This is a genomic window from Planococcus sp. SE5232 (assembly GCF_050686535.1).
Taxonomy (GTDB): Bacteria; Bacillota; Bacilli; order Bacillales_A; family Planococcaceae; genus Planococcus.
In genome coordinates this window covers 980,418-1,038,088 of the sequence record NZ_JBOGCP010000001.1, presented here as the reverse complement: position 1 = coordinate 1,038,088, position 57,671 = coordinate 980,418, and the positions used below count along the sequence as shown (strand labels likewise).

Sequence of the window (57,671 nt, the reverse complement as noted above, 5' to 3'; positions counted from 1 at the left end):
GCTGTTATAGGCATCGACATTCGCCAACACCGCTTCAGTCAGTTCAACGGGTGACACCTGTTTGTCGCGCAACTTCGGCGCCAGTTCCCCGATCGATTGTGCCGCTAATTCTTCATTCATGGCCGCTCACCTCCCGGCACATGCGTCAGCGCCATATCAAAGTCCTTCAGCTGCGAATTGTCCACTGTATCGCGCAATTGCTGCACCGCCTGCATCTGCTGCGCCAGCATATCCTGATGCGCCTCCGGTACTTGAATCCCCCGTGCCTCTAAAATCCTGTGAATTCCCTCTGCCATCGCAATTCCTCCCATTCGAATAGTTTGGTAAGGTGTGAGAATCTGAGTTGTCTACCGCCAGTTTATCACAATTAACAGATAGTTCAGATATTTATGGAAAGATTTTTCAGCAGAATAAAACCCTGGTCGGCAAGAAGGTGTCTTGTCGAGCAGGGTTCATCGGGACAATATGGCATTTTTCAGCTGGATTTCTTCCAGTTAATTGGATATACAGTCCAAGATAGGCACCCTACAGTCCAATCAGGAACAAATACTGTCCGCCCAACTAGAATACTGTCCAAACGGAGCACAATACCGGCGGTTCTTAAAAACCCCTTAGATGCCCAACCCCAGGAAAGCGCAGACCTGCGCTTTCCGCTAGGTACTTTCGGTCCCAAGCGGATTTCGCTTGGGTCCCCGCCCTTATCCATCTATTGTTTTCCTTTTCGGACTTCATTGCATACAAAATCGAAATAATACCTTTAATACACCCATTCTATTTTCGGTTTTTTTGTAACACAGTCGATATGAACATTTGTTTTAATGGCACCGCCAAATGTATGGTTTGATCCGAACGCCACGTGAATTGTGTTATAGGCTTTTTCGTCTTCTAAGATGTTTCCGGTGACACGCGCTGCATAATTCGTGCCGATGCCGAGTTCACACAAAAATCGCCCGTCATTTTCACCCAGCATTTCCAATAACCTTAAACCCTCAGATCCTGAAGCTTCAACCACACGCCCTTGACTTATAGCAAGCATCACTGGATTTTCCAGTAATCCGATGCCTGCGATTGAGCCATTAATTTCAATTTGTCCTTCAGACTCTCCCTCTACCGGAGCTATATAAGCTTCTCCGGATGGCAAGTTTCCAGAAGCACCTTTAGTGCGGAAAATCCCTGTACTCGGCACACCGTTTCTGCCATCTATTTCAATCTTCAACTCCAGCCCTTTTCCAGTCCGAATAACAACGCTTTTGGCTCGGGTTAGTTTTTCAGTCATTTCAATCGTCTCTTTTTCTACCTGATCGTAGTCTGCAGTCATTGCTCCATTTAAAAACATGTCTTCTGTAATGCCAGGCATGGTAATCACACTGATTCCTTTGGCATTTGCATCTTTTCTGGCAACGGTATGGGTCAATGAATATTTTGTGAGACAAAAAACAATTTCATAATTCTCCATTAGTTCGGCAGCCTCTTTAGAAGGCTCTTCTCCGGATTTCGCCCGATCTTCCATAACATGCATATCAACTTTCCACTCATCTGCAGCCAATGCATTAGTAAACTTACTTCCTAAGGATTTTGTACTGATATCCGTTAAAACTAATACAGTGCTGGATTTATCCAATGAGAAATTCTTTTTCATTAAAGCAGATACAACCTGATTGAAATCGCTCACATTTTCTTCCTCCTTTTAGATAGGTACAGCCCGCCCAACACAAAAAATAAAGCGATTAATGTGCCGGATCCCAGTGGTTCATTCAACAAAAATACACCTAAAAATAGTGTAGTAAAAGGCATTAAGTAGGTAATCAATAAAGCAAAAACCGCTCCGCCTTTTTTCACTAAATAATAAAACAAGACATTCCCTAATCCTGAATTGAATACACCGAGGACTATGAATACCCATAAATTTTCCAGAACAAACAAACCTTTATAACTCATCGGCTCGATTGACATCATGAAAAAACTTGAGAAGATGGTTCCTACTACCATCGTCGCAAAGGAAATCGTAAATATTGAGCTGCCCTTTAAATATTTGCCTGCCAGAACAGCAGATAAAGCATACATATTGACTGAGAATAACAGCAACATCGCACTGGATACTTGGAAGTCGTTTGCCTCTTTTGATCCCAAGGCAAAAGCAATGGCGATTCCGGTAAACCCGATTATGACACTGATTACCTCTTGTCTGGTCACTGTAATCTTAAATACAATACTGCTCAGTAGAATTCCAAAAATAGGACCTGTTGCATTCAGGACTGAACTGACAGTGGTATCAAGCCCACCCATACTGATGCTCATCAACGTCCAGGGAATGCCGGCACTTATCAATGCTATCGATATGAGTAAAGGCAAATTCGCAAAATCCGCCTTTTTCTTCTTCCATAGAAAGAAAGGCAATAAAGCGATGCCGCCTAATAAACAGCGAAAAAAAACGATGGATACCGGATGAAAATCTGGCAATAGCATTTTGGTTAAATAGAATGTAGATCCCCACAATAAACTAAGGCTCAGTAAAACTAATATTTGCATAGCACTGCTCCCTACTGAAAAAAAAGATCCGCATTTCCGGATCTTTACTTATAGATACTCTGCTACGATTCTTGCCACTAGAGTCCTCGGAAGGAGGACAGGCAATCCGGTTGCTTGAACTGCCTCTTTTTTATGGATTTCGTTATACCCCATGCAATCCATGACAATCATTGAAGCCCCACGCTCTTTCAAACTTTTTGCGGCTCCGGCGATATCGCTGGATTCGTAGGGAGAAGCCACTTCCACCAGCAATTCAAGGTTGGACTGATCCCATTTTTTTGTTAAACTGTAGCGCTGCTCTTCCAGCGGAATAATAATACCCAGACTTCCCTTGTCCATCAAAGCTTGGACTATATGGTTTAACACCTTATCGGGATACAGTATAGGTTTTTGATATCTAAGAGTCGGGAAATCTCCTGTACACAGCATAATGATGACAGAAGTCTGTTTTTCAAGTTCAGTAAGTTCCGCCTGCAATAAAGGCAGCAATTTGGACTTTCCGATCTTGACTGATAATCCATTCCGTAATTTGGAGATATAAGTCGTATCCGAGGCACTTGGACGAATCGAGCTCATATCCATGTCGCTGATGCCATCTAACCCGCCTGCTTCGATGATTGTCACCTCATCTCCAAGAATCTGTTGGATGGATGGCGTGACATCAGACCTTGGCGATTGTCCGATCGTTAAGACCCCAACTTTTGGAGTCTCCATTATTCCGCACCGTATGTTTGAAGATGACGCATCGAGCCATATAAGTTTTCTAAATGCATGTACTCCTCTTTATCATAAAAATCGAATTGGCCTTGCGTAAATTCTTTTGCTGCCTCTATGCTGAAGCGAACTGCTTGGGCAATATCCACTTCATGCGTTGCCCCTGTCCCGGATCCCGGCACTGCTGATTTCGCAGTTATGGCCAATCCCACGACTGGTGCTTGGGTTGCTACAGATGGCTGCAGGATACTGTTGATATGGTAAACTGAATTTCCATAAGGTGTAATATCCTGTGTCGTAACGGTAAATGTCACCGGTAATTCCCCAGTCGTCATTTCCATGATCCGCAGCAAATCATTATTGAATTTTAAGATATAGCCAGATTTAACTGTTGGCGACAATGCAATGCCTCGGTGATTGATGACTTTATTTCCTTTTGTAGTGTCGATTGATATAATTGCCTCCATTTCGGGAAGCACTTCATGTTGGTTCATGCTTAAGATGTCTACCGGAGAGCCCATGAAATCCACCGGTTCATGCGCTTGCGTCGGCGCGTGCGGGCAAATATGCGTTGTGATATAGACATCACCTGGCAGCCTGTCGCCACGAATGGACATATTAGCCAGCTTCAGCGCAGCAGTTACTGCAGCAACTGCTCCATCACCATCGGATACAAAACCGATTCTTGAAGGGCGTGCCCCCAAACCGCCTAAGCGCCCGACAATTCCAAAAGTCGGTGCCTGTCCGCCAACAGATTTACCATTGGCTCCTTTGATGAGAATTTTGACGAAATCGGTCTCTCCTTTATCTCCTGAAACTGTTTTATAGCTTGCCGTTACATGGTCGAATCCTTCGAAAAGATCAGTTACAACTTTTCCACTGGCATTCGCATCGTCCATCAATTCCAAAACTTCCATTGTGTATTTTAAAGACATATAGGTTTCCGCTCCCTTAGATAATATTTTTTCCGATAATCGGCTCGATTGTTTTCAATAATTTTTCGTTGGACATTGTAGAACTGAGCTTCAGGTTTTCTTTCGGGACAGAAATAACGGCAATATTGTGGCCTACTTCAATTTCTGCGCTGACAACCGGCATTCCAGTATCGGCATTGAAAGTCATAATGAGGTCCGGAAAAGTGCCTTTTCGGTCACCATTCATTTCGGCTGTCATGTATTCATTCCAGAAAGTCAATTCCAGATCATCAATTTGAACGATTCCTACATCGAATCCTTCTATTGCTTTTAGCTTAAAGTCACTGACTTTTCCTGAATGGATGATACGGCCCTTCAAAAAGGAAGCGGCTGTTTCAATTCGTTCCGAACTTTCGGAGGCTTCCATAAATGCAGCTCCTAAACTGATTGCCTGTGCAATACCACCAATGGCTGCATGTTTTCTGGCGTAGGCAACATCAACCGGATTTCTGCAGACACTGACCATTCCTCCTGCCTGAACCGAGAGTGAACGAATGGCGCTGGACGATAGATCCAGCGAAGCCCGCACCACTCCATCAACTTTCCTTCCTTGATTTCCGCCCGAAAAAGTTTGAATCGATTCATATCCTTCAACTTCAGATAAATTTAAAGACCCCATTGAGCCCGTGGGATGGGCCCTCCCATTACATGGAGCATCCAAAATAGGCAGACCCACTGCTGCTGCCTGCAGCCAGCCATTCACCGTAGTGGCAGCCCCGTTTTCATTTGTCATAAGCGCTCTTAACGGTTGGCTGAATTCATGTTGCATTCTCACGACTGTACTGATCATTTGTTCAGCATCCACATATTGCTCTTTAGCGGAAGGTGCACCGACCAATGAAACACAAGCTACAAATTCGTGGTCAGCCAGTTCATCAATTGTTATGAGTTCGGGGGAAGCTATTTCAAAAACGCGTTCTGCTTTTTCAAGCCCGTCCTGAATCCAACCTCCACCTCCGCCACCTAGAATACAGCCCCCGTAAACGGCATTTACCGCATCTTCTATCGTCAATATCCTATTTGCCATTGGTGTTCCTCCTTATCGTGCTTTCCAGATTGATGTAAAGAAGCTATAGATCGCATCACCAGCGATAAACCCGGCAGCAGTTGTATACATCACATTTTCTGCTTCCGGCCCTTTGACTTTCAAAATCGTAATACGAATCAAGATCCCAGCAATAACAGCCCAACCGGCAATCGGATTAAGGATCAATAACCCTGTCGAGAGCAGAATTCCCATCTGTCTTTGAGGACCGCCAATCAACTGGATGATTGCTCCAGGAATAGCCCATAACAATAGCAGCATTCCTACATTTCCAGTCAATCCCACTTCAATTGTCGTAGCATAGACACGGTCAACCGGAGGCACTAAATCCTGCTCAAAGAAAGACTGGGCAAAAATACTGACCATGACTACTGCAACACCAAACCCGATGAGGGAACTTTTAAGTTGCTGACGGCGCCCATATAATTCCATGGCACTTTCCGCGCCTTTCCGTATAATCACTCCCGATTTGAAATCGTATCCCAAATCAGCGAATGCCGGACCAGTGGCTGCCGTAAACCCTGTCAATAATGCCAAAGCGACCGGTGGGAATCCAAGCATCATCCCGATCAGCAAAGCGATCAAGGTAACGGCAAAAGCTGGAAACCAACCTGAGTGCATTGCAGCAATCCCGACAATGATTTCACTGGCAATTGCTGCAAACGCAGCAAATAATACAAATAGAACTGTTTGCCAAAGTGGCATATCTGCTACGATTCCGCCCATTACTGCAACAAGAGAAGCACCGATCAAATAAAGAACAAAACCGATTCCGAATCCCTTTTTCGCTTCTTTTTCAGATCGGGTATAAACGTGATTGCCATCCAGACGTTTTTTTTGCTTTTCTTTATTTGCTCTTACTAAGGTCATGACAAATTGCAGCAATGCTACAATCCCTGCTCCAATCATCATGCCGTGTGGAATATACAGTTCATTCAAATCTATTCCGAATAAGGGAACTGAATAACCTCTTAACAATAATCCGGTTCCAAACATCGTCAACGCCCAAATGTTACCGATAAAAGCAACACCAAACGCTGACATGGCGATTCCGAAATGAGAACCAACCAAACCACCCAAAATCCCAAGACCTAAATATTTTGCTTTCGAACCGCCCTCATCCCCTGCTTTTAGTGCTTCAGCTGTAGCGATCCCTGGTGGCCAAGGTTCATTGGATCCGAAGATTTTAGAATCGAACACTTTGTATAAGATAAAGACATCAATAAACAAAGCGATACCAGCCCCAATCAACATCGGGACCATCAATTCCGGCATCCCCAAGACGTAAGGCAAACCGATCGGAATCAGCAAACTGTTGGCAGCGCCGAATGTGGCAGCTGAAATCGTCGTTTGAACTAAGTTTTGATTTTCCAGAGATCGATATTTATAGAACATCTGCATCGGAATTCGAGCTACCATCATGGCGATTAAAGCACCGATAATTGAAGTATTGGGCGTAATCCCTAATGAAGTGATAAGCTGCATCCCAATAATTGCTCCAAAAGCGGCAATTATTATAGAAAATACAATAAAGGAAAAATCAAAATTCTTATTCATAAGCTCCACTTCCTTTCAATCGGTTGGTATGCAGTTGCCTGTGCTTCCACCAAATCGATGATGGGTACTTCGATATGATCTACTAAATAGGTTTTTAAACGAATAGTAGAGAAACCCGTGCAAGCGAACAAAATAACATCCGCTCCCTTTTCAATCGCTTTCTCCGCCTCATAAAGCAAAAGCTCTTTGGCAGCAGCTTCAAATAAGTCAGTGGTTTTTCTTAGTCCTGGAGAGAAAGAATAGGAAAAATAATGACCTCCCAATTTTTCAATAATCGCTTCTGGCGGATTTTCGGTAATGCCGATGACGGCAACTTTATTTCCTGATGAAACTGCTGCTTCAGCACCACTCGCTCCTGCGCCAAGTATTGGGAGCCTTAAATGCTTCCTCGTTTCCTTTAATCCCGGATCTGCAGCACAACTGATCGTAATCGCGTTCAACGAATATTGTTCATTCATTTCTTCAGCCAGCTTCACAATCTTTGGTATAGCTAATTTTTCTGATTCGTCATTGAAAATTCCATTCGGCTGATTTTCGATGCATCGAGTTATGGTTTGGATACCAAACTGCTCTTCCATCTTGTTTCCATGTTCCTGTAAGATCTCTTGATTCTCTGTCGTTAACACGCGAATAATTCCTAACATCCCTTCACCCCTTTCGAAAAATTATAAATAGTAAATCTACTTATGAATATGCAAGATAGGGGAAATATAATCATCGAAATGTTGCTCACTTTTTCCAAAACAAAAAAAGGTGGTTCCCCACCTTTTATTTCAGTTCCTTTATTTTGATGCAGAATTGAAGAATAAAACGATGCTCTGCATTATCCAAATCCATCATAAGAAGTTCTTGAATCCTTTGAATTCGATAAGTCATAGTTCTGCGATGGACAAACAGCTTTTCCGCTGTCTTCGAGACATTCCCATTTTCATCAAGGTACATCTTTAAGGATTCATACAATTCGTTTTCCTTCTGCATTATCTCTCCAAGGACCATTTCTGCATAATTTATGACTTTTGAATCTTCCGTCAATCCAAATAAGATATCGTAGATGCCCAGTTTGTCATGCGAATAAACCGATTCATCCGGTCGAATTTTCAAGCCTATTTCCATTATCTTGACAGCAGAACGTGTCCTTTCATCCAGTTCAGCCGGATTATCGAAAGACTGGCTAAAAGCGATTCGAAATTGATCTTTCGGATATTTTTGACCATAAACTTCTATGCCCTCTCGCCAAAGCCCGATCACCTGCTGATAATGATCATCCTTATAAAAAACCAAGGCATAATAATGCTGATATTTCTCGAAAATTATCGATTCAACCGCATTCATTTTCTTTGAAAATTCTCTGAGCTTTCTATGATAAATACAGGAGTAGTCGAGTAAAGACACTCTTGGATAATGCCGAAGATCTGAAGTATTGGCTTTTAAATAAATGACGATTGCTTTTTCACCTTCTTGCAGTTGTCTGTCAGCACTGGAAAATTCACTTAAGAGTTCGATATCCCTCATTTTTTCTTTTTGGAGCAAAAGTTGCTCTTTTAATACCAATTCAGCCATTTCTGTCCCGATACTGCTTATGTGGCTATCTGTTATGAAAGTGAATATTTCTTGATCTTTGTGCAGTAGATGAATAATTCCAAAAACCTTGCTTTTTGAGACAAGTGGAATGATATAGCGGCTTCTTTGTCCATCTATTTTAAATTCCGCGAAATTGTTGGTTTGGAAGTCAATACGCCACCGTTCCAACATTTGACTGAACGACTCGTATTCAGGTTCTGAAAATAAGTGTCGAGAGGTACGCCATTTATCCGATTGGAATTCGCTGGAAACATACAGTAGTTTTCCTTCAATGTCCTCAATATAAACAGCCGAATCCGTTAAGTCAGATAAATAATTCAACGCATTCTCTACTGTCGAAAAATCACTATTTTCAAAATCGCTGAAGGGATTTGCTGTTTGATCCATTATCGATTTCTTTTCTTCGTATAGACGTTCGTAAAGAGGCGTCAATACATTGATATAGGATACGTCCTTTGGAATGACGATGATGGGAAAAGAGTGTTCATTTGCTATTTCAATCATTTTCTTAGGTAAACCTTCAACAAATCTTCCCAGTTTCACCACAATTCCTGCAGCCTCTTTTTCGATTAATGTAGTCACCACCTCTATTTGTTTTTCCGGATTTTCCCGAATAGAATAAAAAGTGGTCATCATCAAGATTCCCTTTGATATCCATGAACCCACTTCAGGCACTTCCATTACTTCAATCGATAGAATTTCATTAGATAACCCCTCCTGCCCTGCTGCAACACTACCTTTAGAAAGATCCCCAATACGCAGCGCATCTTCAATCTTCATTGAGATTCCCCCTCTAAATATTTAAATAAGTTTAGCAGAATCATGATGCTTGGTGCTACATGTTTTTTAATTCCAAATAAATAAAAAAACACCATCTCCCCTAAGGAAGACAGTGTGCCAATCAACTATTCTTCTAGTTAATGAATATATAATCCGGAATAGACAATATACAGTCCAAACCGCTGTAAATACTGTCCGGAGCCCGCCCCCCCCTTGAATGCCCAACCCCAGGAAAGCGCAGGCCTGCGCTTTCCGCTAGGTACTTTCGGTCCCAAGCGGATTTCGCTTGGGTCCCCGCCCTTAGCCATCTATTGTTTTCCGAACCTTCGACAGCAATGGACGCCCGTTGCTCCAAACGACGTTTACCGGCATGTTGAAGAAATCAGTGAGCCGCTCGCTCGTGATGAGCTCTGCCGTGTCACCGGAAGCGAAGACGCGGCCTGCTTTCAAGAGCAGGGTTTTATTGAACGCCGGCAAGATTTCTTCGATATGATGAGTGACGTAGATGATGGTCGGGCCGTTCAGCTTTTGAGCGATGCGGCGATTGATTCGAGCAGTTCTTCGCGGGCGATGAAATCAAGTCCGGCTGTCGGCTCATCCAGAATCAGCAGCTCCGGGTCGGCCATCAAGGCACGGCCGATCAGCACGCGCTGCTTTTCGCCTTGCGACAGGGTATGGTAATTCCGGTTGGCGTACTCGAGGCAGCCCAGTTCCCGAAGGATCTCGACGCCTTTTTGGTCGATCGCTTCGGTCGTTTCCTGATACAGGCCGAGTGAAGCGAACGCTCCGCTCAGGACCACTTCATAGGCATTGTCATAAGTCGGCAACTTCTGCTGGACTGACGCCGACACAAAGCCGATCTGGCTCCGCAACTTTTCTGCCAGGTAGGTCTTGCCGAACTCCAGGCCGAGCACGGTGACTTTTCCTTCCGTCGGGAAAAAATACGCATTGATCAAATCCAGGAGCGAAGTTTTGCCGGCACCGTTCAAGCCGTACAGCACCCAATGCTCCCCTTTTCGGACCTGCCAATTGACGTCCTCCAATAATACTTTGTCGTCTCTTCGCCGCGTGACGCCTTCCAGTTCCAGAATCGTTTTCATAGCCGGATGTCCTCTTTTTGCTGAACACGCGCGACTTGCCCTGCTGCGAGCGGATCGGCTTCTCGAAGGTTTCCGAAATCAAGCCCGGTCAATTTTTCGATCTGTACAATCGGCACCTGATACGTCCCGAATTGCCCGTAGACGAATTCCAGATTCCCGCCAACCAAATCCTCCTGCGTCTGCAGATAGGCGGTAGCTGACAGGGATGTTCCGTCTTTCACCATCACTGCCACTTTCCAGAACTGATCCGGAATCTGCGCGTCGCGGTAATTCGTGTCGTCGTCCCGGAACACCGGACCTGTGAATACTGAAATCTTCATGCCGGATTCGCGTGCATTGTCCAATACGTAATCCTCCAGATCCAGCCACGCCTTCTGGTTGAAATTCTTATGCTGCGGCGAGCAATTGGTGAAATGGAAAGTATGCTCATTCGCCTTCACCGCATCGATTCCCCAATTCGGATCGCGGCGGCGCACCAAATGGCCGCGGTCGATATCATTTGATTGATAAAATTCCGGTCCGATCTGGTAGGCTTCGTCAATCCGCGGATCAAAATACCAGCGGTCGTTGCCGCGTTTGACATCGACCAGCTGATTGCCGTCGATATTGACCGCCGTGTAGAACGCAAGCCGGCGCGACTTGCTCATGGCAATCGAGAAGTGGGTATAATCCAGGACGGTTTTGCCGTCGCTCGTCTGGGCAGCGTCGTCCATTAAAGCCGTTCCGAGAACCGGCAATGGCACTTCGAACCCGGCGCCCAGAAATGCAGGGTCGTAGCCGGAAGCGTCCGCGTACCAATCCGCTTCCAGGATTCCCACTTCCATCGGCTCCGCTATTGAACCCGGCATGACGACGGCCAGCAATTGATCCAGCAGTTGACGTGAACGGTCGTCTTCCAAACCGCTGCGCGCTTCACTGAGGTGATGGATGATCGAACTGATCCGGATGCCTTCATTGGCAATCCAGCGGGCAGGGTCTTTCGGATCCGGAACACCCGCATGATGCAGCGCGACGACCACCCACTGGTCATTGAAGACTGGCGAGCCCGATGAACCCGGTTCCGTATCGCTGACGTAATGGACAAAATCGGATGAGATGAACTTGACTTCATTTTCACGGATGGTGATGGCTTTCGGACCGCCATTCGGATGTTGGATGATGGTCACGTATTCGCCTTCGAGGATTTTCCCGGGCTTTGGCAACAGCGGCAAATAGCCGAAGTCGGTCAACGGAATATCGTGCTGATTGTTTTCTTCCACCGCCACAAGCGTAAAGTCCAGCGCCACGTCGGTGATGAAAAGCGCTTCCGGATCCAGGCGGAAGCTGATGATATCGAGCGGCATAAACTGGACATCATCCTCGTAATTGAACTCCGCCACCGCGTACATCGCCGCTTCCGGCGTTTCCAGCACATGATTATTCGTCAGCAGCAGGTTCGGCGCCACCAGAAATCCGGTGCCGTAGCTCTGCAGCTGGCCTGAACGGCTGCGGATTGCGATGCGGCAAACGGCTTTGCTAACATCGAGGCCCGCCTGCAGATGCGCAATCGGAAACAGATCACTTTGATTGATGATCCGCTCCATCGCCAAGTTGTCATGGTGATTGATGATGCTCGACCGCGTCATCAATCGTTCCTTCGAAGTCGCCGTCTGTTTTGCCACTCTGCGCTCCTCCTCGAATGCCAAATACCGCGCTAATGCTTCCTGCTGAATCCGCTCCAATTGATTGACCATGCCCGGCCATCCCCTTCCACTAAATAAACTATATTTTTCAATTAAAAATTTAATATTCTATTAATTTCCTTTAGAAAAAGTTTATCACAATTGCGCGCAGAAAACCCATTCCAAGTGATGGAATGGGCTGGGAGTTGTGCCGCTTAACGTGACCATTTTTTATTGTCATTCTTCACAAATGTCTCTTCGCCGGTTTTTGGATCGCGGATGATTTTGTCATCGGTCGGGACATCCCCTGCACCTTCGTCGGGTGCGTTCTGGAAGTCGTCACCTGCAGTTTCACGTACGTCGCCTTTGCCGGCAGATTCCCAGCCTTCATCGCTGCCGCTCAACATCTCGCTTGTCTTCTTGACGACTTTATCGAGCGTCGACTCATCGTGGTCCCCGCTATGTTCTGGATTTCGTTTGTGTTCATCGCCTCTACTCATGATGGATCCCTCCTGAACTGTTGTTGCTATACTTTACCCGCTGCCGGTGGAAATAATCATCCCTGAAGAGCGCTGGATGGCGAAGCCATGGGAAAGCGCAAGCCTGCGCTTTCCGCTCTTGAGGCGTCCGTATTGGTTTGTGGCTTGTATTTTGGGAGTTTGGACAGTATTATACTTCGGTTGGACTGTATTTGATGCCAGTTGGACTGTATATTGTGCATGTTAGCTTGTATCTCCATGAGATAGTTGTTGGTTGCGATGATTTATTCCAATTAAATGGTTATACTTTCTGATTTGACTCGGATACTTTCTAATTAGGCATAAATACTTTCTGTTTTTGGCAGAATACTTTCCAATCGTCCATAAATACTTTCCAATCCACAAAAAAGCCATCGCCAAGCATATAAGAGCTTGGCGATGGTTTTAATTACTTCTATTATAAGTTGCGCTTTGGATGCGGCTGAGTGATGTCGACCGCGAATACGTTGACGCGGTTGACCATCAAGTCGCGGATGCCGTAGATCGGGCGTTCGTTTTCCTGGATGGCTTCGATGTAAGCATTCACCTGGTCCTGAATGTAGACGCCAAACGGCTTGTCTTTATAGCTGTCATCGAGGCTATCGCTGCCGGCCTCGAAGGATTTTTCGAAATACAGGTTCGACACTTCGATGCCTGTCAGCTTGTCCTCTTCCATATGGGTGCCGACCACTTTGTAATAGTTGCCGTACTCGTCGCGCACCAAATCCGCTTCGACAATTTTCTGCATACTCATGGCTTTCATCTCCTCTCTCAAACCTATTTCGACGGCCTTCCACAGATTCCTTCAACTAAATGCTTAGAGTTGCGAAATACTGGGTAAACATTTACTCTAAACAGAACAACACAAAAGGAGAAATGCATAATGGATTTTATTACACTGAACAACGGAATTAAAATGCCGCAGCTGGGCTTTGGTGTCTGGCAGGTTGAAGACGATCAGGCGACGGCTGCTGTGGCGAAAGCGCTCGAGACGGGCTATAAATCGATTGATACCGCGATGATCTACCAAAATGAAAAAGGCGTCGGCAAAGCGTTGAAGGAAACTTCCGTGCCGCGTGAAGAGCTGTTCATCACGACCAAAGTGTGGAACAGCGACCAAGGCTATGGCAATACCTTGCGCGCTTTTGAGGAAAGCCTCGAGCGCCTCGGCCTCGATTACGTCGATCTATACCTCATCCACTGGCCGACTCCGGAATTCGATAATTATATCGATACCTATAAAGCGTTGGAGCAATTGTATAAAGACGGCCGCGTCAAAGCGATCGGCGTCTGCAATTTCGAAGTCGAGCATTTGGAGCGTTTGCTTGCGGAATGCGACATTCCCCCAGTCCTGAACCAGGTCGAATGCCATCCCTACCTTGCACAAAATGAATTGAAGGAATTCTGCGCCAAGCATGACATTTTCGTAGAAGCCTGGAGTCCCCTTGACCAAGGCGGCGATGTGCTGAAGGATGAGAACATCCAGAAAATCGCTGATGCCAAAGGCAAATCGCCGGCTCAGGTTGTGCTGCGCTGGCATCTGCAGAACGGTACGATTGTAATTCCGAAATCAGTGACGCCGTCACGCATCGAGGAGAACTTCAATGTTTTCGATTTCGAATTGACGGAATCCGAGATGAATGAAATCGACGAGCTCAACAAAGACCGCCGCAAAGGCGCCCATCCGAATGAAATGAATGTACGGTAATAACATCAGAAGCCGCCTCTTCCAATCGAAGAGGCGGCTTTCCCTGTTATTTTCACATTTTGGCATACTCCCCGTGAAAACGGGTAAATTCTTGATAACTAGAATTTATTGGAGGAGGGAAAGCCGTTGAGACATCTTCTTGCACTTGCGATCAAATTTGTGATGGTGGCCATTGTCCTTTTAATTGTCCTCACATGGATTTTCGATGTGCCGTTCGTTGATACGTTGCTGATCAGCCTGGCGCTGACGGCGTTGTCCTATGCGATGGGCGACATCATTATTTTCCTGAACGCCGGCAGTCCGGAAAATCAGTCGACGCGTAATACCGTAGCGACTTTTGTCGATTTCGTCACGGCGTTCCTGGTCATTTGGCTGATCGGCTGGCTGCTGACGGGACAAAATTTCGAAATGGTGACGCCGGCTCTTGTTGCTGCGTTGGTCATTTCAGCCGGTGAATGGTTCTTCCATCTGTATGTGGACCGCTCCGTGGTGCCAGAGTATAATAATTACAAGTCGGCTAGAGGGTGAATGGAATCATTCTATAGGAAAGAGGCTGTCCTCAGACAGCCTCTTTCACTTTGCCTGTAAATCGTTCTCCATAGACGTTGACAATCCCTACTACCTATAATGCTTTTCCACAAACGCCTGCTCCTGCTCGGCGCTCATCAAGCCAGTGGCTCTTCCGACCGTACCTCCATGCCAATTCCAAATGGTGTTGTGGACATCGACAGCATTGGAGAAATCGCCTTGTTTCCAAGCGGTTAAAGTCATTTCGTAAAAATCACTGTGCTCGTAATGGTCCTTGTTGGCCTCGACGATCGTCAACAAGTCCTCGATATTGGCAGTCGTCATCTCGATGGCGCCTTTCTTTTTGTCGGCGATGATTTTCTGGTGCGTCATCTGGTGCAGATTGATTTGCAGCCTGACTTCTTTCATATCTGGCTCGTCTTCTTCAGTTTTCGCCTTTTCGGCTTCCACTTCTTTTCCTTCAAGTTCCTCGATTTTGTCGGCCACTTCCGAGATTTCCCCTGCACCTGAGGAATTCTGCGCGATGAAATAATAAGCACCTGCTGCCAACAACACCACAATGCCAAGAATGATGCCTAACGTCTTTATCCTTTTTTTCATTTCCCTGCACTCCTCGATTTCATTGGTTCATGACTATTTTCCTATCTAATTATGAAGAAGTCGGGACTATGATTCAAGCTATTTCTTCATTACCAAGAAATCATCAGATGGAGCAAGTGCCGGTGGATATCGCTATTTCTTAAATCCAAACAAACACCGTCTGCTGAAATCACTGGATTTCAGCAGACGGTGTTTACACAAAATACGATAAGCATTTATTTCAACAAAGGTTGTTAAACTCCAACAGCCAGTACTTCTTCCAATACTTCTTCAAACAGCTCTTCTTCCAATGCGACTTCGATAAACTGTTCACCGCCGTCTTTATTGAACAATTGGCTCAGAAGTTCTTTGGCCTGATCGGACTTTCCGGAGAGCATGGCAGCGCGGGCAAGTTCATAGCCTACCGGAAGATAGTTAGGAGCATCGTCTTGCAGCGCCAACAGCCGTGTTGTGGCTGTAATGCTGTCACCCATAGTGATGCAGGTCATGGCAAGTGATAAGCGGATCCATTCGTTCACTTGAAGCTCGTCAGGCAGCCGGCTCCCAAAATGTTTGGCTTGCTCCGGGTGGTGTTCGGCAAGCAGGTGCATGAGGCGCACATAGCTTTCACTGCGATAGGGATTCAAGGCAATCGCCTGTTCGAAATAAGCGGCGGCTTTGTCGATTTCCTCGCATATAGCGGCCATATCGCCTTGCCATAACACAATATCGACATCAGTCGGCTGTTGCTTATGGAGGTCTTCCGCCTGCTTGATGGCTTTCTTAAGCAACTTTTCGGACTGCTTGTCATTCGCCTCTTGCAAACTTGCCTGAAGCAGAAATTTAGCGGCGCCGAAATGGCCAGTACGCTTGACGAACGGCGTGAGCTCCTCAACAGCATCCTCCGCCATCGCGCGGCCCATATAAAATTCTGAAAGGTGGAGAATCGGCACTTCATTGTCCTTGAAGTTCTTCATGGCATCCAGGTAAAGCGAGATGACATTGGTGATCATCAGAAAGCGACGTGATTTATCGCGCAGCCTACGGATAAAATGCTTCGGCGCTTCTTCCTCTTCATCCACCCATTCAGCCAATTGATCCGCACTGTAGGTTTGCGCCATCGCCAGCTCTTCACCTTTCAGCTGTTTCTTCAACCGCTTATGAAGTTCCCCTGTTTTACGCATATCCACCAACAAGCGGATATATTCCGCATACAAGCCTTCCTCATCCGGATGTTCGGCAATCAGCTTTTCCAACAAGCCCACCGCACGCTTTAACTCCCCTTGCCGTATACAAAATTCGATATGCTGGTAATGTGAAGGATACGCACCGTTGACCGCTTTCGCTTGGCGGAATAAAGACTCGGCTTCCGCCACGTCTCCCTTTTTCTCCTGCACATGCGCCTGTGCAGCAAGCAGCCATTCCTCAGGCACTTGCAGCGACACCTTCTCCAGCGCTTGTTCAACAGCCTTCAGCTGTACTTCGTTATCAACGAGTTCGAACAGCTCGCCTAAATCCAGCAGCAGCGGTTCGTTTTCCAGTACATGCAATGCCGCCGTAAAGGCACGAGGTTTATCCTCCAATGCCAAGTGGGTCCGCATCAGCCCTTCATGAGCCGCCGTAAAGTCGGTTTCCGCTTCTGCGCATTTCGTATACTGGGCCAGCGCTTCATCCCATTCTCCGAGTGGTTCAGCAAGAAGGCCAAGCCGGTAATGGGCAAGTGCCAGGCCATTGAGTTCCACCGCTTGGGTATAGAGGATTTCTGCATAGCGCTGATGGTTCTCCGTTTCATATAAGCTGCCTTCGTAGCACAATAAAAGCGGATCTGCGCCAGTTGCCCGCAAAGCTTTGAAGAAATCCAATAACCGTCCAATATACTGCGGAGCTTCACCGAATTCTGCGTACTGCTCAGCCATTTCATGGAGATCCAAAGATTCCCGCTTCATGCCATTTTCCAGCAAATCCAACGCCAATGCCTTGCCCGCGTCGTCCAGCGATTCCTGCCACAGCATCGCTGCAGTCCGGACGAAATAATCGGTGTCGCCGGAATCCGCATACTGCATGATCAATTCCCTGACTTCTTTAGTCTGTTGCTGCTTGAGCAGCGCGTGGGCGATATGCGTAACAGTAAACAGATCGGCAGAATCCAGCTCAAGAGATGTTCGGTATTCGGTTTCCGCATTTTTGTACTGCTCCTGCCCCATAGCGATATGCCCTAAATACAAATGCAGCACATCCACCTTTTCACAATTGGCGATGCCCGCCCGAATGATCTCTTCTGCCTGTGGCCATGCTTTCGCTTCCAGATGGATTTCAGCAATGCGCAAATAGGAAAAAGGCTCTTTCGGATCGATATCCCGCGACTTCCCGAATGCTGCAATAGCTTGCGCCTCTTCACCAAGCGCCAGTAGACAACGCCCCGATTCGTAGATGAAATACCCATCCTCCGGCTGTTCAGCCGACAACTCACGGAAACGCACCAATGCTTTTTCATAGGCTCCCGATTCATACTGGATCAAGCTATGTGTGACGCGCGTGGACACATCATTCGGAACCTGCTCGAGCGCGATGCTCGACCATTTGAACGCCTGATAGGTTTTGCCGGTCTCCAAGTAACAGCGCGACAGGTGGCTATAAGCCATCGGCTGGTAATTGTCCAGCTCGATCGACCGCTTCAGGAGCGGTATCGCTTTCGTATGTTCACCCCGGCTCATTAAAATCGCCGCCTTCAGGAATAGGGCATATGGACTGTTCTTTTCGGTGACGTAGGCAAGATTTTCCAGCGCTTCGTCCGTTTCATCCTTTTGGTAATGCATGTGCGCCGCCAGCAGCGCCACTTCAGCATCTTCTTTGCCCAGTTCCTGCTGGATCTTGGTGAGCCATGTCGAATGAAGCGCCTTGGCTTCTTCTGAAAATAGCGTCACAAGCCCGACTACCGCCGCATAGCACTCGTCCGGATGGCGCTTCAAGAACTCGATTCCACGATTTTTGTCCCGCCCGATGGATTCATCGCCCCAGATTGCGAATAATTCATTGAAAAAGTCATGCTCCCGACTGTCCAGCAACTCCAACATGCCTTGCTGCTCCTCAGTCAAGAACACCATGCTCAACGAATCAGTCAGCTTGTAAGTATCCGCAATGTCCTGATAAGACAATAAAAACGGACCGAGTTCATTTGGGTCCTGAATAATAAGGGCCTGAAGCCGGTCATCATAACCGGTCACCACCTGCACATGCGAATTGTTTTCGATCATCATACTGAGCAGAACCGGGATGCCGGCGTCGATCAGCCCCTTGTAGATTTCGGGCGTCCCTTTGAAATAACGCGCCGTAAATCCGAGTGATTCCATATACTCCATCGTCTTTTGCAGGTCTGATCCGGTTACATCAAAAACATGTTCCGCTATTTCATCCTGGCCTTTTTTCATGCCATAGGCCTCCAGCATCAATGCAAGAGATGCCGGCACACAGTAATTCAGTTTCTGGATGTTCGGTGTCAGCTTCAGCTCGCGGCGCTTTGCGTCCTGCTGGATTTCCCCTTTTCCATAAACAGTCTTTTCCAACTCTTTTTGATGAACCGCCATCCATTTCTTCAAGTCTTCCCAGCGCTCCAGCTTATACAGGCATTCGGCAGCCATGTGAACAAATGATCTCCGATGGACATGATAAGGATTTTCTTCATCGTATTGTGCCATCATTTGAAGTGTTTTTCCGTAATGACCAAGGAAAAAAGAGGTTCGGATAATATCCGCACGGAAGGTCCAATTGCCCGGCTCAAGCTCTTCGCCTCGCTCGAGAATTTCCAACGACTCCTTCTGTCTGCCCGTCATCGCTAAAACATCCGCATATAAGAGCCGCACAAATTGGCTGCGTTCCGTTACGGTGTCACTGAGTTCCCTTTCGAGCACCCGCTCCGCTTCCTGCCATTCCCCGCTGTGTATGAAATAATAGCCTTCGAGATCCGGCCATAGAAACCCCTTCTGTTCCGTATATCGATCAAGCTGCGCTTTCGCTTCCGGCAAACGGTTCAGCTGTGAAAATATCCGCAGCAGCAATTGATGTGCCGACGCCAACTCCTCCCTTGAGTCGTTGCCTGATGAAATGCCTTGGAGCCTCGCCATCATTCGTTCTTCCGCTTCCAAACTGCGCCCCGTTTCCAACAGGCGTGCGCATTGCCACGTAAATGTCCGCAGCGTGCCGAAACGTTTATGCGCCTGCGTCGCCAATAGATGGCTGTACGTATATAAATCCGCCTGATCCGTCAATCGCATCAGCCGGTAGAAATCATCTTCGGTCTCTAATTCCCCTAGAAATCCACGCAGTTTTCTGATTGAACGCTCCGCCCATAAGCTGCGAATCGCCTCCACAATTTGTTGTGCTGTCTGTATCTCTGTCGCTTTCATTTTCGCCATTCCCGCCTCTCCCATATCCGATGTAAATGTGGTTGATTTATTATATAGTGGAAAATTATAGGATGCAATACAATTTAAAGGAGGGGTAAAAATTATTTTTATAGCCGGATTTCTTTTTGGACTTTTGACAGTCGACAAGAGCCAGGCGAAGATACGAGTCAGTCCAAACTAAAATAAACGATAAAAAATCACCGCCCCTTCAACCATCGAAGAGGCGGTGATTTTATTTCCTGCCAATCAGCGCGGCTTTTCGTCCGCAAATGCACCGGCAATTTTCTGTACCGTGTTCCAGAAAGCCGGACTGACGCCTCCCTGTGATTTCACATAGGCGCTCAAGCGGTAAGCCAGGTAAATGCCCCCGACATCGATCAGGACATCGCTCAACCTTCCGCTCCGTTCAAAAAACAGCTGCAGGAATTCCGTGAAGAAAGCAAACAAGCTGGCCAGAACGATTGCTTTCCGGTTGTCCCCAAGGGTCTTCGCCAACAACAGGAACAGGATGCCGAAGGATAGGGCATGGCCGATTTTTTGGAACACATAGGTCCCGCTTTCCAACTGGATATCGCTCGTGATGAACAAATCCGACAGTTTCGGGAACAGGCGAATATGGAAGCCGATTTCCTGAGCGAACAGCAGCGACTGAAAATTATAGTTGTTGGTGGCCAGCAGGATGCACAGCGCCCACAAGATCACCGGTATGTACTTAGCTTTCAAAACACTCGTCCCTTCAGGTTTCTTCTATATATGGATGGTTATGCGAGGCGCTTCGGAGAGCATAAACCGATTGTGCCGATGCATAAGATCATGGAATATCATCTTTCATCCAAAAACCAACTAACTTATCTTACCCTAGACCAAGCCAAAGCTCTAGTCAGTGGAAATATCCGATATCCAATAAGCGCCATATTCATCCGCGACGACTGTATAGGTTTTATTGCGCTCCTCAAAGGTCCATTCACCATCTGCACTCATGAAATCGAAGGATTCATACGTATGGACCAGCGCGTAATCATCGTATATTTCCACACCCAGTATAGATTGGTCGATAAAATCAAATGCCATTCCCTGGCCGCTGATTTCATCGATATACTCCGAAATGCCCGAGTAGATTGCACTTTCCGGTAACAACATATCCGACACATAAAAGAAATCTTCATCCGCCAACGCCATTTCATAATAGCTGCGGTAATCACTGACAAAACCGCTGAGCGATGCTTCGTCAAACATAGAGAGGACTTCTTCCAGTTCTTCTTCCACAATTTCTTCTTCATATTCTTCTGTGTATTCTTCGTCGGTGTAATCTTCGGTGTACGATTCTTCATATGCCTCTTCTTCGTACTCGGTGGATTCTTCTGAGACTTCCACTTCTTCTTCCACAATAACTTCTTCTTCGTAGACCGTGTCCGTTTCGACGTCATAGACAGGTTCTTCCTCGTAATCGTAATCTTCCAGCCAGTCGAAATAATCATAGCTGTCGTAGACGCCGAATACCGAGGCCACCGTTGCCGCTGACATAGGATGGTTGACCCAGTCCATCAACGACCCATGAATGGAATGAAGAGGAATCGAAAAGCCGATGGCATTGCCGTCGGTATAGAGGAGCGAGTTGATGCCGATCACTTTTCCGGTTTCCGCATCCACCAGTGGACCGCCGCTGCTTCCCGGTGCAATTTGTGCGTCGATTTGGTAAATGTCCTCGTACTCAAAATCGAAGCTGATGTCTCGGTCAACACCCGTCAAATAGCCGATCGACGCCGAGTTTTCGAACCCATTCGGACTGCCGAGCGCAATCACTTCGGATCCAACTTCCGTCACTCCCATTTCCGCAGGGAGCGGTTCCTGCCCTTTATAGGCTTCCACTTTGATGACGGCGATATCCTCGACATCCGAAATTCCGATCACATGCCCAGGGACTTCTTCACCTTCACTGTTCCGGACCATCACGTCTGTAAAACCCGCCACTACATGGGCATTGGTTACGACCATTCCATCTTTGGTGAATAGAAAACCGGAACCAATGCCATCTTCCGTAACAATCGTATACACTTTCTTTTGCGCCGCTTTGATGATGTCCTTCTTCTCACGCTGAACCGTCTGCCCACTTTCTTTGCTCTTCTGGATGATGATGGTGTCCGCATCCGCTTCCTTTGCCAAATATTGCTGAACACCGTACCCGCCGCTCACTGCCAGAAGAATCGACAACATAATCGCAACCGTATGATTTTTCTTTGAAGGCACAGCCTCTTCATTTTCTATTCGCACACCGCAGCCCTTACAAAACCTTGCCGATGGTTCGTTTTTCTCCCCACAATTCCTGCAGAACATGCTGCCACCCCTTATCCATTCTATTATGATAATGATAATCGGAGTGGTTACAAAAGACTAGTATCATTTCCCTATAAAAAAGAGAATTGAGCGGGTGCCAGGCACCCGCTCAATTCTTGCTCAATGCTATTCACTTACCGGAATGCCCCCATCTTCCCCATAAAACTCAAGCACCTTGGACAACGCCAATTCGTCAGCGATGACGGTGACATCCGGATGTGTCTGCAGAATCGAAGCGGGGAAGCTCTCCGACACCTCACTGTTCATCATCTGGTACAAAGCTTCCGCTTTTTCTTTTCCGGATACCAGCAGCAAGATCTTTTTGCTTTCCATAATGGAGGCGATCCCCATGCTGATGGCCTGTGTCGGCACTTCTTCAATTCCCGAAAAGAAACGGGCATTGGCACTGCGCGTAGACTGGGCCAATTCAACCGCGTGGGTTCTGCTCGAAAACGGTGTTCCCGGTTCATTGAAGCCGATATGGCCGTTCAATCCGAGTCCCAATACTTGAATATCGATTCCGCCAGCTTCTTGTATTTGCCTTTCGTAGTCCAGGCAATCCTGTTCCACCTCTTGTGATTTGCCGTTCGGCAAGTGGATTTGTCTGGTCGGCACATCGATGTGGGCAAAGAGTTTGTCGGTCATATACCATTGATAGCTGTTGGCATCTTCTACTCCCAGGCCGACGTACTCATCCAAATTGAATGACGACATGTTGTGGAATGAAACCTTCCCTTTCTTGTATTCCTCAATCAAGCACCTGTAAAGCCCTTCAGGCGTCGAGCCTGTAGCCAGTCCGAGCACCGGAGATTTGTTCTGTTGAATATGCTCCACGAGCAAGTTACAGGCGATCCGGCTCATTTCTTCGTAATCTTTCGCTTTCAGAATCTGCATGCTTTCACCTCGTAACGGCAGCCAATCAGTAACTGCTTTTCAGCTTTAATACAGCTTGCCGGCAATATGTTCGGTAATTTCCCTTTTCACACTTTCAGCATCCTTAACGTTGTTCATGGTCAATCCAGTACATATCAAATCAATCAAATACAACTGGGCAATTTTCGAGACCAGCGAGCCGCTGTCTAACGGACTTTCTTTTGCAGACGACAGCAAAACAAAATCGGCGTATTTGGTCAATGGCGATTTCACATAATTTGTCAGGGCGATGACCGTCGCATTTTTTTCTTTTGCCAATTTGACTGCATCGACAATGTCTTTCGTGCTCCCCGTCAAACTGATGGCGATCACCACTGATTGTTCAGTCAGCGAAGAAGCTCTCATGATTTGGAAATGCGAGTCGGTGATGGCGCTGACGTGCTTGCCGATCCGCATCAGGCGGTTTTGCATGTCGAGTCCGGCAATTCCGGAAGAGCCGATGCCGAAGATCACCACGTCCTGTGCAGCATCGATCGCCTGGATGGATTTCTCTAAGGTATCCATATCCACGACTTCCGATGAATCTTCAATGGCCTGCACGATGCTGTTGCGGATCCGATGAACGAATGACTCGTCTTGTAAGGAATGGTTTGCAGGCGGTACTTCCTGAGCGAACAGGAACTTGAAATCCTGGAAACCTTTGAATCCAAGTTTCCGGAAAAAACGCAGCACCGTCGCTTCCGCCACTCCACTCAATTCGGACAGCTCGGTCAATGAATGATAGAGAACCTTATCCGGATGCGCCAGGATGTAGTCATATATTTTGTTTTCGGATTTTGTAAAGGTATGCTTATGCTGCTCCATTAATAGCGAGGGTTTCGGCCCTGTAATTGTTTTCGATTCCATCGTATCAGCATCCCCTTTCAATTCCTGAAGAAGTTCTTAGCCGCTCCCAGTAAATTTGATTTATTGTCATGCTCGGCCATTTTGATCTGCAGATGTTTTTTGTGGTTCGGCATGATTTTCTTGTTCAGGGAAGATTCAATGGCCTGCCGCAAAAATTCCCCTTGAGCGGAAATGCCGCCCCCGATGACGATCAATTCGGGATTGAACAGATGCACGAGCGATTGCAGGCCGGTCGTCAGGTCGTCGATCCAATCATCGAACAGCAGAAGTGCATTCGAATCTTCTGCTTTCACGCGTTCGAAAAACGTTTTTACGTCCATCCACTCACTGAATTCCGCTGAGATCAGCTGCTGAAGTGCCGAGCTCGAAGCATATTGCTCATAGCAGCCGCGGCTTCCGCATGTACAGGCTTTCCCGCCTGGGTAAAGGACCAGATGGCCGATTTCCCCGGCAGAAAATCCGGCACCGGTATACAGTTTTCCATTTAAAAACAAGGCGCCGCCTACTCCGGTTCCAATCGTTACACACAGGAAGTTCTCCACTCCACGGGCGGCGCCTTTCCAGGATTCGCCGAGCGCCGTGCAATTGACATCATTTTCGACACTCACCGGCAGCCCCGTATGGCCGGACACCAGCGCGGCTAGTCTTGTTCCAGTATAGCCCGGCAGATTATCTGTCGCAAAGACCACTACTCCCCGCAACGCATCAATCTGTCCGGCCGAGCTGATGGCGATGCCGCCGATTTCAAAATCCGCCATCATTTGGTCGCAGAGACGCAGTACTTTGGCGATCAATTTTTTACTGCCACTGGGGGCATCTGTCGGAGCTGAACCATGGAACAGAAACAGGCCTTCCTGGTCGACGACCGCATATTTGATGAACGTTCCGCCAATATCAATGACACCAAGCTGCATTTTTCGTTCCTCTTTTCTAAATGAACAAAAAGAGAAAAACCGCAATCAGGCTTTTCTCTTTTCATTACAGGTATTATTCGTTCACGCATCCCTGAATGTTAGCGACAGCAGCCCATCAGACGTCTCTGACACAAACAGGCGTCTGGAGAATGCCGGATCTTCAGCCGGATAATCCTCGCGGTAATGCGCGCCACGGCTTTCTCTTCGCTCGAGCATCGCTTGAAGCAGAAGTCGGGAAAGCTTCAGGAAGTTTTTCGCTTTAATGACCATTTTACGGTTTTCCTGCCGTTCAAACAAACGGCCGATAGCCAATCTGGCCTCAAGCGATTCAAGCCGCTCCAGTGCATCCGTCAATTGCTTTTCGGAACGCACGACATTGCCCGCATACCACATGAGCTCCCGGATTTTCTCTACGGTCTGATGAAGTTGTTCCTTATCGGTTTCAGCCGATTCGTCCGAACCATTGCCGTTGCCGACTGAGTTGCCGAAGACCGCTTCCAACTGAAGTTCGGCTTCCTCGTCACTGACGAACGAAACGCTGGCTTCTTTTAAATAGGCCCCGCAATCTGCAGCCGCCCGCTTTCCGAACACCATGCAGGCGCCAGTCGAGTTGCCGCCCAGCCTATTGGCTCCTTCAATATTACAGGACAGTTCACCGATGACGTACAATCCCGGAACGCCGGAACGCCCGTGGGGATCGATATAGACGCCGCCATTGCTGGCATGGGCAAACGGGGCAATCCGGACCTCATCCTTCACCATATCGATTCCTTTTGTTTTCAGCCAATTCAAGTATACGGTATAAAACTCTTCTTTGTTTTCGTATAGTTCTTTGCGGAAAACTAATGCAAAGCCTTTTTCATTTTTGGCAGCAATGATTTCTTTCATCATCGCAATATCCACATACTTGGATTCCAGCGAGTCTGTAAATGGTCCATGCGTACTGCGGATATCCAGGCATTCTTTTTTCGAAAGCCCTTCCGGAAGTGCCGCATCCAACAGGCTCTCTCCATCCTCCTTCACGATGTCTTGGCAATAGGCCAAGGTATGTTCACCGAATAAGGTCTTGTAACGCGGAGACGTAATGCCTGGGATGAATTGGATAAACTCCATATTGACCAGACTCGCTCCCGCTTCAAGAGCCAGGATGTGGCCCGATCCATCGACATCATTCGGATTCAGGTTGTGCTTATAGATGCTGCCGAATCCGCCAGTGGCGAGCACGGCAGCTTTGCATTCCACCAGCACCACGTGATTGTGTTGATCCAGCATCAGGGCACCGGCAATCCGCTGATCTTTTTTTATCAGTGAAATGACCACTGTCCGCTCCATCACCGTCAAGTTCTCATAGCGTCCGAAAATAATGGAGACGTTCTCCTTGATCTGGTCCCAATCACTCAGCAAGTAAATATCTCTCGGGTGCTCGGCAAAACAAGCTTTTCGTACACCTTCGAGCTTTTTGGACACGACACCGATGCCGCTGTATTCTGCGACGCGGTCCGGAATTTCATCCACATAGACTTCCGCCAAGTCCTGGCGGTGCATTCCCCTGCTGGATGCTGCGATATCCGCTAGGAACACCTTTTTATCGGACTCCCCGCTCGTTACTTGTGTGCCGAGCGAAGCTTTTAACGGATAGAAACTTGACCCGGAAGCCAACTTCATTTTTGTCGCCATCAAGACTTCGTACCCTTGGTCGGCTAATTCTTTTGCGGCTTTAATCCCTGCCAGGCCGCTGCCCACCACCAATACGTCTGTTTGGATCTTTCGAGAGATTTCCACCATGCTCCCACCTAAATCTAAAGCTTATTTTTCTTTTAGCACTTTATTGTAATCGAAGAATGTGACACCTTCCTCGTCGTCTTTTTCTTCTTTCTTGGCGAACAGCAAACTGAATCCGTAGCCGAAGACGATCGAAGCGACCAAGTTGATGATTGAATACGCCCATAACGTAATGTCCGTGAAGTATGAGATATAAATAGCCAGGAAAGTTGTAGCAATAAAGCCGAACAATGCCCCGTTTGCGTTTGCGCGCTTCGTCAATACACCCAATGTGAAGGTACCGCCGATGATTCCCAGCGCCAAGCCCATCAAGCCATTAAACCATGAATAGGCAGAACCGACGCTGGAGTAGGCAAGGATGATAGCGAAGGCAATCGAAAAGATGCCGACGATCGTCGATACGATACGGGCCATCCGTGTGCTCTTTTCATCACTCATGTCTTTTCTCAACACTTGCTGGATATCGAGCGTCCAGCTTGTCGCGACGGAATTGAGCCCTGTTGAAAGCGTCGATTGGCCAGCCGCGAACAGTCCGGCGATCAATAATCCAGAAACACCCACAGGCAACTCACTGACGATGAAATTCGCAAAGATCAAATCCGATTTTCCTGTCGGCATCGCAGCGGTTTGCTGCGAGTAGAAGGTGTAGAGTGATGTTCCGATCAGGAAGAACAATGTAGCTGTACCGAGCGACAAAGCGCCGTTCAAATACGTCATTTTGTTCATTTCCTTCAAATCTTTCGTCGTCAAATAGCGCTGCACCATATCCTGGCTGGAAATATACGAAAACGTCGTCGATAAGCCAGCCCCCAAAATGATGATTAAAATGCTGTTATTAATCAGGTTCGGATCAAATAAGGCTACATTCCCAAAGAATTTCTCGTTGCTTGTCCCCACATGGATGACTTCCCCAAGCCCTCCGTTAATGGAGAACAACAGAATGATCAAGGCGAATATACCGCCGCCGATCAAGACAACGCCTTGGATGAAATCTGTCCAAAGCACGGATTTCAGTCCACCGAAAGCCGAATAGATGGTGGCGATGACACCCATAAACAGGATGATGACGATGACATTGATACCGGTTACGGTCGCTAATGCAATCGCAGGCAAGTACATGATGATCGACATGCGCCCAATCTGGTACACGATGAAGAGCAAGCTTCCCAAAATCCGCATCCGCTTATCGAATCGGCGTTCCAAGTATTCATAAGCTGTGTCCAAATCCAGTTTGCGATAAACCGGCAGGAAAAAGTAAATGGCTACAGGCACTGCGATCAGCAGCCCCAGTTGAGCAAACCACAGTTCCCACGTCCCTGAATAGGAGTTGCCGGCAAGCGATAAGAACGAAATCGGACTCAGCAAGGTCGCGAACAAACTGACCGAAGTCACCCACCAGGGAATCGAACCGTCCCCTTTAAAGAATTCCTTGCCTTTCATTTCCTTTTTGGCAAAGGCAATTCCGACATACAAGATAAACAATAAATACGCAAACAAAATCACATAATCGATAACCGCAAATGTTCCATTCATCTATCCCATTCCCCCCGTTAGTCCTTACAGATATTTTTTAGCGAGTTCGCGTGCTTTGACTGCTTTTTCTTCAGTCAGCTGTTTCATCGGCTTTCTGACAAATCCAGCGTTGACCCCTTGTGTTTCGAGCATTTCCTTGATGGTCTGGTAAAGGCCATTCTTCAGGATCTCTTCAATCAGGTCATTGGTCACTTTCTGGATTTCGCGAGCTTCATCAATTTTCCCGCTCTGTGCCAGAGTGAAAATCTGTTTGGCTCTTTTGCCGTTGACATTGAATGTGCTGCCGATTGCCCCATCCACATTCAAGACACTTGCAGACAGCAGCATTTCATCGAATCCGGAATAGATCAGCTTGTCCGGGAATGCATGGCGCAAGCGCTCAAGCAGGAAGAAATCCGGTGCAGTGAATTTCACGCCGATGATTTTTTCATTTTCAAACAGTTCCCCGAACTGCTCCAAATTCATGTTGACGCCCGTCAAAGCCGGAATGGAATAAATGATGAGCTGTGTATCGACGCCTTCCAGAATCGTATTGTAATAGTCTTTGATTTCCTCGAAATCGAATTTATAGTAGAACGGCGTCACTGCCGAAATCGCGTCATACCCAAGGTCCGTAACGAAATGAGCCAGATCCGATGCTTCTTCGATATTCAAGGACCCGACTTGCGCAATCAGTTTCACTTTGTCCCCAACTTCGTCTTTGACGATTTCGAAAATCTGCTTTTTCTGTTCAGTGGAAATGAGGAAGTTTTCCCCGGTACTGCCGTTGACGTATAAACCGTCCACTTCCGAAACTTCGATATTGTAACGGACAATCTCCCGTAATCCTTTTTCGTTCACGTTTCCTTGTTCATCAAATGAGCACATCAATGCTGTATATAAGCCCTTCATTTCATCACCTGTCCCTTTTCTGTTTTTTCTTCTATCGCTTTTGCAAATTTTTCTGTAATCAGCTGTGGGCGTGTGATAGCGCTTCCAACAACCACACAATGAGCCCCGGCGAGAAGTGCCGATTGTGCTTTCTCGGGTGTATCGAAATTCCCTTCCGCTATCACCGGAATCGACAGTTGATCCGTCATTTGTTTCACCAATTCCAACGGAACGGTCCCGATTGAATAAGGTGTATAGCCAGCCAGTGTCGGTGCTGCAATATCCACGCCGGCTTTCTCAGCCATGAGCGCTTCTTCGATGGTCGAGACATCCGCCATGAACAACTGGTCGGGATACTTCAGCTTCACTTCGGAAAAGAATTCCTCGAAACTTCGGCCATCAGGTCTTTCCTGCTTGGTTGCATCCATTGCGATGATGTCCACGCCTTCCTGATACAGTTCATCAATTTCCTTTAGCGTGGAAGTGATGTAGACATTGTTGCCCGGGTAATCCTGTTTGATGATGCCGATGATCGGCAGATCGACTTCTTTCTTGATCGCCTGAATATCTTTCACCGTGTTGGCACGGATTCCTTCAGCACCGCCCATCTTTGCCGCTAAAGCCATCTTCCCCATTATGTACGGATCATGAAGCGGCTCTTCCTCCAATGCCTGACAGGAAACGATTAATTTGTGCTGAATCTGCTTTAAAACCGTCATTTGAAAACTCCCTATCTTTTATGGTCACTACATGTTTTCATTGTTCACGTGATTGTACCTGCTGTCCCCCTGTTCGTTGTCGAAATATTTTATTAATCGAACTATATCACTTTGACAACTAACTTTCAACTTAAATTTTATTTTTGATTATTTGTTATCATACGGTGGTGAATTGTGTGGGTGCCAGGCACCATATATCCAATCCTTATTATGGAAGTACTAAAAGCATCAAAATGCGGCGATTGGTTTGCTGAAAATACAAGTAAGTAATCACAGGCCTTGGGTTATCGCTCTCTAATCCTTTCTGTTGATTTCAAAAACAAGAGGAGTAGAATGGAAAGTGTAGTGTTTTAATTTTCCGTCAATTCAGTCAATAGAAGGAGAGATCGTCTATGGGAAGATTGCAGGATAAAGTAGCGGTAATTACTGGGGGAGCCGGAGGAATCGGCAAAGTTACAGCAAAGCGTTTCTTGGATGAAGGGGCTTCTGTCGTACTGGTCGACTTGTTCGAAGATGCACTCGCTGATGCGAAGAAAGAGTTGGGCGACAATGTCCTGACGGTTCAGGCGGATGTCTCCAAGGAAGAAGATGTGCAAAAGTATGTCGACAAAACCGTAGAGCAATTCGGCAAAATCGATATCTTCTTCAATAACGCCGGCATCGAAGGAAAAGTGGCACCGATCACCGAACAAAAAGTGGAGGACTTTGATAAGGTCATCGCCGTCAATGTACGCGGCGTATTCCTGGGTCTCCAAAAGGTTCTGCCGGTCATGATCAAACAGAAATCCGGCAGCATCATCAACACCTCGTCCGTTGCAGGACTTGGCGGATCGCCGAACGTATCGCCGTATATCACATCGAAACATGCGGTTGTCGGCTTAACGAAAGCTGCGGCGGTTGAAAACGCACCGCATAACATCCGCGTCAATTCAATCCACCCATCTCCTGTCAACACGCGCATGATGCGTTCTCTCGAGACCGGCCTGGAAGTGGACCAAGCCACGATGGCGAAAAGCATTCCGCTCGGCCGTTACGGCGAGTCGGAAGACATCTCGAACCTCGTGCTGTTCCTGGCATCTGATGAAAGTACGTTCATCACCGGTGTCCAGTACCGGGTCGATGGCGGCATGGGTGCGGTTTAAACAGAATCAGTTGACTCGTCAAAAGAAACAGCCCGCTTCTTGCCGAAGCTGGCTGTTTTCTGTTTTTCTGGAATAGGTGACGCACTTTTTATTGAGCGTGCATAAATTCTATTGAATGTGCGTATTTTCTTTTGAGCGTGCATAAATTCTACTGAACGTGCGCATTTTCTTTTGAGCGTGCATAAATTCTGCTGAGCGTGCGTATTCGATAGCAACGTGCCTACTTTGATCCTTTCACGCCTCAATAACAAAAAAATCGCCGCCCTGCAAAAAGCAGAACAGCGATTAAGTGCACTTATAATTGAGCAGACTCTCCGCTGAATACGTCGAGCTTCATAGGCGCAGCCATGAAAGCAGGCGCTTTTTGGCCAAAAGCAGTGAAATGCTCACTCGTGTTATGAGCGGCAATCGCTTCGGGATCCTTCCAAACTTCCACCATGGTAAAGTGGCCATCCTGTTCAGTGGATTTCATCAAATCGTAGCTGATGTTGCCCGCTTCTTCTCTTGAAGCTTGGACAAGAATTTTGCATTCGTCCAAAAAAGCCTGTTGCTGATCTGGTTTTACCTGCAAGTGTGCGTGAATAATCATCATAAAACATCACCCATCCTATTACCTGTATTTTGATTATCAGTATTCACTAATATTCGTTTGCATACGCGTCAACATGTCGGACAAGGCATCTACCTCTTCCGGTGTGAAATCATGCAGCATTTGTTTCACAAAACCCATGTTTTCTTTTCGGTATTCAACAATCTGCTTACGGCCTTCCTCCGTCAAGCTGACAAAGATGACCCGGTTATCAGCCGGATTTCTGCGCCTCGTGACCATGCCATTGGCCTCCAATTGCTTGAGATGGCGAGTAATGGCCGCTCCGTCGATATTCACCGATTTTTGAAGCGTCGACTGATTGATTTCGTCTGTATTATAAAGCTGGGACAGCAGTTCATAGCGCGACGCACTAATGCCTGTACACCGTTCGAACTTTGGGCTAATTTGATTCGTCAGTCCTTTAAACAGCTGCAGCACTTGTTCCTGCTTTGAAAATGAACACGACATAAATTGACCTCCTACCTACTCGTTACAGCCAATTGATAGCGTTGTCCACTATTCATTGACCAGTCAAATATAATACAAAACCGGCCAATACTCAATCTTCTGGACCTACACTCAGCTCCAAGTCGTAATCGTATCGACAGGAAGGCGATACGACTGGAAACCTTCATTGAGCGCTTTGCCGATGGAAATGAGCATCACCGGAATATACCGGTCTTTCTCCATGCCGAAAGCTTCAGCAATTTTTTCCTTCTCATAGCCGCCGATCGGATTCGTGTCGTATCCAAACGCACGGGCCACCAGCATCAGCTGCATAGCCACAAGACCAGAATCCAGCATGACGATGTCCTTCATTTGCTCATTTGAAATCCCTTCGTATAAAGGTTTAAAGTAATTCAACTGGAATTCCTTCACTTCTTCGGGCATATAGCCGTGTTCAACTGCTTTGCCGTAGATTTCCTCAGCGTAGTCAAAGTTTTGGCGATCCCCAAAAACAGCGATTACCGCAGAGGCGCTCATGACTTTTTCCAGATTGAACGAAGCAAGAGGCGCAAGCTTTTCTTTCCCTTCAACGGTATCGATCACCAGAAAGCGCCACGGCTGCATGTTGATGGAAGACGGGGCTTTCGAAGCTTGAGCGAGGATTTCACTCATCTCCTCCCGGCTGATTTTAACTGTCGGATCGTATTGCTTAATCGAACGGCGTCCGTTGACGATTTCATTGAAATTATTTGTCTTTTGTAGTGTTTGCATAGCTGGAATTTCTCCTTTTTCTTCTTCTATTTATCAAGAGGAACTTTCAATTGACCCCTCAACGTTTGATGCCTCATTTAATATAAACCGATCTCAGGAATTATGCAACTCTAAGAATCCTGTGCGTGTCTGACACTGTTTTTCTACCCAAACCAAACAGCCAGCTTCGGCAAGAAGCTGGCTGGTTCAATTTTATCGACCGTGCGTAGCCGATTGAAATGTGCGTGAATTGTGTGCGTGCCAGGCACCTTTTCTCAAAAAATCACCACCAATCCACAATACCCACTAAAACCATCCTACTCCACACGCACCAATTCACTCTCCACCCGTCCCTGCGCGCTAATGGATTTGATGGTCGCAAAACCTTCCGCCATGTAATACTTGAAGCCATCCTGCACCGTCACTTCCGTAGCATTGGTGAATGTCTTGTAGGGAGTCTTGACGGTTTTGTTGACACCGGTGATCGTGTGGATGATGGTTTCGTCGCCCAGCCCGGTATCAAAGGTTTTACCGACCCGCACCGGATAGACGAGTGCGACATCGTACTCCGAATACGGGTAGCCGAACGCAAAGAGCTGATGGCTTTCAAACTCCATGTATTCGTAAGTGTCGCTGTCCACTTCGGCGGTCCACATGAAGCCGAAGGTCAAGCCGTCCCGGTCCGGCACATCCACGAAACGGTGGACGGCTGTCGTGCCATCCGACATGCGGTAGGTATAGGTTTTGGTCTTGTCTTTCTGATAGGAACGCGCAATGGTTGCATCATTTTTGAATTTCGGCTCCAACGCGCGTGCCAGGAAAGCGGAAAACTGTCCGCGCGTCACCTCCTGTTGGGGCCGGAACGTGTTATCCGGATACCCGATGGTGATGTTTGCCGCCAGAATTTTACTGATGGCTTCCGCGTAATAGGCATTTCTCGGCACATCCGTAAACGACTGGTTGAACGTAAAGGCCAGATTGAAGACCCGTTCAACAATCAATGCCATATCCCCGCGAATGATCGGCGCTTCCGGTCGGAAAGTTCCATTACCGTAGCCTTTAAAGTAGCCCGCTTCCGCCACTTCAGCGATATAGCCGCTCGCGTAATGACCCGCCGGCACGTCTCGGAATGGTGTCGCTTTTTTCGTGCCATCCAAGCCCTGCAGACGTCCGATCATCACAGCCGCCTGGGCGCGGGTCACTTCTGCGTCCGGCCGAACCTTGCCATCCGCATAACCGGTGATCACGCCTTTCTCCATCAAATAGGTGATTTCCTCATAAAATGAATGACTTTCCGGCAAATCCGGGGCAGCAGCGGCAACAGGCATCACCAAAAACAGAGACAGCACGACGACCAGCACACCCGTCAACTTCTTCACAATCCTCACTCCTTCGCGTAATGATTTACTTTGTTGAGCTTAGTTTACCAGCAAAATTCTATGAATACATCTTAAAAATACTAAAAATTCTGAAAATAATAAAGGCAGAAAAAAATTTAGGTTACCCCCCTTTTTTATTCCTTTTCAAGCTAGATCCTGAACAAACCTCTCCCAATCCCATAAAATTCCGACAATAGGCGTGACCCATCCGCCGCTCTTCGATACAATAATAAGAGAAGCACCTATCCAAGGAGGGTTCCCATGTCGACATTACATGATATTGCCCAATCAGACGATTACGGGCAGTTTGAATTGAAGGAAGTTTACCAGGCTGCACAGCACCTGTTGCAGCAATTTCAGAAAACCCGCACCGAGCCGGAAAAGCTCACCGAGATCATCAGCCATTTAAAAAAACGCCTGGAAGGCCAAGCCGCATATCCGCTTGCCATCTTGCTCGAGAGCAGCCAGCTCGGCATCCAGCATCAGCTGCAAAAAGAATGGAACAGCCCAATGAAGCAGCGCCAGCTCTTCCTGTTCGAAAGCCTGCATGCCCAGTTCCGCGGGAAAGTCCCGCCTACAATATGGAATCAAATCTGCCTGAATTACGCAGAAGCGTTGATTTACGTCGGCCGCTCCATCGATGGGCTCGATGTGCTGGAGCAGATGACCGAAGGCGAAAAGGATCCGTCCTACGAGCGCAAAGACGCTGAACGCGGATGGGGATTGTTGTTCTATTCCACGTTCCTGCGCGGCAAGGAAGAAAAAGCCGAAGCACTCCACCTTTCCCGCGACCTGCTTGACAAAGGCGCCGCAAACATCAGCAACACCAACGGCCGCGCCTTGTACGCAGACCGTCTGAAGCTGGCCGTAAAAATGCTGGAGGAAATCGGGCCGGTCGACATTACCGGAAACTACAAGCCAAACTTTTTCGAAGGCCGCGAATGGGAATACCGCGACTGGTGCGCCAAGCACCGGCTCCTATTGAACGACAACAACGAAGTCGATCCCTCCGGCACCATGAGAATCGATACACTGAACTACCGCCACAAAGAAGCGGATGACAAAGAACGCGGCGTATTCCTCGAAACCTTCATGGAATCCATGGTTTCAGAATTCACCGCGCTGCGCTGGACCCTATTCGAAGCACTCGAAAAAGAACCAAGCCCTGAGCGCAACGAGCAATTAAAGACTGTCTACCGCCAGTCCTTTTCCTTGTTTCCAAAAGTTGCCCAGTTCGTCAGCCACTACTACCAGCTCGATATGAAAGACCCGCGTGCCGGCATGCAGCGCATCTGGTTCGAGGACGAAAAGCCGACGAATCCGCTCAAGCCGTTTATCCGCGACACCAAAAACGGCGCGCTCAAAGCCCTGTTCTGGCATTCCAAAGAACTCTTCGGCTACGAACAATCCAAAACACAGAACATCGCCACCGTCCGTGCACTGCTGCTGCGCGACCAGATGGAACGCAGCTTTGTCCAAGTCATCACCAAACAGGAAGAAATCGCCCAAACCGGCGAGCTCCGCAAACATCAGATGACGCAGATCGAACTCGAACGCCTGGCGATGACCACCGCCTTTAAAGCCCGCAACGCCTTGATGTATCTGGGCTTTGCGGTTGGGTTGGAGAAGAAATAGAGGAATTAAAGAGGCGTCTCCGGGAATCTTATCGATTCTGGGGACGCTTTTTTGTTGATTATTAACCGGACTCCTGTGAAAGAGCTATGATGATAGCCGCATTAATTTTCATTGTGAAAGTTTTTGGCTTCTACATGAGTATTCATTTTCTCTACATGAACTTTCATCTCTTCTACATGAAAATTCGCCTTTTCTACATGACGAGACCTTCTTTACGTGAATGCTTCCGTCTTCTACATGAGTAATCCTCTTCTCTACATGAATACTCATCTCTTCTACATGAGAATTCGCCTTTTCTACATGAAGAGACCTTCTCTACATGAATGCTTCCGTCTTCTACATGAGTATTCCTCTTCTCTACATGAACTTTCATCTCTTCTACATGAAAATTCCTTCTCTACCTGGATATTCCCTACTTCCACATGAATATTTTTCTTCTCTACATGAACACTTTTCTCTTCTACATGAAAATTCGCCTTTTCCACCTAACGACACCTTCTCTACCTGAATGCTCTCCTTCCTTCATAACAAACATTCTTTTCAACCCGTGTGTTCGCCCTGCTAACCCGGTTTCTTCTTCTCAACCCGGGTGTTCGTTGCACTAACCCTGGTGTTTTCTTTTTCACCCCGGGTGTTCGCTATGCTAACCAGGTTTCTTCTTCCTAACCTGGGTGTTCGCTCTGCTAACTCAGGTGTTTGTTGCACCAACCCAGCTCTCCCCCTTCCTAACCCACAACCCCACTCTCCCCAACAACCAGCCAGAAAATCACCAAGCCGATAACAATCAACACTAGCAAAATCATCAGCAATTCCAGTCGTTTCATCCCTCCATTTCCCCTTCTGCTCCAGATTTTCAAATCGCTCAAGAAGATAAGCGCTCATCTATCGGCAATACACGCGCTCCCCTGCCATATACGTCTCCAAAACACGCGCCTTCCCGATCTCCAGCTCATCCATCTCCAAAACATCTTCTTCCATGACAATAAAATCGGCATGGAAGCCGGGTTTCAGTTGCCCGACATCTTTGATTCGCGTAAGTTCCTGCGCGCTTTTCGTGTAGAGTTCGATGGCTTTTTCGACCCCGATGCGTTCGTCCTGTCCGGTATCGGTGCCGTCGTAGGCGATCCGGGTCACGGCGGCCTGGATGCCGACAAACGGATTGAGCGGTTCGGTCCAGCCGTTCACCGGCGCATCGGATGAAAAGGCAACCGGAATGCCCGCGCCGATCATCTTCTGGATCGGGTAGGTGGATTTGGTGCGCTCGGCGCCGAGGTTATGCAAATAGCTTTCGATTTCAGCGAACAGGAAAACCGGCTGCGGCACGAAGGCAATGTTCGCGTCCCCCGATTTCCGCATCGCATCCGCCGTCGGCATCGCCGCGTGCTCGATGCGGATAGACGGCGCATCCTCTAGCCACGCCTGTTGTCCGTGAAATGCGTCAACCACCTGCGAAATTGCCTGCTCCCCCATCGCGTGGACGGCCACTTGGATGCCGTGCTGCTTTGCGGCTTCCCCTGCTTCCAAAAGTTCATCGGTTTCCATCGTCGAAATCCCATATTCATCGTCTGTCCCGTTGTATGCCGGATCGACCCATGCTGTTCTGCCCGACACACTGCCGTCCGCAAACAATTTGATGCCGCTGATGAAGACTGGCTGCGTCGTATCCGTGGTTTCATTCGTTAAAACATCGCCTGTTTTCGCATCCGACCAAATCGTGTAAAGAGCCGTTCGCTGCTTCAACCCTTTCCGGCGGGCCAGCTTATACAATTCCACATAATCGACCGGACGCGTCAGCGCCATCAGATCGGTGATGCCCGTAATGCCATAGCTGAACAGTTCGTCAGTCAAGCCTGCAATCAGCTGCGCTTGCTCATCCATCGTCTGTTTCGGCAACATGTCAAGCACCAGGAAACGGGCGCTTTCACGCAGGATGCCTGTCGGTTCGCCCCCAGCGTCCCGGTCGATTTTGCCGCCTGCGGGATCAACTGTCTCTTTATCGATCCCTGCAAGTTCCAGCGCTTTGCTGTTGACGGAGACGGTATGGCCGCAGGTGCGGGTCACGACAATCGGCGAATCCGTGCTGACCCGGTCGAGGTCGCTGCGGTTAGGCGTCCGCCGTTCCGCGAGCTTTCCTTCATCGTAGCCCCAGCCCTCGATCCAGTCGCCTGGCGTTTGCGCTTCCTGACGTTTTTTCAATTCGTCGATCATGCCAGCAATCGAATGGACGCGCGGAGCGGTGCATGCTACTTGCCTCGCGATATTTGCAAGGAATAACGGATGCAGATGCGCGTCGATAAAACCTGGCAACACCCGTCTGCCCAACAAGTCGATCCGAGTCCCTTCTATTGACACAGCCTCCACATCATCCCCGATCCACTCAATGCGCCCGTCCCTTACGGCCATCGACGATGCGGCAGCTTGCTCGGGATTCGACGTGAAGATCTTTCCGTTCATGAATACTTTGGTCGTCCCCATGCTCCCACTCCTTCCTGCACTCCGCTTGCCGCTTTTTCTTATCCATACCCTTTGTCTATCCGCAATAATACACCGCGAGGCAGAAAATAAAATCACAAAAAAAGAAGCCCCTGCATCCGCAGCGACTCCTCACAACTCTATTAAAAATCATACTCCGCTTCTTTTTCTGCACGAATCTTCGTGAAAGTTTCCGTCAACACCACCGTGTCTTCTGCCAGACGTTCCAGGCGGAACAGCACATCGTGATTGATGATTTCCTTATTGTGAAAATCCACTTCTTCAATGAACACAAAGGTTTGGACCATCTGTGCTTTCATGTACGCGAGGATCGGCTTCAACTGTGTATCCACCACCAAATAATGCTTGGCGGACCCTGCCGTCACCAGCATGCTGACGACTTTGTCGCGGAACGCATTGACCGGCAGCAGATCAAAGATATTCTTTAAGGCAGCCGGAATCGATGCCTGAAAAATCGGCGTGCCGATGACGATGGCATCCGCTTCCATGAGGGTTTTCGTCACGTAGCCCGTGTCGCCCGTGTAATCCAAGTAATTGCGGCCGTCGCTGAATTCCATCTGGTAATCAGCCAAATCGATCAAGGTCGTTTCCACTTCCGGATATTTTTCCGCCATTACCTTGAGCGTTGCGTCAACGGCGATTCTTGTTTTTGAACCGATTTGGGAACCGGATAAACCAACAATCTTCATTCCAATTCCTCCTTATTTCTTAGCTGTGTATTTTTTGATCGCCGGCAAAATTTCCGTACCGATCAACTCCAGGTTTTTCTTGATATTGTCCATCGGCATGCCGCCAAAGTCGATTTGGGCGATATAGCGCTGATGCCCGAACACTTCGTGCTGATGCAGAATTTTCTCGATGATCTGTTGAGGGCTGCCGATGTTCATGATGTTATGCGGATCCACGCCCTGCGCGAAAAGCTGCTTCGGAAACCCGCCGCCATTGGTGCGTTTCATACCTTCATTAATGTGAGGGTAAAGCTCTTTCAGTGCCTGTTGGGAATTCTCGGCCGCGTAGAAAAAGCCCGCGGTCGCGATCGGCAGCTCGTCAGGATCATGCCCACCTGCACGCGCTGCTTCACGGTAGCTGTCCACCGTCCGTTTAAACTGCGAAGTGGCGCCACCCAGATGAGCCATGAACATTGGCACACCCGCGTATCCTGCTTTCATCGCACTGGCAGGCGTACCGCCCACGGCCCGCCAAATCGGCATCGAGCCGTTGACCGGACGCGGAAGGACTTGCGCATTGCGCAGTGGTGCACGGAATTTCCCGCTCCAATTGACGATTTCATTGTCATTGATCAGACGCAGCAGCTCGAACTTCTCTTCAAATAACTCTTCGTAATTATGGAGATCGTACCCAAGCAACTCGAAAAGTCCGACCCGGGAAGCGCGCCCTGCCACAATTTCCGCGCGACCATCGGAAATCAAATCAAGCGTCGCGAAGTTTTCATAGACCCGAACAGGATCGGACGTGCTGATGATCGTAGAAGAACTGGCGATTTTAATCTTCTTCGTCGCCTGCGCGATCGCCGAAAGCACCACCGCGTGCGCTTGTGTCGCAAAGTATTCCTGATGGCTTTCGCCCACACTGAAAAAGTCAACACCTGCCTGCTCTGCCAGCACCGCGTAATCGATGATGTCATGAATCCGCTCCTGCACCGAAATCCGTTCGCCTGTCGCAGGATTCGGAAGATGATCGCCTAGTGTATAAATGCCAAACTCGATGCCGTTGTCTGGATTGATCCGATATTTTTCCATAAAGTAAATCCACCTTTCTCTTTCTCCCGCAGTTGCGGGAAGCGGAGAGCAAAAACCCCTACTCTCTGAAGTCTCTACTCCCAGTATAAGCAACTATATCCCCTATTATAAGTACGCACTTTAAAGTGGCATAGTATACAAAAAGATACTATAAAAACCCCAAAAAGGCATCTCTGGGGATCGAGATGAATTGTGTGGGAATTGTGTGGGTGCCTGGCACGCGCACAATTCCCACACAACTCTCAGAAGGTTTACACATTACATAAATGGGTATATCAGGAAACAGAGAGACAGTTTACGTGAAGGGGTGATGGGTTGAAAAAGTTAATGATGGGAATTGTAGTTTTTTTGCTTATCGGGGCAGCGGGGTCTCCCGCAGCTGCTGCAACAGATTTAACTAAGAGCCACGGCTTTTATGAGGAAATTACATACTTAATGGAACAAGAAATTTTGAACGGCTATCCCGATGGCACGGTCCTTCCGGATGCGATTGTGACACGCGGAGAAGCGGCGATCATGATCGGACACATGGAGGATCTGGATGGCACGCAGCGCGATACCCCATTTTCAGATGTGAAGAAAGGCCAAAAAGCGAGCGGCTTCATAGCGGAAGCTCAGGAAGCCGGTTACATCAACGGCTATCCCGATGGCACGTTCCGTCCGGACGCTCCGATTACGCGCGGCGATATGGCGATCATTTTAGCCCAGGTGTTCCCGACACCATTCTCAGTGACCGCTGACTTTACGGATGTGTCGCCGAACATGAAGGCTTATGAAGCGATTTCGGAAATCCTGTCAGTCAACATCACCATCGGTTATTCAGATCATACGTATAAGCCAACTGCGCATGTGACGCGCGGACAATTTTCCGCATTCCTGGCACGCGGGCTCGAACCCGAGTTCAAGAACGATGCACGGATTCCCCACTCGTACATGAAAGATAAGACGAAAACCTATACGTATAACACAGGTACGCACGGCATCGAAACGCATACCTACCAATATACAAAAAGTCCGGCTGATGAACCGATCGGCTTTAGCTGGGCACGCCATGTGCCGGCGATCAATGAAACTTACATCTATGGAGAAGTGGAAACCAGAAAAAATCTGATCCATGCGTATCCCGTGGTCGATCGATTCGACCCGCCGCTGCTCGCTTATCCGATTAAAGTCGGCACCACCCACAGCATCTATCCATCCGCTGAGGGCCAGCCGCTCACTCCAAGCGACGTCACGCATACCATCACAGCTGTTGGCGTAACGGTGGAAACGCCTTACCGTACCTTCACCAACGCCGTCGAAGTGACGGTGGAGTTTGGATATAAAGAATACTTTGTCGAAGGCTTTGCCAAGGTTAAAACCGTGAATGACAACGGAACGGTCTTTGAATTGATTGATGTGGAATGAATGAAGGGTACGCTTACCTATACCAACCTTTCCAGAACACCCGGCTCTTAAAAGCCGGGTGTTCTTTTGTTGCGCCGGTTTTCATCCGAAATTAGAACGTGCTTCACATGCTTGATGCATCGCGTTCGGCTTGCCGAATTTAACCCAAATTCCAAATCTGATCAACAACTCACGGAACGCAAAAATGATATAATGTATCAAATAAATACCACATGATCACTCTTCTCCCCTACATACTCAACCACGCTACCAGACTTCAACAAAAAAGGAGGTTGGTAACCTGTCTTGCAATCTTTCTGAAGAAGCCGACGGATACAAAAGGTGTCAGATTTCTAACGCACCCCTAAATGTTGGAAGAACTCCCTAGCTTCTTCAGCATCAACGTCAAAGGAGAGAGAATCATGAAGAAGAAAATTTTGATTTATGGGGTAGGGCCATTTGGGAGTTTGTTTGCCGAACGCCTTGCAGAAGCTGGCCACTCTGTTTTCCTGCTCGATCATGGTGAACGGCAGCAGGAGCTGAAAACCTATGGGGTTGTCATTGAAAACACGGAAACTGGAAAACAAACGGTTACTCGCCTTCCCGTTGTCGACCGCTTGTCAGAAGATGATTTCTACGATTTGGCCATTGTGCCGATGCGCAAAAATCGGGTTGCTGACATTTTGCCCGTACTCGCGACCAACAAAAAGATTCCAACCTACCTATTCATGATGAACAACGCGGCAGGACAGCAGGCATTCATCGACGCCGTCGGCAAAGAGCGGGTGATGGCCGGTTTTCCGCTTCCCGGCGGCTTCAAACAAGGACGAGTCATGTACATGATGCCGGTGGAAGAAACGAAACCGGTGGCGCTGCCGATGGGTGAAGCGGATGGCCGTGTAACGGCCAGAACCCACGACGTGGCAGGAGTGCTGAATTCGATGCGCGGCTACCGGGCGGAAATCCGCAAAGATATGGACGATTGGCTGAAGACACATGTAGCCCTGCTCGTTCCAACACTGGCACCAGCTGTTTACGCATGCAACACTGATCAGCAACATTTCGCCGCCACACGGGACGCCCACGTGCTGATAAAGCGCGCACTTCATGAAGCGCTGCAGGCAACCCGAAATGCGGGCATACGCATTACACCTCCAGCTCTCAGCGCCATCGACCGGATTCCAGAACCGGTTTTTGTGCGGCTGCTTTCCAAATTCGCCAGGACTCCCACATTTGAAAATGTCCTGGGGCATCTAAACACGGCAGTGGATGAAATCGAGCATTTGACTGATGAATTCTATGCCATGATCCAATCTGGTGACACGTCGACGCCGACCATCGACCAACTGATGCCTTATAACTACGGACGAAAAGAACCCTTGCCTTTCGGCGCGAAAGAAATTCCGCTTCGGTGGGGAGGAATGATCGGTCCCGCTATCGCAATTGCAGCAATTGCAGCCGCCGCTGCCTTCGTGAAGAGGATGAAAAAGCAACAGCAACACAATCGCCCGGGGCAGTGCTAAACCGCACGACTTCATCGACTGAAGGGGATGGAGATGGACAGCGTAACGAAAAAAACCATCATTTACTACAGTGGCGCCATTCTGTTTTCATGGAGTTTCTGGATTGGAACTATTGTTTATTCCCAACTGACAGGTGTGGACATTTTGTACAATGAAGGCTTTTATGACGTGTTGACAACAGGTGCGGGAAACCTGCAGCAATTGCTCGTATTCATTCTCTTCACCGCGGCCGCCTATGGTCCGCTGTTCGGGGTAGTTGTTGTCGCGATGCTGGTGAAAAACCATACAGAAGACATCACTGGGCAACCTAAAGAAAAGATCCACCAACCAAAAGTCAGCCGTTGGGCGTTGTTCATTTTTCTCTACCCCATCGTCCTGTTTTCAGCCGCGCTCTTGGTGACGTGGATTGCCACAGGATTCAGTGCAACTTTCACTTGGCCGACACTCCCTTTGTGGTTTATCCCTGTCTTCTTTTTGTTTCAGTGCCTGACCAGCGGAGTCGAGGAATTCGGGTGGCGGGGCTATTTGCAGCCCCTGCTGCAAACCCGTATGACAGCTGAAAAAGCCTGTTTCCGTGTCGGCCTGTTGTGGAGTATTTGGCATTACCCCATAATTGTGTACATGAATATTCCGCAAGGAACTTTCGTGATCCTGCTGACGCTTTTTGGTTTCACCATGCTGACCATTCCGCAGGCATACGTCATCGGCTGGCTTTACAACAGCACCCGAAATGTCTGGCTGTGCGTTGTCCTTCATGCCTGGGCCAATACGGCATCCGCCTATTTGCTCGCTGCTTCACCGGCGCCGATGCTGACGCCGATCGCTGTGGCAATCGGCGCATGGCTGGTGGCCAATTATTTGGTGAAGAAATACGGCAAGGAAACCTTGAGTACGCAAACAGGCTGATGGAATAAAAGAAATTGCATCTAAAACAAAAAAGCATCAGCTCCATTCACCCAGGAGCCTGATGCTTTTCCGCTGTCCTCTTCCATACTCAAGTGTAAATCGCCCACTCTCACCCCTCAAAATTCTTTTCGAATCTCCAGGCATCCTGACACATCGCCAGAACGTCGCGTTTGGCGGTCCAATCCAATTCCCGCTTGGCTTTCGACACATCTGCGTAGCATAGCGCAATGTCTCCCGGCCTCCGTTCGATCACCTCATAAGGGATCTCAATGCCACTTGCTTCTTCAAAGGCTTTCACCAACTCCATCACACTCGTCCCTTTGCCCGTCCCCAAATTATAGACATGAGCGCCTGCCGAGAGATTTTCCAAGGCCGCGATGTGGCCATCAGCCAAGTCCATCACGTGAATATAATCACGCACCCCTGTACCGTCCACAGTCGAGTAGTCATTGCCGAAGATTTTCAATTCCTTCAGTTTCCCTTTTGCCACTTGCGTAATATAAGGCATGAGATTGGATGGCGTCCCGTTAGGAGCTTCCCCGATCATTCCTCTCTCGTGCGCTCCCACCGGATTAAAGTACCGCAGGATGGAGACAGAGAAATTCGGATTGTTTTTCGCAACATCCGTCAAAATCCGCTCACTCATCGCTTTCGTCTCTCCATATGGATTCGTCGTCACCAACCGATCCATCGTTTCCATAAATGGCACCGAATCGGGATCCCCATACACCGTCGCCGATGAGCTGAAGACGAACTTTTTCACATCGTGGCTGAGGCAGGCGCGAACAAGCACCAGGGTACTGACCACGTTGTTGTAATAATAGTCGAGTTGCCTTTGGATGGATTCCCCCACCGCCTTAAGCCCAGCAAAATGAATGATGGCATCAATCTTATGCTGAATAAAAATCGCTTCAACAGCTTGCGCATCCGTTACATCAACCTCGTAAAGCGTCACATCTTTGCCTGTAATCCGCCGAATGCTCTCAATCGTCTCGCGTTTGCTGTTGCAGAAATTATCAGCAATGATGACCGTATGTCCGGCTTCAAGCAAAGCAATGGAAGTATGAGAACCGATATAGCCGGCTCCGCCTGTTACCAGTATATCCATCAAGTTTTCACTCCTTCTTAAGGTTTGTAATTCTATCGAATGCCACCATCCGTTCTTTTTTCGCTTCAATGGACAATCCAAATGGCAGTTCTCAAAACAACTGTCACTGGCAAATTAAATTTGTTTAACTCTGCTTAGTAGAGTTTACCATTTTCCACTCCAATAAGTTTACTATGTTTTCTGATCATTCATGTTAACGTCAATAAAGTCTAAACGCTCCAGTTAACCTAAATAAAAGGAGCACCCAGGAATCTTGTGAATTCCTGGATGCTCCCTTCCCCTACATTCTCTCCTGCTTAACTTCCGATCCCTGCTTGCACAATCCGCTTATGATTTAGTGACTGACCATACATCTTGACGCTTTTTAGAATCCGTACCCAGCTCATGCAATTCTGCCGGCAAGGGGCGGCTGAAATAATATCCTTGTCCGCTGTCGCAATTCTCGCTTTTCAAAAAGTCCAATTGAGTATCGTCTTCAATGCCTTCGGCAACTACACTCATATTTAATTTGTGGGCCAAAGAAATGATGGTGGAGGTAATGGCTTTCCGGTTGTAATCTTTGCTGATGTCGTTGATGAAGCTGCGGTCGATTTTGACCCGGTCAAACGAAAACTGCCGCAAATAGCTGAGCGAGGTATAGCCGGTACCGAAATCATCGATGGAAATCGAGACGCCCAGTTTCTTTAAATTCCGCAGGCTTTCCTGTAATTTCACCGTGTCTTCCAAAAGAATGCCTTCCGTCACTTCGAGTTCCAGCCATTCTGCAGCAAGGCCGGTTTCTTCCAGAACTTCCTTGACCGCATCTACAAAATTAGGATGCTGCAGTTGGATGGTTGAGATGTTCACACAAATTTTAAAAGGCAGTATGCCCTGTTCTTGCCAAGCCTTGTTTTGAGAACAGGCTTTTTGGAGTACCCATTTGCCGATGGGAACGATCTGTCCACTTTCTTCAGAAATCGGAATGAAATGGTCAGGCGGCACCACACCCAGCACAGGATGGTTCCAGCGGATCAACGCTTCCATCCCATTTATTTCTTCCGTTTTTAAATCGTTTATCGGCTGATAATGAAGGAACAGTTCATCGTTGATGATCGCTTCCTTCAAATCCTTTTCGATCGTCAGCTTATAGACCGTTTTTTGATCCAGTTCTTTCGTATAGACCGTGTAATTATTTTTGCCGAGTTTCTTCGTGTAATACATGGCCGTATCGGCTTTTTTGATCAGCCCGTCCACGCTGTCCTCTTCACCATCGCTGAAAGCAATGCCGATGCTGGCAGACACTGCAATGGAATGGCCCATGACATCGAACGGCTGAGACAAGACGTTATTGAGTCTTTTGGCGAGCAACACCGCCTCTTCTTCATTGGCGCTTGGCAATAAAATCACAAATTCGTCGCCCGCAAATCGACCGACCGTATCTGTAACCCGTATATTTTCCGTTAATCGGTTTGATACGATCTTCAAGAATTCATCACCCAAATGGTGTCCAAGCGAGTCATTGATAAACTTAAAGCGATCCAGATCCACAAACAGCACAGCCGGCCGATGTCCCTGCTCTTTCGAACGATTTAATGCCTCTACCAATCGATCTTCGAATAATTTACGATTAGGCAGTTTGGTCAGCGAATCAAAGAAAACAAGTTCTTCCATTTGCTTCCGATGTTCGATTTTTTCTGTAATGTCTTTGGCGATCCCGTAAACTCCTATTATTTCACCACCGGAATGCATGCCGAACTTGGTGATTTCGACGGTTCTGCGTTGACCATCTTTCCGGATAATGATGATTTCATGACTGTTCGTCCCCCCTTGGGCCGCTTCGCCAAAATAGTCTACTGCAATCTGCAAATCTTCAGGCGCAATAAGAGGAGCAAATGAGCGATTCACCAGTTCTTCTTTTCGGAACCCGGTCAGCTGCTCGCATCCTGGATTGGCATCCAGAAAATTCCCAGCTAAATCAAAACTGAAAATAGCATCCGGATTGTTCTGGAAAAGAGATCTGAACCGTTCCTCACTTTCTTTCAGCAACAAGCTGGAAGTGACTTCTGCCGTTACATCGAAGACTGTGCCATATAAAATCATCTTTCCCTCCACCAAGAAATGGGTCGATTGGATTTCGATGTGAATCAATTCTCCGTCTTTTTTGTTCAGTCTCACCCGGTAGCGGTTGGTCACCTCTTGGTTTGTCATTCTTTTTTGGATGTTCTGTTCCACCATCGGCAAATCTTCCGGATGAATCAGTTCTTTGATCGTTACTTCTCCGCTTATGAGTTCTTCTTCCGTATAACCGCTCAATTCGCGGAAATGGCGATTCACATAAGAAAATCCCTCTCCTTTTAACACATACATGCTGACAGATGCATTCTGCACCATCACTTCAAACATCTGCTTATAGAAAATCGCTTCTGTTTGGAACTCTTCATTTTTCAGAAGGCTTTTATCTTCAACATCCATCTTTTCTACCTTGCTCATTACCCTTGCCTCCCAAGACTGCTTCACTACCAAATTAGCTGCATCATTTTGATACTAGCCTGAACCTTTATCATATCAAATTAAGTTAATTTTATACAGGCAATGGTTAAAAAAGTATTAAATAATAGTCGATTTATCAGTAAATAAGTACCATACAACTTTAACTATCAAACAAATGAGCTAGTCTCTTGCTCGTAGAAATTTGAATCATACTGTCCATAGGGATAGAGCTTTATTCCCTGAAGAGATTCGACGAATTCAACGGCTCCCTGTTTTTCACTACCTGAGTCGGGTATAGCAAGAAAAATGGGGAATTAGTTGCGGCTTGGTACGCAACTAAAATACAATGCGAGGAGTGGGAGTTTGAAAAAATCCATCGTACTAGCAGCAGTGCTTCTGTCACTCGGTTTTTTGGCGAATCCTGCAGCAGGGGCTGACGATTTATCGGAATCTCACAGGTTTTATGAAGAAATCAGCTATTTGATGGATCGGGGTTTTGTGACGGGCTATCCCGATGGCACCGTCCGTCCTGATACGGAAGTGACGCGCGCGGAAGCCGCAATCATGATTGGACGTGTCAAAGATTTTGACGGGACGCAGCGAGATACACGTTTCTCAGACGTCTCTTCAAATCAGCAAGCGAGCGGCTATATTGCAGCCGCTGCGGAAGCCGGATTAATCAGCGGTTATCCGGACGGGACGTACCGCCCGTATGAATCCATCACCAGAGGCGACATGGCGATTATTTTGTCACGCTTGTTCATTACACCGTTCAGCGTGGACATCAGTTTCTCGGATGTCTCATCGAATATGGAAGCGTATGAGCCGATTCGAAGAATGCTGGCGGCCAATATCGCGATCGGTTATCCGAATAACACGTTTCGTCCAAATGAGGACATCACACGCGCTCAATTTTCGGCATTTTTAGCACGCGGGCTTGAACCGGTATTTAAAAATGACGCGACGATTGAGGATTCTTATTTGAGAGATAAAACAAAAACCTATGTATACTCCACCGATACTGGCGACGGCGAAGCACACATCCACCGGCACACCTATAATTATGTGCCGTCACGCAATGGTTTTCCGATGGGTTACATTTGGAGCATTTATGAAGAGGATGGAACGCTGCTGAATGACATACTGGAAAACGAAACCCGGGAAGAATACACAATCGGCTACCCACGATCAGAATACTATATTCACTTAGCATATCCAGCGGAAGTCGGTCAAACCTGGTATATCGATACGCCGTATGCGCCGCAGCACACCATCACCGATGTCGGCGTAACGGTTGAAACCGAGTACCAGACGTTCACAAACGCTGTGGAAGTGACAGTCGAAGCCGATCCGGACGAATTTCAGACGAACGGTTACTCCTACTACATGGTGCCAGGATTTGGCGAAGTGAAATCCGTGGAGGTAGATGGCACGGTTACGAAGGAATTGATCGACGTCGAATAGTGTACACAGAAGAAAGCTGATTGCTCTTTTGCAATCAGCTTTTTTAAGGAGGTTAGCCACTAGTTATGTCTCTTTACACACCCAATAAATACATGAACGCAATTTCACTTGGAATCCGGCTCCCACTCGATCTCTTCATGCAGATCCATCATCTCAAGTTTGAACTGAAATCCTTCATAAGCCATCAGCATTTTGCCGATTTCTTCCCAAGTATATGATTTTCCGTCAACCACCAGCAAAGGCACGTCTTCCATCCAGAGGATTCCATTCAACCCTTCCAGCCAGCCGGTTGTTCTTGATCGAATTATACGATTGGCCATTGGGAAACGTTCGCTTGTCCACATACTTTTCAGCTATTCCCCGTTCAGTTTTCGCAATCAGCTCCAAAAGCAGTCTCCCTTGGTCACAATATAAATCTCTCTGCAGCTTAAAGTGATATCTCTCGGGTTTCAGTTCTTCCGCTTCCATGAAAATACCGATTGGATCCAGGCGTTTACGCAATTGAAAATGATGAACTTCTCCCAACCCATCACGAATGGCGACCCCTTCCGGATAACTGATTGCTGCAATCCCAACTGCTTTGCCATCCGTCCGTTGTAACATTCCAGGCAGAGAGTTTCCTCACCAAAGTGGACAAATACCTCATTTTGTTGACAATCCTGACATTTTGACACCACAGCCACCTCTTTCAATTATTCGACTCTCCTAACAATAAAAGAAGAAGCCGGTTCTGCCAATTGCATAAAGATGTAAAAAAAGAAAGAATCCTATCCAGTTATGGATTTCCAGATTTTCCATACAATATCTTTGGATAACTGCAACGGCATCTCATACAGGGATACCCTGTTAGGCTTCCTTAATTGAAATTACGTGTAAAAACCCCGCGTTTCTTATATTCTTATAGTTAACTACTAGATGGGAGGGATAACCATGCAAATTGAAATGTGGACCGACTTTGCTTGACCGTTTTGCTATATTGGCAAACGGCGTCTGGAAGACGCCATTCAGAAGATTGATCATCCAATTGAAGTAACGTATAGAAGTTTCGAACTGGACCCGACGATGGAGCGCAACGTAAAAGAGAATATGTATGAGAAGTTAGCCAATAAATATGGCATGAGCCTCGAACAAGCGAGAGCAAATACGCAAAACATAGTACAAATGGCGAGCGAGATCGGATTGGATTACCAAATGGATACACTGATTTTGACGAACACATTTGACGCCCATCGCTTAACCTTGTTTGCGAAAGAACATAGGTTGATGAAAGAGATGACTGAACGGATCCTGCGTGCCTACTTCACTGAATCCAAGCACATCGGTGATCACGAAACCTTGACGGAATTGGCAGCAGAAGTGGGTTTGGACAGAGAAGTAGTCAGACAAATGCTTGCAAGCGATGAAATGGCGGATGCCGTTCGCGCGGATGAGCAGGAAGCCCGCCGGATAGGAGTCAACGGTGTCCCGTTCTACCTGATTAACAAGAAATATGCACTCACCGGCGCGCAGCCGACCGAACTGTTCGTCCAGGCATTGAACCAAGTGATTGCAGAGGAGGAAGAAATTGCCGATTAAGCACGGCTTTCTCCAGAAGTCTTAACTGACTTTTCCTGCGTTACACAGAAGTATTTTGTAGAACAATTCGCTGTTTCAGACATCAGCTGAAGCTGCCCTAACAATAGTTGATAAAGAGAAAAGCCATTTCAGCAGACCCGCAAGTCCGCTGAAATGGCTTTTCAACATCCAGCTTTACTTCTTATAGCCCGAAACCGGATGCATCTTTCCATTCTCAAACCTCACCCTTCAAATACTCGTTTCGTCAAAATTTGTCTGCTTTACTTCATGCTCCACCCGAATGTTTTCTCTAATGCTGCAGACGGCGCGGCTGGCTAAGATTAAACTGCCGAGTAGATACAGCATATTGCCATAGAATTCAACTGCGTTGAGAAAATTGAGCAAGCTGCCGAACACAAAGAATATTCCAATGAGCAAGTCATTGATCGTCCTTGTGAGTTTGCACTGCTTCGTAAAAATCACCCTCGAGGCTCCTGTTGTAATTTCGAGATAGTCTCCCTTGTCTTTTATGCTCGGCATAGGTCATCCTCCTTAATATCCTACTGGCAAGCTACATGAGTTCAATGGCTCCAAGGATTTCAGCACCGGAAGATTGAAGTTAGTTTCTCCATACATAACCGATTCTCCTTCTTTTAAATCCCCTTTTACACAAATAAAATAAAAGTAAAATTCATGGCAATAAATGCAACGGTTTTTCCTTATATCGGCGGCCTGCAAGGACGTCTCCACCCTCTATTTATGGTTCCCTGAAAATGGACAATTCCACGTAATTCCGATTCCTGCATAAAAAATAAACAACCAATCCCATGATTTTTGTATCCTCAGGATTGGTTGTTCTTTCATAAGCAATTGTCGGGTAATGTCAAAATCATTTAGAATAGGGGGTTAACCACTGTGTGCGGAACAGTTATGACTATTTAGCACTTCCCATAAACATGACAAAGCCGCACATCGAAACCGTCGGGGTTCCTCGATGTGGCATTTATGGCATCCAACATTTGTGTATAAACTGAATTGTGTGGGACACAGGGACGCGGCTTTTTTATTTCTCCTAATAAATACATATTTATTTTTGGTAAATTGTTTATGTGCTTGGCACCCACAAAATGTAATCATTCCCTCCTCTCCGAAGGGCAATCCAGCAAAAAAGCCTCGAACTCCCCTTTTCGGGAATTCAAGGCTTTTGACGCGGAACTTATGTTACGAATCGTAACCCGCGCTTGCTGCTTTTTTCTCTTTGTTTCGTTTTTTCTCTTTTTGGTCTTTTATGTAATACTGATCCGATGTGAAAAACTCGGTGGTCAAGGCTTTCACTTTTTTGCTCAACAGCAAGATGGCGATGACGTTTGGAATCAGGATAGCTGCCAGCATGATATCGAGGAATCCCCAGATCACTTCTGCTGCTCCGACCGCGCCCAGAACAACCGCAAGGATATACACCACTTGCATGCCATAAGACGCTTTCGTGCCAAACAGGAACTCAGCCTGTTTGGCGCCGTAGAAAATAACCACCAAAATCGTGGAGAGGACAAAGAAAATCAGTGAAATGGTCACGAGAACTGCACCGAATTGGCCGAAATAAGATTCAAATGCCAGGCTCGTCAAAGCAGAGGAATTTTCCATTGCCCCATCTTCCGTCCAAACACCCGAAGACAAAATAACAAAAGCGGTTGCCGTGCAGACAATCAGCGTATCGACAACCACGCCAATGACTGCCCAGAACCCCTGTCGAACAGGATGATCTGTCATGGCAGCTGCATGGGCAATCGGGGCCGTACCCAGTCCAGCTTCATTTGAATAAAGACCGCGGGCAAATCCCCACCGGATCACTTCCACAATCGCTGCCCCGGCAAAACCGCCCATAACAGGTGCAGGCGAAAAGGCATTGCTGAAAATCAGCATAAAGAATTCGGGCACGGCACTGATATTCATCAACAAAATCACAATCGCGCCACCGACGTAAATCAATGCCATAAAGGGAACGAAAATTTCTGTGACCTTACCGATTCGCTTGATGCCACCGAAAACAACAATGGATACAAGGAAAGCGGTCGCAATCCCCGTCCACAACAACGGAATGTTGAACGTCGCTTCTACGGTAGTCGCGATGGAATTCCCTTGGACCATGATGCTCGGGATCAACTCAATCATCAAGGCAAATGAAAACCAAATGCCCAGCCACTTCATGTTCAAGCCTTTAGTCATATAATACATGGGACCTCCGACAAACTCGCCCAGGCTATTTTTCTCGCGGTACTCCACCGCGAGTACACTTTCAGCGAATTTGAGCGCCATGCCGATCAGCGCAATGACCCACATCCAAAAAATCGCTCCCGGCCCACCGAACATAATCGCCGCCGGCACACCGACAATGTTCGCTGCTCCGATGGTGGAAGACAAAGCAGACGTCAGCGCCTGAAACGGAGTGACCGTCCCTTCCCCTTTCGGTTTTTTAAATACGCTGCCGAACGTCTGTCCGACAATATAGCAAAAATAACGGAATTGAAAAAATCCAAGTTTTACGGTCATATAAAGACCCGATACCAGCAGCATGGTGATGAGCGGAATCCCCCATAACCAAGCTGAAAAATCAGCAACCCCCTGCAAAAAACGTTCCACCTGCGTTCCCCCTATGCTATCTCAAGATATCAATTAGTTCCCTAGTTCCACCAATTTCAAACGGAATTCAAGAAACTTTTTATATTAATATAGGAGGGATTTTCACCTAGGACTGCTTCCAGAATCGCACATCGGGTAAACCATTTAGAATAGTACGATAACGAACCTGTGAAAAGTGGAGGTTTCTGTCTTTATCTGCTCATTAACCGGAAATTGAGCAGGTGCCCTCTCTATTCCCACTCGATCGCCTCATACGGATCCACCATATTAAGCTTCACTTGAAACCCTTCAAAAGCCATCAGCATCTTGCCGATTTCTTCCCAAGTATACGAGTTGCCGTCAACCATCAGCAACGGTACATCTTCGTCTGCCGGATTCCATTCAACTCTTCCAGCCAGCCGGTTATTCTTGATTGAATCATACGATTGGCCATTGGGGAACGTTCCCCGTTCCGCTTTCGCAACTACCCAAATGGTCTCTGTGTTCGACACAGATCTGATTATTTAGCACTCCCTATAAACATGACAAAGCCGCATCTTGAAACCCTTAAGGTTCCTCGATGCGGCATTTTGGGCATGCATTTGTTTTGCATAGATGGAATTGTCTCTGACACGGGGGCGCAAATTTATCTAATCTATAAAAATTATCTAACACCGATTAGACCATTGGTAAATTTACTCACATTGAATTTGTCATCCAAATATTTATATAAGTATATTAAAATTAAAGTAATTACAATAACGATGAATGGTCTTAATAATGTAAGTAACCACAAATTATAAATATTGAAAATAAAAGCTATTAAACCAGCTGCTGGCATATGCAATAAATAAATTGAAAATGATTCTTTTCCTAAAATTAAAAAATTTTTATTATATACAAATGAAAAATTAGCAAGCCCAAAAATTAGAGCAATTGAAATTGGTTGAATAACTAAAGAAGATATACCCCAATATCCTGAAGATAGATTAAAGGTTTTTATAATAATTAACAATAATATATATATCACTAAGAAAAAGTATTTATATTTACTGCATATTTCTGCGACTTTCATAAGCAAGTTATTACTTGCAATAAATAATCCTAAGCAGAAGTACCAAGCAAAGTTAAATGGATTTAGAAACGGATTGATTTCATTGAAGAAACCCATAGCGGTTAGTAAAATACTTAAACATGATAACATCAAAATACTTAGTACAAATATATTGTTTTTAGAAGTAAAGAAAAAAACTAAGTAAAAGACAACTAAAAGTGTAAGATAATACAAATAACTACCATTACCTGAGAGAAAATTTAGCAATCCTTCGATCGTAACTTCGCTTTTTCTTAAAGTCACATATAGATAAACCATCGTGCCCGTTAAAATCCACGGAATAAAAATTGTGTTTAACTTCTTTTTAAAAAAAGCATCTATTGAATATTTATTCTTATAAAATAAATATCCCGATATTATAAAGAAAATTCCTACTCCGATACTCCCAAATTGATTTAATATCCAAGAAAAAACAATGTTTAACTCGTATGTATTAGCGCTTACGTAACCCGAGTGCGCAGAAACAATACTAAGTACAGCAAATGCTTTTAGAGCTGTTAAATAATTCCTTTCATCTAATTGGCTTAAATAAATCTTACTCATATAAGTTTCTCCTTAGATTGTATTTACTTTGTTTCACATATAAATCAAGCATCAATTAAAGGAGATGTGCTTGTTTACACTGAAAAGCCTCTGTTAATATCGTTATAAATATATCCTTTGTATTAAAATCCCATTTTCACATTTAATGCCTTTACTGCACCTTAGTTTATTTTGATAATAATACATTCCGTAATTTGAAGCGCAAATTATGATCATCGAATTTTTTGATAAAACATAGTGAATAAAGAAATTGAAGAAGCACTACAGTATTAAAAAAATAGGAATGAAATCAAAGCAATTTCACCACGTATTTAGTACATTAAGCGATGTTACATAAGGTATTTACTATTAGATGCTTTTGATATAAATAGTCTCTTTACACTATTCATATTCTTATGTGGGTGGTACTGTTTGTGTTCGAAGCGAATCTAAGATATGAGTTAGATTATATACTCCAAGATTTGATCATTTCGTAAAGTACCTTTTAAGAAAAAGTTTGTTAAGTATAATTCTAGCTGGTTCGCTAATAAATTTTAAACCCACTAAAATTATTACGCTTAGCATTATTAAGTTTAATAATAAACTAATAATAAATGTTAATGGAAGGTATCCTATTATAATTTGAATAAAAAGTAGGACAATTGAGAAAACAATGCGAATCGACGGATATTCAATTACAACATATTTTTTTGTGTCAAATATTCTATAAATCCACATTACAAGAAAGCCTATCATAGTTGAGATGGAAGCACCATACAAGCCAATTTGGGGTATGAGTATAAGATTTAAAAGGACATTTACTATTCCCCCTACCAAAGAAGAATAAAATGCACCTTTAGTTTTTTTCATCGCTACATAATTTGTTCCTATAAAACTAGCAAAACTAGAGAAAACTACAGCCATAATTAAAATAGGAATATATTTCCATGCTTCGTAATAACTGGAGTCAACGATTATACTTATCACTTGCTTATTAAAAGATATATAAATCGATGCAATAGTTACCATAACAAAGAAAAAGGTTGCAAAAACTTTTGAGTAAAATTCTTCTTTTCCATCATTTTCTGATTCTTCAATGGCGGATATTTGCCACGCATTAAAGAAAACGGAGCTCATACTTGATACTAACATTGGAATTTTACTTGCAATAGCATACAAGCCACTCGAACTTAATCCTAAGTAATAAGCAATTAAATATCTATCCGAAATATTAATAACCCACCACATTATATTGTTTGGAACTAATGGCAAACAATATAATATCATAGATATAATTAATTTCTTATTTAAGTATTTCATATTTACGAAGAGATAGGCTTTAGATTTTACTAGTAAAAACAAAAAATTTATAAAATATGCTAATATTAAGGACAGCAGATATCCTTCGATACCTAAATCCCAAAAAACTAAAAAGGTTATATTAAATATGGCAAGACTTGCAGTTAAAATTAAATCACTCACCATAAATACACTAGTAAGATTTATAGATCTTGTAAACTGTTTAACAGCTCCTTGTAAAGCTTGTACTATATATAAAATATAAAAGTATCCTAAAAAATTGTTAATAAACTCAATCTGGCTTAATAAAGGATATAGTAGAAGCAGCAATACGAAACTACATAAAATAATAAGTAAAGAATTACTGATCACTTCATTATATCTATTTGGCTTTTTTTCAAGACTAAACCTTACAATTGCTTCTACTATTGTTAAAGTTAATAAGGGTATTATTAGTGATAGTGTTACCGTAATAAGTTCAATTTGTCCGTATTCTGCTTGAGTCAATTCATGAGTGTAAAGCGGTAACATCAATATGCCTATAAATTTAGAACCGAAATTTCCGATAGCAAAAATTGCTGAGTTATTAACTAATTTTTTATATTTACTCATAATATTATTCCCGCATCCCCTTATATGCATGTGTAAACATATTAAAAAGTTTCCTTATTCACGACATCTCTAAGCTTTTTGTTTGTAACTTCCATGTCTATAAAAGTTTTAGGGTTAATACTCAAAGAGTACAGGTTTTTATAAAAAACACTATCTTTTTCATATATTTCTTTTATATTGAAAAGATATTTTTCAGAATCAGTAACTTTTGCAAAACCAGTTAATTTATCTTGCCAAATAACCCCAATATAAGGTAATAAACAAATTTGGGCAAATATTAAGGAGTGCATTCTTCCTCCCATTAAAAAATTGAGTTGTCCGTACAGTTCAACAATATCATCGAATTTATTAACTTTAATGATAGCGGCATTTATATCAGACTCCAAGCTTAACTTACTATATACTTCTTCGACAGATTGATAATCAGCAGTTTCCGTAGAAAAAAGAAGAAACTCTTTTTTAATATTCTTCGGTATGTGCTTTTCAAAATTAATAATAAATTTTAAAATATCTTTTACATATAACTGATATTCTTCCAAAGAAGGAAAACAATGTTCTCCTAATATACAAACCCCTACTTTATAAACACTAGTATTATCTAAAAGTTGTATTCTTTCTTCACTTTTGAAAATTTCGAGGGAAAAAACTGGATCAACCGTTTGCAATATTTTTTTATTCGGAGAAATTTCATTACAAACATCAACTGAAAGAGAATCTCTAACAGATATTTTTTTTGCGTAATTTAATGCTTTTCCAAATGTCCTTTTATTAAATTCGTAATTTATTGGCCCAGCTCCTATAAATGATACAATAAGAGGCTTATTGTATTTTTTTGCAAGTTTAGAGTAGGTATGAAAAATAGTGGACCAATTTGGAATAGCCAACTCTTTACTAATGTCCATAACCATATTTCCACCTGCCAAGATCAATACATCAGCTGATTTTAAATCAACAGAAAAGACCTTCCATTTTTTAAAGAAGTGTATGTTTAAATAATAATTAACTTTTTCTACTTTTAACGGTCCTATACTTCTATTTAACGACCTTCTTATTTTCCCTAATTTATTTCTAAAAAAATTAGTTATTAATATAGTTTCATTAAACGTGGTTTCTTCAATATTATTTCCTATTTTTGAAGTAGTTGGAAAATCATATTTTATTATTTCATATCCATTTTTTTTAACTAGATTTTCAATAGCAAGGCTTAAAGCTAAATCTCCTAAATTACTACTATTAAAGAAACTTACAACTACCGCTTTTTTTTTCATGCTAATCTCCTTAATACTTGCATA

Annotated in this window: 50 protein-coding genes and 2 pseudogenes (1 of these 52 only partly in view); 9 read left to right on the top strand and 43 right to left on the bottom strand. The window is 46.1% G+C overall.

The window, feature by feature from the left end; translation table 11 throughout:
• From ACRC6Q_RS04830 to ACRC6Q_RS04765, 14 genes and pseudogenes are all read right to left on the bottom strand, one after another.
• A protein-coding gene (locus ACRC6Q_RS04830) for an amidase (protein ID WP_431465958.1) crosses the window boundary here: on the bottom strand, window positions 1–120 show its start. 1,299 nt of this gene lie to the left of the window's left edge; the window shows 120 of its 1,419 coding nt (coding positions 1–120); it begins with the start codon at window positions 118–120; the stop codon falls past the left edge of the window.
• The gene (locus ACRC6Q_RS04825) at window positions 117–296 is read right to left on the bottom strand and encodes a hypothetical protein (RefSeq protein ID WP_431465957.1); all 180 of its coding nucleotides are present in this window, start codon (window positions 294–296) and stop codon (window positions 117–119) included. The genes ACRC6Q_RS04830 and ACRC6Q_RS04825 overlap by 4 nt, the downstream gene beginning before the upstream one ends.
• Before the next feature lie 461 nt (window positions 297–757).
• Window positions 758–1,672 carry an aminopeptidase gene (locus ACRC6Q_RS04820; protein ID WP_431465956.1) on the bottom strand — a complete coding sequence of 305 codons (915 nt, stop codon included), beginning with the start codon at window positions 1,670–1,672 and terminating at the stop codon, window positions 758–760.
• Window positions 1,669–2,529, bottom strand: a complete 861-nt coding sequence (locus ACRC6Q_RS04815; protein WP_431465955.1) for a DMT family transporter — start codon at window positions 2,527–2,529, stop codon at window positions 1,669–1,671. The genes ACRC6Q_RS04820 and ACRC6Q_RS04815 overlap by 4 nt, the downstream gene beginning before the upstream one ends.
• Window positions 2,530–2,577: 48 nt before the next feature.
• Window positions 2,578–3,243, bottom strand: a complete 666-nt coding sequence (locus ACRC6Q_RS04810) for an AroM family protein (protein ID WP_431465954.1) — start codon at window positions 3,241–3,243, stop codon at window positions 2,578–2,580.
• A complete protein-coding gene (locus ACRC6Q_RS04805) occupies window positions 3,243–4,178 on the bottom strand; it encodes a DUF1177 domain-containing protein (protein ID WP_431465953.1) in 936 nt (311 codons plus the stop codon). Before ACRC6Q_RS04805 ends, ACRC6Q_RS04810 begins: the two co-directional genes overlap by 1 nt.
• A 16-nt stretch (window positions 4,179–4,194) precedes the next feature.
• A complete protein-coding gene (locus ACRC6Q_RS04800; RefSeq protein WP_431465952.1) occupies window positions 4,195–5,244 on the bottom strand; it encodes a DUF917 domain-containing protein in 1,050 nt (349 codons plus the stop codon).
• A gap of 12 nt (window positions 5,245–5,256) precedes the next feature.
• Window positions 5,257–6,819 (bottom strand): OPT/YSL family transporter, encoded by a 1,563-nt coding sequence (locus tag ACRC6Q_RS04795; RefSeq protein ID WP_431465951.1) that lies wholly within the window; start codon window positions 6,817–6,819, stop codon window positions 5,257–5,259.
• A complete protein-coding gene (locus tag ACRC6Q_RS04790) occupies window positions 6,816–7,463 on the bottom strand; it encodes an aspartate/glutamate racemase family protein (RefSeq protein WP_431465950.1) in 648 nt (215 codons plus the stop codon). Before ACRC6Q_RS04790 ends, ACRC6Q_RS04795 begins: the two co-directional genes overlap by 4 nt.
• 124 nt (window positions 7,464–7,587) lie before the next feature.
• Entirely contained in the window at window positions 7,588–9,180 is a 1,593-nt protein-coding gene (locus ACRC6Q_RS04785; RefSeq protein ID WP_431465949.1) for a PucR family transcriptional regulator, read from the bottom strand.
• Between the two features lie 300 nt (window positions 9,181–9,480).
• A pseudogene (locus ACRC6Q_RS04780) lies at window positions 9,481–10,280 on the bottom strand (ABC transporter ATP-binding protein).
• Window positions 10,277–12,013 (bottom strand): DNA/RNA non-specific endonuclease, encoded by a 1,737-nt coding sequence (locus ACRC6Q_RS04775; protein ID WP_431465948.1) that lies wholly within the window; start codon window positions 12,011–12,013, stop codon window positions 10,277–10,279. Before ACRC6Q_RS04775 ends, ACRC6Q_RS04780 begins: the two are co-directional and overlap by 4 nt.
• Window positions 12,014–12,156: 143 nt before the next feature.
• Window positions 12,157–12,441: a hypothetical protein gene (locus tag ACRC6Q_RS04770; RefSeq protein WP_223634501.1), complete on the bottom strand. Its 285-nt coding sequence runs from the start codon at window positions 12,439–12,441 to the stop codon at window positions 12,157–12,159.
• 436 nt (window positions 12,442–12,877) lie between these two features.
• Window positions 12,878–13,213 carry a hypothetical protein gene (locus tag ACRC6Q_RS04765; RefSeq protein ID WP_431465947.1) on the bottom strand — a complete coding sequence of 112 codons (336 nt, stop codon included), beginning with the start codon at window positions 13,211–13,213 and terminating at the stop codon, window positions 12,878–12,880.
• A 129-nt stretch (window positions 13,214–13,342) separates the two neighbouring features.
• On the opposite strand from ACRC6Q_RS04765, the gene ACRC6Q_RS04760 reads away from it, so the two are divergent.
• Window positions 13,343–14,167 carry an aldo/keto reductase gene (locus tag ACRC6Q_RS04760; RefSeq protein WP_431465946.1) on the top strand — a complete coding sequence of 275 codons (825 nt, stop codon included), beginning with the start codon at window positions 13,343–13,345 and terminating at the stop codon, window positions 14,165–14,167.
• Window positions 14,168–14,293: 126 nt separating this feature from the next.
• The gene (locus tag ACRC6Q_RS04755; protein WP_431465945.1) at window positions 14,294–14,695 is read left to right on the top strand and encodes a DUF2512 family protein; all 402 of its coding nucleotides are present in this window, start codon (window positions 14,294–14,296) and stop codon (window positions 14,693–14,695) included.
• Window positions 14,696–14,785: 90 nt separating this feature from the next.
• On the opposite strand, the gene ACRC6Q_RS04750 is transcribed toward ACRC6Q_RS04755, so the two are convergent.
• The 11 genes from ACRC6Q_RS04750 to ACRC6Q_RS04700 all read right to left on the bottom strand — a co-directional run bounded on the left by ACRC6Q_RS04750 (window position 14,786) and on the right by ACRC6Q_RS04700 (window position 29,608).
• Window positions 14,786–15,295: a DUF6241 domain-containing protein gene (locus tag ACRC6Q_RS04750; RefSeq protein WP_431465944.1), complete on the bottom strand. Its 510-nt coding sequence runs from the start codon at window positions 15,293–15,295 to the stop codon at window positions 14,786–14,788.
• 233 nt (window positions 15,296–15,528) lie between these two features.
• Window positions 15,529–19,686: a tetratricopeptide repeat protein gene (locus tag ACRC6Q_RS04745; protein WP_431465943.1), complete on the bottom strand. Its 4,158-nt coding sequence runs from the start codon at window positions 19,684–19,686 to the stop codon at window positions 15,529–15,531.
• A gap of 237 nt (window positions 19,687–19,923) precedes the next feature.
• Complete coding sequence (locus ACRC6Q_RS04740; RefSeq protein WP_431465942.1) at window positions 19,924–20,400, bottom strand: VanZ family protein; 477 nt, start codon at window positions 20,398–20,400, stop codon at window positions 19,924–19,926.
• Window positions 20,401–20,553: 153 nt separating this feature from the next.
• Window positions 20,554–21,948 (bottom strand): S1C family serine protease, encoded by a 1,395-nt coding sequence (locus tag ACRC6Q_RS04735; RefSeq protein WP_431465941.1) that lies wholly within the window; start codon window positions 21,946–21,948, stop codon window positions 20,554–20,556.
• A gap of 189 nt (window positions 21,949–22,137) precedes the next feature.
• Window positions 22,138–22,905, bottom strand: coding sequence for a glucosamine-6-phosphate deaminase (nagB, locus tag ACRC6Q_RS04730; RefSeq protein WP_431465940.1), 768 nt, complete (start codon window positions 22,903–22,905; stop codon window positions 22,138–22,140).
• Between the two features lie 45 nt (window positions 22,906–22,950).
• Complete coding sequence (locus ACRC6Q_RS04725; RefSeq protein WP_431465939.1) at window positions 22,951–23,790, bottom strand: MurR/RpiR family transcriptional regulator; 840 nt, start codon at window positions 23,788–23,790, stop codon at window positions 22,951–22,953.
• A 17-nt stretch (window positions 23,791–23,807) separates the two neighbouring features.
• Window positions 23,808–24,704, bottom strand: a complete 897-nt coding sequence (locus ACRC6Q_RS04720; protein WP_431465938.1) for an ROK family protein — start codon at window positions 24,702–24,704, stop codon at window positions 23,808–23,810.
• Window positions 24,705–24,785: 81 nt separating this feature from the next.
• Window positions 24,786–26,489, bottom strand: coding sequence for an FAD-binding protein (locus tag ACRC6Q_RS04715; RefSeq protein ID WP_431465937.1), 1,704 nt, complete (start codon window positions 26,487–26,489; stop codon window positions 24,786–24,788).
• A gap of 21 nt (window positions 26,490–26,510) precedes the next feature.
• Entirely contained in the window at window positions 26,511–28,019 is a 1,509-nt protein-coding gene (locus ACRC6Q_RS04710) for a sodium:solute symporter (protein WP_431465936.1), read from the bottom strand.
• 24 nt (window positions 28,020–28,043) lie between these two features.
• The gene (locus ACRC6Q_RS04705; protein ID WP_223634551.1) at window positions 28,044–28,910 is read right to left on the bottom strand and encodes an N-acetylneuraminate lyase; all 867 of its coding nucleotides are present in this window, start codon (window positions 28,908–28,910) and stop codon (window positions 28,044–28,046) included.
• A complete protein-coding gene (locus tag ACRC6Q_RS04700; RefSeq protein ID WP_431465935.1) occupies window positions 28,907–29,608 on the bottom strand; it encodes an N-acetylmannosamine-6-phosphate 2-epimerase in 702 nt (233 codons plus the stop codon). The genes ACRC6Q_RS04705 and ACRC6Q_RS04700 overlap by 4 nt, the downstream gene beginning before the upstream one ends.
• A gap of 392 nt (window positions 29,609–30,000) precedes the next feature.
• Here ACRC6Q_RS04700 and ACRC6Q_RS04695 point away from each other — a divergent pair, with 392 nt between their 5' ends.
• Window positions 30,001–30,750, top strand: a complete 750-nt coding sequence (locus tag ACRC6Q_RS04695; protein WP_431465934.1) for an SDR family NAD(P)-dependent oxidoreductase — start codon at window positions 30,001–30,003, stop codon at window positions 30,748–30,750.
• 295 nt (window positions 30,751–31,045) lie between these two features.
• Here ACRC6Q_RS04695 and ACRC6Q_RS04690 read toward each other — a convergent pair whose 3' ends face one another.
• From ACRC6Q_RS04690 to ACRC6Q_RS04675, 4 genes are all read right to left on the bottom strand, one after another.
• Window positions 31,046–31,342 (bottom strand): putative quinol monooxygenase, encoded by a 297-nt coding sequence (locus ACRC6Q_RS04690; RefSeq protein WP_431465933.1) that lies wholly within the window; start codon window positions 31,340–31,342, stop codon window positions 31,046–31,048.
• Between the two features lie 36 nt (window positions 31,343–31,378).
• Window positions 31,379–31,807: a MarR family winged helix-turn-helix transcriptional regulator gene (locus ACRC6Q_RS04685; RefSeq protein WP_431465932.1), complete on the bottom strand. Its 429-nt coding sequence runs from the start codon at window positions 31,805–31,807 to the stop codon at window positions 31,379–31,381.
• A 111-nt stretch (window positions 31,808–31,918) separates the two neighbouring features.
• Window positions 31,919–32,557, bottom strand: coding sequence for a nitroreductase family protein (locus tag ACRC6Q_RS04680; protein ID WP_431465931.1), 639 nt, complete (start codon window positions 32,555–32,557; stop codon window positions 31,919–31,921).
• Window positions 32,558–32,853: 296 nt separating this feature from the next.
• The gene (locus ACRC6Q_RS04675; RefSeq protein ID WP_431465930.1) at window positions 32,854–33,915 is read right to left on the bottom strand and encodes an S-layer homology domain-containing protein; all 1,062 of its coding nucleotides are present in this window, start codon (window positions 33,913–33,915) and stop codon (window positions 32,854–32,856) included.
• A 261-nt stretch (window positions 33,916–34,176) separates the two neighbouring features.
• On the opposite strand from ACRC6Q_RS04675, the gene ACRC6Q_RS04670 reads away from it, so the two are divergent.
• Complete coding sequence (locus ACRC6Q_RS04670) at window positions 34,177–35,550, top strand: LA2681 family HEPN domain-containing protein (RefSeq protein ID WP_431465929.1); 1,374 nt, start codon at window positions 34,177–34,179, stop codon at window positions 35,548–35,550.
• An 882-nt stretch (window positions 35,551–36,432) separates the two neighbouring features.
• On the opposite strand, the gene ACRC6Q_RS04665 is transcribed toward ACRC6Q_RS04670, so the two are convergent.
• From ACRC6Q_RS04665 to ACRC6Q_RS04655, 3 genes are all read right to left on the bottom strand, one after another.
• The gene (locus ACRC6Q_RS04665) at window positions 36,433–37,902 is read right to left on the bottom strand and encodes an amidohydrolase (RefSeq protein WP_431465928.1); all 1,470 of its coding nucleotides are present in this window, start codon (window positions 37,900–37,902) and stop codon (window positions 36,433–36,435) included.
• Window positions 37,903–38,165: 263 nt separating this feature from the next.
• A complete protein-coding gene (locus tag ACRC6Q_RS04660; RefSeq protein WP_431465927.1) occupies window positions 38,166–38,732 on the bottom strand; it encodes an NADPH-dependent FMN reductase in 567 nt (188 codons plus the stop codon).
• 12 nt (window positions 38,733–38,744) lie between these two features.
• Window positions 38,745–39,803: an LLM class flavin-dependent oxidoreductase gene (locus tag ACRC6Q_RS04655; RefSeq protein WP_431465926.1), complete on the bottom strand. Its 1,059-nt coding sequence runs from the start codon at window positions 39,801–39,803 to the stop codon at window positions 38,745–38,747.
• Between the two features lie 315 nt (window positions 39,804–40,118).
• Here ACRC6Q_RS04655 and ACRC6Q_RS04650 point away from each other — a divergent pair, with 315 nt between their 5' ends.
• The 3 genes from ACRC6Q_RS04650 to ACRC6Q_RS04640 all read left to right on the top strand — a co-directional run bounded on the left by ACRC6Q_RS04650 (window position 40,119) and on the right by ACRC6Q_RS04640 (window position 43,618).
• On the top strand, window positions 40,119–41,210 hold the full coding sequence (locus ACRC6Q_RS04650) for an S-layer homology domain-containing protein (RefSeq protein ID WP_431465925.1): 1,092 nt from the start codon (window positions 40,119–40,121) through the stop codon (window positions 41,208–41,210).
• 401 nt (window positions 41,211–41,611) lie between these two features.
• Window positions 41,612–42,712 carry a ketopantoate reductase family protein gene (locus ACRC6Q_RS04645; protein ID WP_431465924.1) on the top strand — a complete coding sequence of 367 codons (1,101 nt, stop codon included), beginning with the start codon at window positions 41,612–41,614 and terminating at the stop codon, window positions 42,710–42,712.
• A 33-nt stretch (window positions 42,713–42,745) separates the two neighbouring features.
• Window positions 42,746–43,618: a CPBP family intramembrane glutamic endopeptidase gene (locus tag ACRC6Q_RS04640; RefSeq protein ID WP_431465923.1), complete on the top strand. Its 873-nt coding sequence runs from the start codon at window positions 42,746–42,748 to the stop codon at window positions 43,616–43,618.
• 109 nt (window positions 43,619–43,727) lie between these two features.
• Here the strand turns inward: ACRC6Q_RS04640 and galE are convergent, their stop codons facing one another.
• Window positions 43,728–44,726 carry a UDP-glucose 4-epimerase GalE gene (gene galE, locus ACRC6Q_RS04635; protein ID WP_431465922.1) on the bottom strand — a complete coding sequence of 333 codons (999 nt, stop codon included), beginning with the start codon at window positions 44,724–44,726 and terminating at the stop codon, window positions 43,728–43,730.
• 327 nt (window positions 44,727–45,053) lie between these two features.
• Window positions 45,054–47,195, bottom strand: coding sequence for a bifunctional diguanylate cyclase/phosphodiesterase (locus ACRC6Q_RS04630; RefSeq protein WP_431465921.1), 2,142 nt, complete (start codon window positions 47,193–47,195; stop codon window positions 45,054–45,056).
• 363 nt (window positions 47,196–47,558) lie between these two features.
• Here ACRC6Q_RS04630 and ACRC6Q_RS04625 point away from each other — a divergent pair, with 363 nt between their 5' ends.
• A complete protein-coding gene (locus ACRC6Q_RS04625) occupies window positions 47,559–48,659 on the top strand; it encodes an S-layer homology domain-containing protein (RefSeq protein ID WP_431465920.1) in 1,101 nt (366 codons plus the stop codon).
• 104 nt (window positions 48,660–48,763) lie between these two features.
• Here ACRC6Q_RS04625 and ACRC6Q_RS04620 read toward each other — a convergent pair whose 3' ends face one another.
• The 3 genes and pseudogenes from ACRC6Q_RS04620 to ACRC6Q_RS04610 form a co-directional block, all read right to left on the bottom strand.
• Window positions 48,764–48,913 (bottom strand): DUF7713 domain-containing protein, encoded by a 150-nt coding sequence (locus tag ACRC6Q_RS04620; RefSeq protein ID WP_431465919.1) that lies wholly within the window; start codon window positions 48,911–48,913, stop codon window positions 48,764–48,766.
• Window positions 48,885–49,262 (bottom strand): DUF7686 domain-containing protein, encoded by a 378-nt coding sequence (locus tag ACRC6Q_RS04615; RefSeq protein ID WP_431465918.1) that lies wholly within the window; start codon window positions 49,260–49,262, stop codon window positions 48,885–48,887. The genes ACRC6Q_RS04620 and ACRC6Q_RS04615 overlap by 29 nt, the downstream gene beginning before the upstream one ends.
• An 8-nt stretch (window positions 49,263–49,270) precedes the next feature.
• A pseudogene (locus tag ACRC6Q_RS04610) lies at window positions 49,271–49,333 on the bottom strand (DUF7713 domain-containing protein); the annotation flags it as partial.
• Between the two features lie 301 nt (window positions 49,334–49,634).
• On the opposite strand from ACRC6Q_RS04610, the gene ACRC6Q_RS04605 reads away from it, so the two are divergent.
• Window positions 49,635–50,234, top strand: coding sequence for a DsbA family oxidoreductase (locus ACRC6Q_RS04605; protein ID WP_431466321.1), 600 nt, complete (start codon window positions 49,635–49,637; stop codon window positions 50,232–50,234).
• 228 nt (window positions 50,235–50,462) lie between these two features.
• On the opposite strand, the gene ACRC6Q_RS04600 is transcribed toward ACRC6Q_RS04605, so the two are convergent.
• The 6 genes from ACRC6Q_RS04600 to ACRC6Q_RS04575 all read right to left on the bottom strand — a co-directional run bounded on the left by ACRC6Q_RS04600 (window position 50,463) and on the right by ACRC6Q_RS04575 (window position 57,647).
• Window positions 50,463–50,753, bottom strand: a complete 291-nt coding sequence (locus ACRC6Q_RS04600; protein ID WP_431465917.1) for a YrhK family protein — start codon at window positions 50,751–50,753, stop codon at window positions 50,463–50,465.
• A 681-nt stretch (window positions 50,754–51,434) separates the two neighbouring features.
• Window positions 51,435–52,853 (bottom strand): alanine/glycine:cation symporter family protein, encoded by a 1,419-nt coding sequence (locus tag ACRC6Q_RS04595; RefSeq protein ID WP_431465916.1) that lies wholly within the window; start codon window positions 52,851–52,853, stop codon window positions 51,435–51,437.
• 230 nt (window positions 52,854–53,083) lie between these two features.
• Window positions 53,084–53,344 carry a DUF7713 domain-containing protein gene (locus ACRC6Q_RS04590; RefSeq protein ID WP_431465915.1) on the bottom strand — a complete coding sequence of 87 codons (261 nt, stop codon included), beginning with the start codon at window positions 53,342–53,344 and terminating at the stop codon, window positions 53,084–53,086.
• A gap of 152 nt (window positions 53,345–53,496) precedes the next feature.
• Complete coding sequence (locus ACRC6Q_RS04585) at window positions 53,497–54,489, bottom strand: acyltransferase family protein (protein ID WP_431465914.1); 993 nt, start codon at window positions 54,487–54,489, stop codon at window positions 53,497–53,499.
• 465 nt (window positions 54,490–54,954) lie between these two features.
• Window positions 54,955–56,379, bottom strand: a complete 1,425-nt coding sequence (locus ACRC6Q_RS04580; protein WP_431465913.1) for a polysaccharide biosynthesis C-terminal domain-containing protein — start codon at window positions 56,377–56,379, stop codon at window positions 54,955–54,957.
• Window positions 56,380–56,420: 41 nt separating this feature from the next.
• Window positions 56,421–57,647 carry a polysaccharide pyruvyl transferase family protein gene (locus ACRC6Q_RS04575; RefSeq protein ID WP_431465912.1) on the bottom strand — a complete coding sequence of 409 codons (1,227 nt, stop codon included), beginning with the start codon at window positions 57,645–57,647 and terminating at the stop codon, window positions 56,421–56,423.
• Window positions 57,648–57,671: the final 24 nt, after the last annotated feature.

Excerpts from the sequence above, each read along its gene's own strand:
- ACRC6Q_RS04825 (WP_431465957.1), bottom strand. The coding sequence starts at position 296 with ATGGCAGAGGGAATTCACAGGATTTTAGAGGCACGGGGGATTCAAGTA.
- ACRC6Q_RS04815 (WP_431465955.1), bottom strand. The coding sequence starts at position 2,529 with ATGCAAATATTAGTTTTACTGAGCCTTAGTTTATTGTGGGGATCTACA.
- ACRC6Q_RS04810 (WP_431465954.1), bottom strand. The coding sequence starts at position 3,243 with ATGGAGACTCCAAAAGTTGGGGTCTTAACGATCGGACAATCGCCAAGG.
- ACRC6Q_RS04805 (WP_431465953.1), bottom strand. The coding sequence starts at position 4,178 with ATGTCTTTAAAATACACAATGGAAGTTTTGGAATTGATGGACGATGCG.
- ACRC6Q_RS04800 (WP_431465952.1), bottom strand. The coding sequence starts at position 5,244 with ATGGCAAATAGGATATTGACGATAGAAGATGCGGTAAATGCCGTTTAC.
- ACRC6Q_RS04795 (WP_431465951.1), bottom strand. The coding sequence starts at position 6,819 with ATGAATAAGAATTTTGATTTTTCCTTTATTGTATTTTCTATAATAATT.
- ACRC6Q_RS04790 (WP_431465950.1), bottom strand. The coding sequence starts at position 7,463 with ATGTTAGGAATTATTCGCGTGTTAACGACAGAGAATCAAGAGATCTTA.
- ACRC6Q_RS04785 (WP_431465949.1), bottom strand. The coding sequence starts at position 9,180 with ATGAAGATTGAAGATGCGCTGCGTATTGGGGATCTTTCTAAAGGTAGT.
- ACRC6Q_RS04775 (WP_431465948.1), bottom strand. The coding sequence starts at position 12,013 with ATGGTCAATCAATTGGAGCGGATTCAGCAGGAAGCATTAGCGCGGTAT.
- ACRC6Q_RS04770 (WP_223634501.1), bottom strand. The coding sequence starts at position 12,441 with ATGAGTAGAGGCGATGAACACAAACGAAATCCAGAACATAGCGGGGAC.
- ACRC6Q_RS04765 (WP_431465947.1), bottom strand. The coding sequence starts at position 13,213 with ATGAGTATGCAGAAAATTGTCGAAGCGGATTTGGTGCGCGACGAGTAC.
- ACRC6Q_RS04760 (WP_431465946.1), top strand. The coding sequence starts at position 13,343 with ATGGATTTTATTACACTGAACAACGGAATTAAAATGCCGCAGCTGGGC.
- ACRC6Q_RS04750 (WP_431465944.1), bottom strand. The coding sequence starts at position 15,295 with ATGAAAAAAAGGATAAAGACGTTAGGCATCATTCTTGGCATTGTGGTG.
- ACRC6Q_RS04745 (WP_431465943.1), bottom strand. The coding sequence starts at position 19,686 with ATGGCGAAAATGAAAGCGACAGAGATACAGACAGCACAACAAATTGTG.
- nagB (WP_431465940.1), bottom strand. The coding sequence starts at position 22,905 with ATGCAGATTCTGAAAGCGAAAGATTACGAAGAAATGAGCCGGATCGCC.
- ACRC6Q_RS04725 (WP_431465939.1), bottom strand. The coding sequence starts at position 23,790 with ATGGAATCGAAAACAATTACAGGGCCGAAACCCTCGCTATTAATGGAG.
- ACRC6Q_RS04720 (WP_431465938.1), bottom strand. The coding sequence starts at position 24,704 with ATGCAGCTTGGTGTCATTGATATTGGCGGAACGTTCATCAAATATGCG.
- ACRC6Q_RS04715 (WP_431465937.1), bottom strand. The coding sequence starts at position 26,489 with ATGGTGGAAATCTCTCGAAAGATCCAAACAGACGTATTGGTGGTGGGC.
- ACRC6Q_RS04710 (WP_431465936.1), bottom strand. The coding sequence starts at position 28,019 with ATGAATGGAACATTTGCGGTTATCGATTATGTGATTTTGTTTGCGTAT.
- ACRC6Q_RS04705 (WP_223634551.1), bottom strand. The coding sequence starts at position 28,910 with ATGAAGGGCTTATATACAGCATTGATGTGCTCATTTGATGAACAAGGA.
- ACRC6Q_RS04700 (WP_431465935.1), bottom strand. The coding sequence starts at position 29,608 with ATGACGGTTTTAAAGCAGATTCAGCACAAATTAATCGTTTCCTGTCAG.
- ACRC6Q_RS04695 (WP_431465934.1), top strand. The coding sequence starts at position 30,001 with ATGGGAAGATTGCAGGATAAAGTAGCGGTAATTACTGGGGGAGCCGGA.
- ACRC6Q_RS04690 (WP_431465933.1), bottom strand. The coding sequence starts at position 31,342 with ATGATGATTATTCACGCACACTTGCAGGTAAAACCAGATCAGCAACAG.
- ACRC6Q_RS04685 (WP_431465932.1), bottom strand. The coding sequence starts at position 31,807 with ATGTCGTGTTCATTTTCAAAGCAGGAACAAGTGCTGCAGCTGTTTAAA.
- ACRC6Q_RS04680 (WP_431465931.1), bottom strand. The coding sequence starts at position 32,557 with ATGCAAACACTACAAAAGACAAATAATTTCAATGAAATCGTCAACGGA.
- ACRC6Q_RS04670 (WP_431465929.1), top strand. The coding sequence starts at position 34,177 with ATGTCGACATTACATGATATTGCCCAATCAGACGATTACGGGCAGTTT.
- ACRC6Q_RS04660 (WP_431465927.1), bottom strand. The coding sequence starts at position 38,732 with ATGAAGATTGTTGGTTTATCCGGTTCCCAAATCGGTTCAAAAACAAGA.
- ACRC6Q_RS04655 (WP_431465926.1), bottom strand. The coding sequence starts at position 39,803 with ATGGAAAAATATCGGATCAATCCAGACAACGGCATCGAGTTTGGCATT.
- ACRC6Q_RS04645 (WP_431465924.1), top strand. The coding sequence starts at position 41,612 with ATGAAGAAGAAAATTTTGATTTATGGGGTAGGGCCATTTGGGAGTTTG.
- ACRC6Q_RS04640 (WP_431465923.1), top strand. The coding sequence starts at position 42,746 with ATGGACAGCGTAACGAAAAAAACCATCATTTACTACAGTGGCGCCATT.
- galE (WP_431465922.1), bottom strand. The coding sequence starts at position 44,726 with ATGGATATACTGGTAACAGGCGGAGCCGGCTATATCGGTTCTCATACT.
- ACRC6Q_RS04630 (WP_431465921.1), bottom strand. The coding sequence starts at position 47,195 with ATGAGCAAGGTAGAAAAGATGGATGTTGAAGATAAAAGCCTTCTGAAA.
- ACRC6Q_RS04620 (WP_431465919.1), bottom strand. The coding sequence starts at position 48,913 with ATGGAAGACGTGCCTTTGCTGGTGGTTGACGGAAAATCATATACTTGG.
- ACRC6Q_RS04615 (WP_431465918.1), bottom strand. The coding sequence starts at position 49,262 with ATGTTACAACGGACGGATGGCAAAGCAGTTGGGATTGCAGCAATCAGT.
- ACRC6Q_RS04600 (WP_431465917.1), bottom strand. The coding sequence starts at position 50,753 with ATGCCGAGCATAAAAGACAAGGGAGACTATCTCGAAATTACAACAGGA.
- ACRC6Q_RS04585 (WP_431465914.1), bottom strand. The coding sequence starts at position 54,489 with ATGAGTAAGATTTATTTAAGCCAATTAGATGAAAGGAATTATTTAACA.
- ACRC6Q_RS04580 (WP_431465913.1), bottom strand. The coding sequence starts at position 56,379 with ATGAGTAAATATAAAAAATTAGTTAATAACTCAGCAATTTTTGCTATC.
- ACRC6Q_RS04575 (WP_431465912.1), bottom strand. The coding sequence starts at position 57,647 with ATGAAAAAAAAAGCGGTAGTTGTAAGTTTCTTTAATAGTAGTAATTTA.